The 54071-nt window shown below is 63.2% G+C and carries 63 protein-coding genes and 2 tRNA genes (2 of these 65 only partly in view); 40 read left to right on the top strand and 25 right to left on the bottom strand.

Going from position 1 to position 54071, the window contains the following annotated elements; all coding sequences use genetic code 11:
* The 5 genes from C4E04_RS11585 to C4E04_RS11605 form a co-directional block, all read right to left on the bottom strand.
* Window positions 1-6 carry the start of a DnaJ domain-containing protein gene (locus C4E04_RS11585; RefSeq protein WP_371681991.1) on the bottom strand. It extends 663 nt beyond the left edge of the window, so the window shows 6 of its 669 coding nt (coding positions 1-6); its start codon is at window positions 4-6; the stop codon falls past the left edge of the window.
* 387 nt (window positions 7-393) lie between these two features.
* Window positions 394-675: a hypothetical protein gene (locus tag C4E04_RS11590; protein WP_245416085.1), complete on the bottom strand. Its 282-nt coding sequence runs from the start codon at window positions 673-675 to the stop codon at window positions 394-396.
* Between the two features lie 155 nt (window positions 676-830).
* Window positions 831-1103: a hypothetical protein gene (locus C4E04_RS11595; RefSeq protein WP_162559364.1), complete on the bottom strand. Its 273-nt coding sequence runs from the start codon at window positions 1101-1103 to the stop codon at window positions 831-833.
* Between the two features lie 11 nt (window positions 1104-1114).
* On the bottom strand, window positions 1115-1552 hold the full coding sequence (locus C4E04_RS11600) for a DUF1489 family protein (protein WP_109597639.1): 438 nt from the start codon (window positions 1550-1552) through the stop codon (window positions 1115-1117).
* Between the two features lie 54 nt (window positions 1553-1606).
* Window positions 1607-3610: an acetyl/propionyl/methylcrotonyl-CoA carboxylase subunit alpha gene (locus tag C4E04_RS11605; protein ID WP_109597640.1), complete on the bottom strand. Its 2004-nt coding sequence runs from the start codon at window positions 3608-3610 to the stop codon at window positions 1607-1609.
* A gap of 289 nt (window positions 3611-3899) precedes the next feature.
* On the opposite strand from C4E04_RS11605, the gene C4E04_RS11610 reads away from it, so the two are divergent.
* Entirely contained in the window at window positions 3900-5246 is a 1347-nt protein-coding gene (locus tag C4E04_RS11610; protein ID WP_109597642.1) for an Nramp family divalent metal transporter, read from the top strand.
* A 253-nt stretch (window positions 5247-5499) separates the two neighbouring features.
* On the opposite strand, the gene C4E04_RS11615 is transcribed toward C4E04_RS11610, so the two are convergent.
* The 5 genes from C4E04_RS11615 to C4E04_RS11635 form a co-directional block, all read right to left on the bottom strand.
* Window positions 5500-8208, bottom strand: coding sequence for a valine--tRNA ligase (locus tag C4E04_RS11615; RefSeq protein ID WP_109597643.1), 2709 nt, complete (start codon window positions 8206-8208; stop codon window positions 5500-5502).
* Window positions 8209-8300: 92 nt separating this feature from the next.
* Entirely contained in the window at window positions 8301-8900 is a 600-nt protein-coding gene (locus C4E04_RS11620) for a PopZ family protein (RefSeq protein WP_245416086.1), read from the bottom strand.
* A 129-nt stretch (window positions 8901-9029) separates the two neighbouring features.
* Window positions 9030-10385: a TolC family outer membrane protein gene (locus C4E04_RS11625; protein WP_109601044.1), complete on the bottom strand. Its 1356-nt coding sequence runs from the start codon at window positions 10383-10385 to the stop codon at window positions 9030-9032.
* 237 nt (window positions 10386-10622) lie between these two features.
* Window positions 10623-11285 carry a protein-L-isoaspartate O-methyltransferase gene (locus tag C4E04_RS11630; protein WP_109597645.1) on the bottom strand — a complete coding sequence of 221 codons (663 nt, stop codon included), beginning with the start codon at window positions 11283-11285 and terminating at the stop codon, window positions 10623-10625.
* A 21-nt stretch (window positions 11286-11306) separates the two neighbouring features.
* Window positions 11307-11380, bottom strand: a tRNA-Cys gene (locus C4E04_RS11635).
* Between the two features lie 244 nt (window positions 11381-11624).
* Here C4E04_RS11635 and C4E04_RS11640 point away from each other — a divergent pair.
* The 4 genes from C4E04_RS11640 (at window position 11625) to sseA (ending at window position 14928) form a co-directional block, all read left to right on the top strand.
* Window positions 11625-11699 (top strand) — tRNA-Asn (locus C4E04_RS11640).
* Between the two features lie 86 nt (window positions 11700-11785).
* Complete coding sequence (locus C4E04_RS11645; protein ID WP_109601047.1) at window positions 11786-13252, top strand: deoxyribodipyrimidine photo-lyase; 1467 nt, start codon at window positions 11786-11788, stop codon at window positions 13250-13252.
* A 77-nt stretch (window positions 13253-13329) separates the two neighbouring features.
* Window positions 13330-14043 (top strand): alanyl-tRNA editing protein, encoded by a 714-nt coding sequence (locus tag C4E04_RS11650; protein ID WP_109597646.1) that lies wholly within the window; start codon window positions 13330-13332, stop codon window positions 14041-14043.
* 30 nt (window positions 14044-14073) lie between these two features.
* Window positions 14074-14928: a 3-mercaptopyruvate sulfurtransferase gene (gene sseA / locus C4E04_RS11655; protein WP_109597647.1), complete on the top strand. Its 855-nt coding sequence runs from the start codon at window positions 14074-14076 to the stop codon at window positions 14926-14928.
* A 149-nt stretch (window positions 14929-15077) separates the two neighbouring features.
* On the opposite strand, the gene C4E04_RS11660 is transcribed toward sseA, so the two are convergent.
* The 4 genes from C4E04_RS11660 to C4E04_RS11675 all read right to left on the bottom strand — a co-directional run bounded on the left by C4E04_RS11660 (window position 15078) and on the right by C4E04_RS11675 (window position 19554).
* Window positions 15078-15794: an amino acid ABC transporter ATP-binding protein gene (locus tag C4E04_RS11660; protein ID WP_371682063.1), complete on the bottom strand. Its 717-nt coding sequence runs from the start codon at window positions 15792-15794 to the stop codon at window positions 15078-15080.
* 73 nt (window positions 15795-15867) lie between these two features.
* Entirely contained in the window at window positions 15868-17187 is a 1320-nt protein-coding gene (locus C4E04_RS11665; RefSeq protein WP_109597650.1) for an amino acid ABC transporter permease, read from the bottom strand.
* A 9-nt stretch (window positions 17188-17196) separates the two neighbouring features.
* Window positions 17197-18399: an amino acid ABC transporter permease gene (locus C4E04_RS11670; protein ID WP_109597651.1), complete on the bottom strand. Its 1203-nt coding sequence runs from the start codon at window positions 18397-18399 to the stop codon at window positions 17197-17199.
* A gap of 132 nt (window positions 18400-18531) precedes the next feature.
* A complete protein-coding gene (locus C4E04_RS11675; RefSeq protein WP_109597652.1) occupies window positions 18532-19554 on the bottom strand; it encodes an amino acid ABC transporter substrate-binding protein in 1023 nt (340 codons plus the stop codon).
* A gap of 224 nt (window positions 19555-19778) precedes the next feature.
* On the opposite strand from C4E04_RS11675, the gene metC reads away from it, so the two are divergent.
* On the top strand, window positions 19779-20975 hold the full coding sequence (metC, locus tag C4E04_RS11680) for a cystathionine beta-lyase (RefSeq protein ID WP_109597653.1): 1197 nt from the start codon (window positions 19779-19781) through the stop codon (window positions 20973-20975).
* Between the two features lie 33 nt (window positions 20976-21008).
* Here metC and C4E04_RS11685 read toward each other — a convergent pair whose 3' ends face one another.
* From C4E04_RS11685 to C4E04_RS11700, 4 genes are all read right to left on the bottom strand, one after another.
* Window positions 21009-21389 carry a lipid-A-disaccharide synthase N-terminal domain-containing protein gene (locus tag C4E04_RS11685; RefSeq protein WP_109597654.1) on the bottom strand — a complete coding sequence of 127 codons (381 nt, stop codon included), beginning with the start codon at window positions 21387-21389 and terminating at the stop codon, window positions 21009-21011.
* Complete coding sequence (locus C4E04_RS11690) at window positions 21389-22120, bottom strand: glycosyltransferase family 2 protein (protein WP_109597656.1); 732 nt, start codon at window positions 22118-22120, stop codon at window positions 21389-21391. Before C4E04_RS11690 ends, C4E04_RS11685 begins: the two co-directional genes overlap by 1 nt.
* A 42-nt stretch (window positions 22121-22162) precedes the next feature.
* Window positions 22163-23872, bottom strand: coding sequence for a glycosyltransferase family 39 protein (locus tag C4E04_RS11695; RefSeq protein WP_109597657.1), 1710 nt, complete (start codon window positions 23870-23872; stop codon window positions 22163-22165).
* Window positions 23873-24044: 172 nt separating this feature from the next.
* Window positions 24045-25832, bottom strand: a complete 1788-nt coding sequence (locus C4E04_RS11700; RefSeq protein ID WP_109597658.1) for a thiamine pyrophosphate-requiring protein — start codon at window positions 25830-25832, stop codon at window positions 24045-24047.
* A gap of 147 nt (window positions 25833-25979) precedes the next feature.
* Between C4E04_RS11700 and C4E04_RS11705 the strand changes: the two genes are divergently transcribed.
* From C4E04_RS11705 to C4E04_RS11730, 6 genes are all read left to right on the top strand, one after another.
* Entirely contained in the window at window positions 25980-27218 is a 1239-nt protein-coding gene (locus tag C4E04_RS11705) for a sodium:proton antiporter (protein WP_162559366.1), read from the top strand.
* A 142-nt stretch (window positions 27219-27360) separates the two neighbouring features.
* Window positions 27361-28353, top strand: coding sequence for a threo-3-hydroxy-L-aspartate ammonia-lyase (locus C4E04_RS11710; protein ID WP_109597660.1), 993 nt, complete (start codon window positions 27361-27363; stop codon window positions 28351-28353).
* A gap of 43 nt (window positions 28354-28396) precedes the next feature.
* The gene (locus tag C4E04_RS11715) at window positions 28397-28885 is read left to right on the top strand and encodes a YbaK/EbsC family protein (RefSeq protein ID WP_109597662.1); all 489 of its coding nucleotides are present in this window, start codon (window positions 28397-28399) and stop codon (window positions 28883-28885) included.
* Window positions 28886-29099: 214 nt separating this feature from the next.
* Window positions 29100-29528 (top strand): hypothetical protein, encoded by a 429-nt coding sequence (locus C4E04_RS11720; protein WP_109597663.1) that lies wholly within the window; start codon window positions 29100-29102, stop codon window positions 29526-29528.
* A gap of 137 nt (window positions 29529-29665) precedes the next feature.
* On the top strand, window positions 29666-29896 hold the full coding sequence (locus C4E04_RS11725) for a hypothetical protein (RefSeq protein ID WP_109597664.1): 231 nt from the start codon (window positions 29666-29668) through the stop codon (window positions 29894-29896).
* A gap of 380 nt (window positions 29897-30276) precedes the next feature.
* Window positions 30277-31512 carry a site-specific integrase gene (locus C4E04_RS11730; protein ID WP_109597665.1) on the top strand — a complete coding sequence of 412 codons (1236 nt, stop codon included), beginning with the start codon at window positions 30277-30279 and terminating at the stop codon, window positions 31510-31512.
* Window positions 31513-31636: 124 nt separating this feature from the next.
* Here C4E04_RS11730 and C4E04_RS11735 read toward each other — a convergent pair whose 3' ends face one another.
* From C4E04_RS11735 to C4E04_RS11765, 7 genes are all read right to left on the bottom strand, one after another.
* Window positions 31637-32041 carry a single-stranded DNA-binding protein gene (locus tag C4E04_RS11735; protein WP_210204563.1) on the bottom strand — a complete coding sequence of 135 codons (405 nt, stop codon included), beginning with the start codon at window positions 32039-32041 and terminating at the stop codon, window positions 31637-31639.
* A gap of 72 nt (window positions 32042-32113) precedes the next feature.
* Window positions 32114-32332 carry a hypothetical protein gene (locus C4E04_RS11740; protein ID WP_109597668.1) on the bottom strand — a complete coding sequence of 73 codons (219 nt, stop codon included), beginning with the start codon at window positions 32330-32332 and terminating at the stop codon, window positions 32114-32116.
* Window positions 32325-32696, bottom strand: coding sequence for a hypothetical protein (locus C4E04_RS11745; RefSeq protein ID WP_162559367.1), 372 nt, complete (start codon window positions 32694-32696; stop codon window positions 32325-32327). Before C4E04_RS11745 ends, C4E04_RS11740 begins: the two co-directional genes overlap by 8 nt.
* Complete coding sequence (locus C4E04_RS11750) at window positions 32693-32920, bottom strand: AlpA family transcriptional regulator (protein ID WP_109597670.1); 228 nt, start codon at window positions 32918-32920, stop codon at window positions 32693-32695. Before C4E04_RS11750 ends, C4E04_RS11745 begins: the two co-directional genes overlap by 4 nt.
* A gap of 15 nt (window positions 32921-32935) precedes the next feature.
* Window positions 32936-33928 (bottom strand): AAA family ATPase, encoded by a 993-nt coding sequence (locus tag C4E04_RS11755; protein WP_109597671.1) that lies wholly within the window; start codon window positions 33926-33928, stop codon window positions 32936-32938.
* Between the two features lie 15 nt (window positions 33929-33943).
* Window positions 33944-35188: a PD-(D/E)XK nuclease-like domain-containing protein gene (locus tag C4E04_RS11760; RefSeq protein WP_162559368.1), complete on the bottom strand. Its 1245-nt coding sequence runs from the start codon at window positions 35186-35188 to the stop codon at window positions 33944-33946.
* A 65-nt stretch (window positions 35189-35253) separates the two neighbouring features.
* Window positions 35254-35655 (bottom strand): helix-turn-helix domain-containing protein, encoded by a 402-nt coding sequence (locus C4E04_RS11765; RefSeq protein ID WP_109597674.1) that lies wholly within the window; start codon window positions 35653-35655, stop codon window positions 35254-35256.
* A gap of 65 nt (window positions 35656-35720) precedes the next feature.
* On the opposite strand from C4E04_RS11765, the gene C4E04_RS11770 reads away from it, so the two are divergent.
* The 28 genes from C4E04_RS11770 to C4E04_RS11900 form a co-directional block, all read left to right on the top strand.
* Window positions 35721-37151 carry a DEAD/DEAH box helicase gene (locus C4E04_RS11770; protein ID WP_109597675.1) on the top strand — a complete coding sequence of 477 codons (1431 nt, stop codon included), beginning with the start codon at window positions 35721-35723 and terminating at the stop codon, window positions 37149-37151.
* A complete protein-coding gene (locus C4E04_RS20885) occupies window positions 37148-37528 on the top strand; it encodes a hypothetical protein (RefSeq protein ID WP_162559369.1) in 381 nt (126 codons plus the stop codon). Before C4E04_RS11770 ends, C4E04_RS20885 begins: the two co-directional genes overlap by 4 nt.
* Before the next feature lie 12 nt (window positions 37529-37540).
* Entirely contained in the window at window positions 37541-38074 is a 534-nt protein-coding gene (locus tag C4E04_RS11775; protein WP_109597676.1) for a hypothetical protein, read from the top strand.
* Window positions 38074-38298: a hypothetical protein gene (locus C4E04_RS11780; protein WP_162559370.1), complete on the top strand. Its 225-nt coding sequence runs from the start codon at window positions 38074-38076 to the stop codon at window positions 38296-38298. Before C4E04_RS11775 ends, C4E04_RS11780 begins: the two co-directional genes overlap by 1 nt.
* Window positions 38295-38465: a hypothetical protein gene (locus C4E04_RS20890; protein WP_162559371.1), complete on the top strand. Its 171-nt coding sequence runs from the start codon at window positions 38295-38297 to the stop codon at window positions 38463-38465. Before C4E04_RS11780 ends, C4E04_RS20890 begins: the two co-directional genes overlap by 4 nt.
* A gap of 324 nt (window positions 38466-38789) precedes the next feature.
* Window positions 38790-39788: a hypothetical protein gene (locus C4E04_RS11790; RefSeq protein WP_109597679.1), complete on the top strand. Its 999-nt coding sequence runs from the start codon at window positions 38790-38792 to the stop codon at window positions 39786-39788.
* A complete protein-coding gene (locus C4E04_RS11795) occupies window positions 39785-40078 on the top strand; it encodes a hypothetical protein (RefSeq protein ID WP_109597681.1) in 294 nt (97 codons plus the stop codon). Before C4E04_RS11790 ends, C4E04_RS11795 begins: the two co-directional genes overlap by 4 nt.
* Window positions 40075-40470 (top strand): VRR-NUC domain-containing protein, encoded by a 396-nt coding sequence (locus C4E04_RS11800; protein ID WP_109597682.1) that lies wholly within the window; start codon window positions 40075-40077, stop codon window positions 40468-40470. The genes C4E04_RS11795 and C4E04_RS11800 overlap by 4 nt, the downstream gene beginning before the upstream one ends.
* Window positions 40467-40955 carry a dUTP diphosphatase gene (gene dut, locus C4E04_RS11805; protein WP_210204564.1) on the top strand — a complete coding sequence of 163 codons (489 nt, stop codon included), beginning with the start codon at window positions 40467-40469 and terminating at the stop codon, window positions 40953-40955. Before C4E04_RS11800 ends, dut begins: the two co-directional genes overlap by 4 nt.
* 1 nt (window position 40956) lies before the next feature.
* Window positions 40957-41427, top strand: coding sequence for a hypothetical protein (locus tag C4E04_RS11810; RefSeq protein ID WP_109597683.1), 471 nt, complete (start codon window positions 40957-40959; stop codon window positions 41425-41427).
* On the top strand, window positions 41424-41762 hold the full coding sequence (locus tag C4E04_RS11815) for a hypothetical protein (protein WP_109597684.1): 339 nt from the start codon (window positions 41424-41426) through the stop codon (window positions 41760-41762). The genes C4E04_RS11810 and C4E04_RS11815 overlap by 4 nt, the downstream gene beginning before the upstream one ends.
* 104 nt (window positions 41763-41866) lie before the next feature.
* The gene (locus C4E04_RS11820; protein ID WP_174219268.1) at window positions 41867-43324 is read left to right on the top strand and encodes a DNA cytosine methyltransferase; all 1458 of its coding nucleotides are present in this window, start codon (window positions 41867-41869) and stop codon (window positions 43322-43324) included.
* Between the two features lie 2 nt (window positions 43325-43326).
* Complete coding sequence (locus C4E04_RS11825) at window positions 43327-43506, top strand: hypothetical protein (RefSeq protein ID WP_109597685.1); 180 nt, start codon at window positions 43327-43329, stop codon at window positions 43504-43506.
* The gene (locus C4E04_RS11830; RefSeq protein ID WP_109597686.1) at window positions 43503-43760 is read left to right on the top strand and encodes a hypothetical protein; all 258 of its coding nucleotides are present in this window, start codon (window positions 43503-43505) and stop codon (window positions 43758-43760) included. The genes C4E04_RS11825 and C4E04_RS11830 overlap by 4 nt, the downstream gene beginning before the upstream one ends.
* Entirely contained in the window at window positions 43741-46020 is a 2280-nt protein-coding gene (locus tag C4E04_RS11835) for a VapE domain-containing protein (RefSeq protein ID WP_109597688.1), read from the top strand. The genes C4E04_RS11830 and C4E04_RS11835 overlap by 20 nt, the downstream gene beginning before the upstream one ends.
* A 97-nt stretch (window positions 46021-46117) precedes the next feature.
* Window positions 46118-46330 carry a hypothetical protein gene (locus C4E04_RS11840; protein ID WP_109597689.1) on the top strand — a complete coding sequence of 71 codons (213 nt, stop codon included), beginning with the start codon at window positions 46118-46120 and terminating at the stop codon, window positions 46328-46330.
* Window positions 46331-46373: 43 nt separating this feature from the next.
* Window positions 46374-46556 (top strand): hypothetical protein, encoded by a 183-nt coding sequence (locus C4E04_RS11845; protein ID WP_162559372.1) that lies wholly within the window; start codon window positions 46374-46376, stop codon window positions 46554-46556.
* Between the two features lie 219 nt (window positions 46557-46775).
* Window positions 46776-47345 (top strand): Nmad5 family putative nucleotide modification protein, encoded by a 570-nt coding sequence (locus C4E04_RS11850; RefSeq protein WP_109597692.1) that lies wholly within the window; start codon window positions 46776-46778, stop codon window positions 47343-47345.
* Complete coding sequence (locus C4E04_RS11855; RefSeq protein ID WP_109597693.1) at window positions 47345-47614, top strand: hypothetical protein; 270 nt, start codon at window positions 47345-47347, stop codon at window positions 47612-47614. Before C4E04_RS11850 ends, C4E04_RS11855 begins: the two co-directional genes overlap by 1 nt.
* A gap of 64 nt (window positions 47615-47678) precedes the next feature.
* Window positions 47679-48815, top strand: coding sequence for a hypothetical protein (locus C4E04_RS11860; protein ID WP_109597695.1), 1137 nt, complete (start codon window positions 47679-47681; stop codon window positions 48813-48815).
* Complete coding sequence (locus tag C4E04_RS11865; protein ID WP_109597696.1) at window positions 48812-49015, top strand: hypothetical protein; 204 nt, start codon at window positions 48812-48814, stop codon at window positions 49013-49015. The genes C4E04_RS11860 and C4E04_RS11865 overlap by 4 nt, the downstream gene beginning before the upstream one ends.
* Window positions 49016-49570: 555 nt before the next feature.
* On the top strand, window positions 49571-49873 hold the full coding sequence (locus C4E04_RS11870) for a hypothetical protein (protein ID WP_109597697.1): 303 nt from the start codon (window positions 49571-49573) through the stop codon (window positions 49871-49873).
* Window positions 49874-49887: 14 nt separating this feature from the next.
* A complete protein-coding gene (locus C4E04_RS11875) occupies window positions 49888-50286 on the top strand; it encodes a hypothetical protein (RefSeq protein ID WP_210204565.1) in 399 nt (132 codons plus the stop codon).
* Entirely contained in the window at window positions 50286-50789 is a 504-nt protein-coding gene (locus C4E04_RS11880) for a hypothetical protein (protein WP_109597698.1), read from the top strand. Before C4E04_RS11875 ends, C4E04_RS11880 begins: the two co-directional genes overlap by 1 nt.
* Entirely contained in the window at window positions 50786-51340 is a 555-nt protein-coding gene (locus C4E04_RS11885) for a lysis system i-spanin subunit Rz (protein ID WP_162559373.1), read from the top strand. Before C4E04_RS11880 ends, C4E04_RS11885 begins: the two co-directional genes overlap by 4 nt.
* A gap of 138 nt (window positions 51341-51478) precedes the next feature.
* The gene (locus C4E04_RS11890) at window positions 51479-51985 is read left to right on the top strand and encodes a terminase small subunit (RefSeq protein ID WP_109597699.1); all 507 of its coding nucleotides are present in this window, start codon (window positions 51479-51481) and stop codon (window positions 51983-51985) included.
* Window positions 51978-54041, top strand: a complete 2064-nt coding sequence (locus C4E04_RS11895) for a phage terminase large subunit family protein (RefSeq protein ID WP_109597700.1) — start codon at window positions 51978-51980, stop codon at window positions 54039-54041. The genes C4E04_RS11890 and C4E04_RS11895 overlap by 8 nt, the downstream gene beginning before the upstream one ends.
* Before the next feature lie 3 nt (window positions 54042-54044).
* A protein-coding gene (locus C4E04_RS11900; protein ID WP_109597702.1) for a hypothetical protein crosses the window boundary here: on the top strand, window positions 54045-54071 show its 5' portion. Its footprint extends 528 nt past the window's final position; only the first 27 of its 555 coding nucleotides appear in the window; the start codon lies at window positions 54045-54047; its stop codon lies beyond the right edge, outside the window.

The following is a 54071-nucleotide window of genomic DNA, read 5'->3' on the forward strand; positions in this document are numbered from 1 at the left end:
CATCATGTTCTTCGTTCCCGCTCCTCATGTGGGCGGCGTCCGACCGGATGTAAATGACGAGTCAGGAGCCTCGCACAGCTTCCGGCGTTTCGGCCAGGGCCATGCGGCAATGAGAAGCTCGCTGAACCGGGTCGCCGTGTGGAGGCGTCCGCTACAGGCGAACGAAGACTTTCTTATCAGGCGGGATCAGTTCTTGCCGCTACAGCATCGGACCCAAAAGTGGACCCACTTTTGGGATCAATCCGATGCTTCTTCTCTGGGCTGGAGCATCGTTCGGGGCGGAAAACCGGGTCCACTTTTCCGCACGATGCTCTAGGGTGAAGTCTCACCACTTTTCCAGGCCGCAGGGTGAACACCAAACGAGTCTCTGTGCGCACCCTGCGGACAGCGGTCTTAATGGAGGAGGCGGACAGTGGTGAGCTGCTTCTCGCGCTCCCAGGCCTGAACGGCGATGCCGTTGATGCCCACGTCATGGAGGCGGTCGCTGAGATCGATGAAGTGTCGCTCCGTCGCTTCCACATCGAACTCGATCTGTTCGTCCTCCACATGCTCGATTTCGCACGCGGCAAAGCGCTCGTACGCAGCAGACATCTCCGCATAAGCGAAGGCTACGGGAAGGGTCCGGAAGATTGTGGAGAACTCCTCGTCCAGGTCGCCGGTTTCCAGATCGCGCATTTGGACGAGATATCCATCCGCATGCTCACACACTTCATAACGCCAGTGCCGGCCTTCAGATGCGGTCAAAAGCATCGCAACCTCCACTCAACCGAACTGCAAAGCCAATGCGAATCGCGGCTCTGCGGTTCCATGAGGGAGGCTGGGTCGAAAGACTAATACCGGAAGCCTGCTTCGGCACGGACGCGGCCGCCGATTCGCACCTGCGTTCCGCTCCCGAGATCGATGAAGCCGTTTCCGCTTCGCAGGTGTTCCGGCGATCGGCTCGTGTCACGCTTCGCGGCTTCGGCCTGCTGGCATTCCGGCGGCACCTGAAGCGCCACGCCGGGCGGCGCCTTCGGCATGCGGCATTCCTTTGCAGCCGCCGGTGCATTGCCGGCCAGGGCGAGGATCGTCAGCGACCCGAGGGTGAAAGAAAGTCGTCCCAAGCCCGTCATCGTCACAGAAGCCCCAGTTCGGCCAGTTCACGGCGCATATCCTCCGGCATCGTAGCCAGGTCGCCTGCCCGGCTGTCAATGTCGCGGGGCGCTTCCTTGACCGCGAGATATCGCCAGCCCTGGAAGGGCCGATACGGCCGCGGCTCGACCGGCACGATCTTCGTTTCCAGAACGAGCCGGCAACGGCCGATCCCATCACTATCCGTGAACGGACGGATGTCGAGGAGCCTCTGCCGGCAAGCTACCTGCCCCCGAATGACCCAGTAAAGCGAGCCGCTGTCGAGCAGCTCCTCCATACGCTTGGGTACCATGCGGGTGGTGTGGGTCTGCTCGTAGTCGCGGCCCAGGCGCCGGTGATGCGCCCGGTTCTCCTCGATCCATTCCTCGAGATCCGAGATCGAATCGCAACCAACGCAGAGCTTGATCAGGTGAAGCGGCATAAGCCTATCGAACCATAAGGGCGCCGTGTCGAGAATCGGACGTGCCGCCGCATCCTACTCTTCCATCTTGAGAACGATGAGCCGTGCGCCCTCAGCCACCTGCATCCCTGGCTCGGCGGCGATCTCTTCCACCTCGCCGTCGGCAGGCGCCACAAGTGCATGCTCCATCTTCATGGCTTCGACGATGGCGAGCCGCTGGCCCTTCCCCACACGCTCGCCCGGCTTCACGAACAACGCGACGAGCTTACCGTGCATAGGTGCCTTGACGGCATTGCTGCCATTGAGGTGCTCGAGATCCACGTTGAAGGGATCGTAGGGAGAGACGCGGGTCTGTCGGCCGGCGCGGACCACGATCACGCCCTCCTCGGTCGGCACGAGGCCGCGCATGTCGGACGACAGGTAGTCGGAGACCATGCCCGAGGCCTTGCCGCCCCACGAGACGACCAGCTCCTCGTCCGTATGAGCATCGCCGGGTACGGGCCATTGCACGGCCACGTCGATCCGCTCACCGTCCACATCCACGGGCAAACCCTGTTCGCGCGCTCCGCCGAGTTGAAAGCCGTCTTGCTCGTCCCAGGGCGAGGATGCCGAACCATTCCTCATGAGTGCATGATAGCCTCTTGCATCGAGCTCCATGTCGATGAGCTTCAGCACGCCGAGGCGGACCGCCTCCGCATCCACCCCGTGCGGGACAGCGCCGAGCGCATCGAGATTCCGGTCGATGAAACCCGTGTCGAACTGCCCTGCCCCGAACTGCGGCGCCTCGCAGAGCTTTTTCAGGAACGCCACATTGGTCTTCGGGCCGGCGACGAGGGTTTGCCCAAGCGCTTCAGCCAGTTTTTCCAGCGCCTCCCCGCGCGTCGGCGCGTGGGCGATGACTTTCGCGATCATCGGATCGTAGAACGGCGTGACCTCGTCCCCGGCCTGCACGCCCGTATCTACGCGAAGCCCCTCATGTTCAGGAAAATCGAGCGCCCAGAGCTTGCCGGTCGAGGGCAGGAATTCCTTTTCGGGGTCTTCAGCATAAAGGCGTGCCTCGACCGCATGACCGTCGATCCCGAGATCACCCTGCCCGAAGGGCAACACCTCGCCGGACGCGACGCGGAACTGCAGCTCCACGAGGTCGAGGCCGGTGATCGCCTCCGTGACCGGATGCTCCACCTGCAGGCGCGTATTCATTTCCATGAAATAGAAGCGGTCGGATCGAAGCCCTTCGCGCCCGTCGGCAATGAACTCCACCGTGCCGGCACCCACATAGCCGACCGCGCGCGCCGCCTCGACGGCGGCCTTGCCCATGACGGCGCGCATCTCGGGCGTCATGCCTGGAGCAGGAGCTTCCTCGATCACCTTCTGGTGGCGACGTTGCAGGGAGCAGTCACGCTCGAAGAGATGCACCACGTTGCCGTGCCGGTCGGCAAAAACCTGGATCTCGATATGGCGCGGCGAGAGCACATATTTCTCGACGAGGACGCGGGGATCACCAAAAGCGCTCGCAGCCTCCCGCTGCGCGCTTTCCAGGGCCGCCTCGAAATCGGCTGCGCGCTCAACCCGCTTCATGCCCTTGCCGCCGCCGCCCGCGACCGCCTTGATGAGTACCGGATAACCGATCTCGTCCGCCTTCAGGCGCAGGAAATCGGGCTCCTGCTGCGCCCCATGGTAACCCGGCACGACCGGAACGCCCGCCTGCTGCACCAGCGCCTTGGCGGCGTCCTTCAGGCCCATGGCGTTGATGGCGGATGCGGGCGGGCCGACAAACACAATGCCGGCCCCGGCGCAGGCCTCGGCGAACTCGGCCCGCTCGGATAGGAAGCCGTAGCCCGGATGGATGGACGCCGCGCCCGTTCGCTTGGCGACATTGATGATCCTGTCGATGCGCAGATAACTGTCCCGGGCCGGAGCCGGACCGATGAGATGCGCCTCGTCGGCCATCTGCACGAACAGCGCTCCGGCATCCGCCTCCGAATGGACCGCGATAGTCCGCATGCCGAGCCGCTGCGCTGTGCGGATGATGCGGCAGGCGATTTCGCCGCGATTGGCGATTAGGACGCTCTCGAGCATGGACACTCTCCACATCGCGGGCCGGGCCCGTTTATGCCATCACCTAGAGCAAACCCGGCGGCGCTTGTCACGCCCCGAAGAGGCACGGTGCGGCCCACCTCCCCGCCCCCGGAGAGCTGCAGATCTGGCCAGGGAGCCTCCGGTTTTCGTTTGGTCAGATCCCAACATGACCAGTTTCACGGACGTTCTCTTCAAGAATCATGGCTCTCCCAGAAAAAGCCCCTTGTCGGGAACAGGAATGCCCGCTAGCTTTTTATTGCAACTAATTCGCAACTGCAGAAAGAAACAGATGGACGCCCAGCGCCCCTCCTCCCTCGCTTCCGATAGCGGCTGGCGCCGTGAGCGGCTCGTGCCTCCCCTGCCGGAGGTAAGCCGTTCGATCGCAGTGCGTCCGGGCTCCAAGTGGCGCCGTGCAGCGGCTTTCCTCGGGCCGGGCTACCTCGTCGCCGTCGGCTACATGGATCCGGGCAACTGGGCCACCTCCTTGGCTGGCGGCTCGAAATACGGCTACGCCCTTCTCTCAGTCGCGCTCATCTCCAACATCATGGCAATCCTGCTCCAGGCCCTGTGCGCGCGGCTCGCCATTGCGTCAGGACGGGATCTCGCCCAGGCGTGCCACGATGCCTATCCGAAGCCGGTCTCCTGGGTTCTCTGGGCTCTGGCCGAGCTGGCGATTTGCGCCACCGACCTCGCTGAGGTCATCGGCACCGCCATCGGCCTCAACTTGCTCTTCGGGCTTCCGCTCGAGGCGGGCGTGGTCGTCACGGCGCTCGACGTATTCCTTATCCTTTATCTTCAGAATCTCGGCTTCCGCTGGGTCGAGGCCTTCGTCATCGCCCTGCTCGGCGTGATCGCCCTGTGCTTCGGCATCCAGATCGCCCTGGCGGATCCCGAATGGGGCGGTGTTCTGCGCGGGTTCGTCCCTACCACGGACATCGTCACCAACCCGGATATGCTCTATCTCGCCCTCGGCATCCTGGGTGCGACCGTGATGCCCCATAACCTCTACCTGCATTCGGGCATCGTCCAGACACGGGCCTATGGCGACAGCCTGCCGGAGAAGCGGGAGGCGCTTCGCTATGCGACGCTGGATTCCACTATCGCGCTTATGTTTGCCCTGACGATCAATGCCTCCCTACTGATCCTCGCGGCTGCGGCCTTTCATAAGACGGGGCGGACCGAGATTGCCGAGATCGGCGAGGCACATACCCTGCTCGAACCGCTCCTAGGCGCTGCCATCGCGCCCACCCTGTTCGGAATCGCCCTGCTCTGCTGCGGCCTGAACTCCACCGTTACGGCGACCATGGCCGGCCAGATCGTCATGGAGGGTTTCATCGACTTCCGGATGCCCCCCTGGCTGCGCCGCCTCATCACCCGCGGCATCGCCATCGTCCCAGCCGCTGCCGTCACCATCGCCTATGGAGAAAGCGGCACGGCCAGGCTCCTGATCCTGAGCCAGGTGGTTTTGAGCCTCCAGTTGCCCTTCGCGGTCATCCCCCTGGTGGCCTTCACGGCCTCACGGCGCAAGATGGGCGCCCTCGTGGCCCCCCGCTGGCTCACCGCCGTCTCGGTTCTGATCGCAGCCGTGATCGTCGTGCTGAACATGAAGTTGCTGGTGGATTTCGTGCTGGAGTAAGCGGCAGCCGGGAGAGAGCCACCGTCATTCCGGGGCGCCGATGGCGAGCCCGGAACCCACAAACACCAGCGTTTCAGAACAATACATCGCGATAGCCGCAGCTCCCTTTTCTGAACTGTCAGCGGTTATGGGTTCCGGGCTCCGCTGCGCCGACCCGGAATGACGGTGTATGATCTTCCGACCTTGGCACTCAGAAACGCAAATCCCCGGGACGAGCCCGGGGATGATACGAGACAACGGCTGAGAAACAACCTCAGGCCTCCTTGAGGCGGTTCAGGGCCTCTTCCATCTTGGCCTTGCGGGTCGCGGCGTCCTCGCGGCGCTCGCGCTGCTCCTCGATGACCTCCTCGGGGGCGCGCTTGAGGAAATCCGCATTGCCGAGCTTGGCGTCGATCTTGCCCATCTCGGCGTCGAGCTTCTGGATTTCCTTGGCGAGACGGGCACGCTCCGCCGCGAGATCGATCACGCCCTCGAGCGGAAGCGCCGCCACTTCACCGCGAATGAGGAGCTGGATCGAGCTCTTCGGTGCGGCGTCCGCGAATGCGATGTCCGACAGGCGTGCAAGGCGCTTGACGATGTCGCCCCAGCGCCCGGCGCGGGCTCGCACATCCGCCGAGGACGCGACGAGGACGAGGGGGATCTGCGCGCCCGCCGGCACGTTGGTTTCGGAGCGGGCGGAGCGGATCTCCGTGACGAGGTCCACCACCCAGCCGATCTCCGCCTCGGCAGCCGGATCGACGAGATCGTCGAGGCGCGACCAGGGCGCGAGCGCCAGGATGGTCTCCCGCTTCGGCCCCTCCTGCCCCTTCACGTCCCAGAGCTCCTCGGTCAGGAACGGCATGAAGGGATGCAGGAGCTTGCAGATCTCGTCCAGGATGAACGCGATGGTGGCGCGGGTCTCGCCCTTGGCGGGAGAATCAGGCCCCTGCAGAACGGGCTTCGCCAGTTCCAGAGTCCAGTCGCAGAACACGTTCCAGACGAACCGATAAGCCGCAAGCGCCGCCTCGTTGAACTTGTAGGCCTCGATACCCGCCGCCACCTCGGCGATCCCCTTGGCGCATTCGCTCAGCGCCCACTTGTTGAGCGTCTCGGTCACGGCCTTCGGGTCGAACCCGGCAACGCGGCGGCACTCGTTCATCTCGGCGAAGCGGGCCGCATTCCAGATCTTCGTCGCGAAGTTGCGGTAGCCCTCGACGCGCTGCAGGCTGAGCTTGATGTCGCGGCCCTGGGCCGCCATGGCCGAGAGGGTCATGCGCAGAGCATCGGCGCCGTACTGGTCGATGGCCTCGAGCGGATCGATGACGTTGCCTTTCGACTTCGACATCTTGGCGCCCTTCTCGTCACGGACGAGGGCGTGGATGTAGACCGTGTCGAAGGGCACCTCCTCCATGAAGTGGAGGCCCATCATCATCATGCGGGCGACCCAGAAGAAGATGATGTCGAAGCCCGTCACCAGAGTGTTGGTGGGATAGTAGCGCTTGAGTTCCGGCGTCTCGTCCGGCCAGCCGAGCGTGGAGAACGGCCACAGGGCGGAGGAGAACCAGGTGTCCAGCACGTCCTCGTCGCGCCGCAGAGGCACGTCCTTTCCGTGCCGGGCGCGGGCCTCGGCCTTCGCGTCCTCTTCGCTGTGCGCCACGAAGACGTTGCCGTCCTCGTCGTACCAGGCCGGAATCTGGTGGCCCCACCAGAGCTGGCGGGAAATGCACCAGGGCTCGATGTTCTCCAGCCACTGGAAATAGGTCTTTTCCCAGTTCTCGGGGACGAACTTCGTGTCGCCCTTGCGCACGGCCGCGAGCGCGCGGTCCGCGAGGGGCTTCACGTTCACGTACCACTGGTCCGTGAGATAGGGCTCGGTCACGACGCCCGAGCGGTCGCCGTGCGGGACCATGTGAGTGTGCGGCTCCACCTCGACCAGGACGCCGCGCTCCTCCAGCAGGGCCACGACGCGCTTGCGTGCCTCCGTGCGGTCGAAGCCCTCAAGAGCGAGGACCGCATCGAGATCCGCCGAGGCCGGTAGATCGGCGAGGAAGGACTCGTTGCCCTTGAGCGTCAGCTGTGCCTCGGTGCCGAAGATGTTAATCAGCGGCAGCTGATGGCGCTTGCCTACCTCGAAATCGTTGAAGTCATGCGCCGGCGTGATCTTGACCGCGCCGGTCCCCTTCTCGGGATCGGAATATTCATCGGCGACGATCGGGATGCGGCGCCCGACCAGGGGCAGCACGGCGAACTTGCCGATCAGATCCTTGTAACGCTCGTCCTCTGGATGGACCGCGACGGCCACGTCGCCGAGCATGGTCTCGGGACGGGTGGTGGCGACCGTGATGGAACGGTCCGGCATCCCGTCGATTGCGTAGCGGATATGCCAGAGGTTGCCCTTCACCTCGACCTGCTGGACCTCAAGATCCGAGATCGCCGTCTGGAACTTCGGGTCCCAGTTCACGAGGCGCTTGTCCTTGTAGATCAGACCCTGCCGGTAGAGATCCACGAAGACCTTCAGCACGGCGCGGGACAGGCCCTCGTCCATGGTGAAGCGCTCCCGCGACCAGTCGCAGGAGGCGCCGAGGCGCTTGAGCTGGTCCTTGATGCGGCCGCCGGATTCCTCTTTCCACTCCCAGACGCGCTTGATGAATTCCTCACGGCCCAGGTCGCGGCGATGGATCTGGCGCTCCATGAGCTGGCGCTCCACCACCATCTGGGTCGCGATGCCCGCGTGGTCCATGCCCGGCTGCCAGAGCACGTCACGCCCGCGCATGCGCTCGAACCGGCACAGGATGTCCTGGATCGTGTTGTTGAGGGCGTGCCCCATATGGAGCGAGCCCGTCACGTTCGGCGGCGGGATGACAATCGTGTAGGGGGCAGCATCCCGGCGATCCGCGCGGCCGGCCTTGAAGGCCTCGGCCTCGTCCCAGCGGGCGGAGATGCGCGCCTCGACGGCGGCGGGATCGAACGTCTTGTCCATCATGGTGAATACCGGCAGTTTGGCGCGAAAGGCGCGCGCGTCATGACGGCTACAAACCGGACGGATCGGGCGAAGTCAACCGACGGGTGGAAATCTCAGCGGCGTCCGCGTGAAACGCGCTCGATCTCAGCCTGGACGAGCCGCTCCACCAGGGACGGCAGATTCTCGTCGAGCCAGTCGCGCAGGAGCGGGCGCAGCAGCGCGGCGACGAAGTCCTCCATGGTTTGAGGACTTTTGTCGGACAGGGTGGCGCCGAGACGGCCGAAGGCATCGGCCACGCAGGCACCGGCCGCGCCGGAGAGAAGATTGTCCTGCGGATAGATTGGCGCTTCCGCAACCAGAGGAGCAGCCTCCTGAGTTTCATGCTCTCCAGAGGATATTTCCGCCCTCAGATCACCCCGCGGAGCAGCTCTGTCGGTCGCCATGGGCGCTACGGTCTCAGCGGTCGGAGCCTCGTCGTCCGATGATTCAGGGTCGATCGCGAAAGGCTCGGGAGCGTCACGCTCATCGGAAAAGGCGAGCGGGATCACCTGAGCGTCTGGGGCATCGCGCAAAGTGCGAAAGGAGGTTGACTCATTCCGCCGAGCGGTCTCGACGATGCGCAGCTCCTCCTGATCATCGGCGATGATGCGCCGGATGGACGCCAGGATCTCTTCCATCGAAGGCTCATGGACCTTCGCATTGACTGCACTCATACGCCGCATCCGCTCGAAAAGTTTAGAATCAAACGCTTTCAGGTGCGTTCAGTATTTCACGGGCACGGGGAGAAGCAAGCGAGGCCGCATCGATTGGTAGGGGATGCGGCCCGCCTTTTCGCGGCTTGATCAGCGGCCGTCAGGGGTCGTCAGGCCACCCCACAGGTCCTTGACCTGATCGTAATGGATCTTCGGGCTGTAGTGGTTCACCGCAAGGCCGAGGCTGCGCGAGGTGAGACGGCCCATGGCCTGGGCGACCGCATAGGAGGCGACCACGCGGTCACGCTGCGCCGTGATGAGGTTCACGCGGGCGGTCAGGAGCTCCTGCTGTGCGTTGAGCACGTCGAGGGTGGTGCGCTGGCCGACGCGGGCCTCCTCGCGAACGCCGTTGAGCGCCGTCTCGGAAGCGTCGATCTGTGCCTGGGCCGCCACGATCTGTGCGCGGGCAGCTTCGAGCTGCCCCCAGGTCGAAACCACTGCGGCCCGAACCTGATCTCGGATCGAATCGGCCTCGAGGCGGCGCTGGCCCACGGTTTCCTTGGACTGCCGGGTGGTCGCATAGGCGACGCCGCCGTCGTAGATCGGCACCGTCAGCTGAGCCACCACGGAGGCCGACAGGGCCCTGTCGTCGCTAATTTGATTGTCATAGCGCTGGGCCACCGTACCGCGCACGCCGACCTGAGGCGCGAGAGCGCCCTGATCGATCTTCACCTGCAGCTCGGCCACATCCACCCCGTGCTCGGAGGCCTTGATGGCCGGATGCTCGTTGAGGGCAACCTTCAGCGCCGTCTCGACCGACTTGGGCAGGAGACGGTCCAGGGGACGGCCGGGCGCCAGGGAGCGCGGCTCGACGCCGACCACCTGTCGATACTGGGCGATACTGGTGCGCAGGTTCGATTCCGCGAGGCTGACCTGGGACCGGGAGGCTGCGAGGCGGGATTCCGCCTGGGCCACGTCGGTCCGGGTCACCTCGCCCACGTTGAAGCGGTCGCGGGTCTGGCGCAGCTGCTCGTCCAGCACTTCAACGTTGTTGCGCTGGAGATCGAGGATCGCCGTGTCGCGCAGGACGTTCATATAGGCGGTCGCAGCGTCGAGCAGGGTGTTCTGCTCGTTGTTGCTGAGGGTCTCACGGGCGCCGAGAACCGACGATTCGGCCTGACGGACCGAGTTCACGGTCCGAAACCCGTTGAAGATCGACTGCTCGATCTCGATCCCGTAGCCGCGAGGCGTCAGAAAATTCTCCCCCCCGGGTGTACCCGTCCGCGCGGGGCGGTTCACATTCGAGTAGGAACGGCCGATATCCGCGGAGGCGTTGACCTGGGGGCGGTAGCCCGACTTGGCGCGAGCCACATTCTCGTCCGTCGCCCGGACGCTGGCGCGCTGGGCGTTCAGGGAAGGATTGTTGCCATAGGCGCGAGCGAGGGCACTATCCAACGTCTCGGCCGAAGCGCCCGAGGCGGCTGCCAGCACGAAGACAGAGGCCATGGCGCCGAAGAATGCTCGGCCCTTGTTCCAAAATCGCTTCTCGTTCACGCCCACCTGCCTGTCGGTCAAATATAGCGGTTCGACCCGCCAACCTTAGCATTGAATTTCTTAACCAAAACGACTCAAAGCGAAACAATACCGATGGCAGGGCTCACGGCAATCGCACCGAAGAGTTCGCAAGGTGATTATTGGGGATGTGGCGCAAAAATGAGACACTGTTCGCGCCATGGAGGAGACTTAGAAAACGAAGCCCGGCTTTGCCTCGAAGGCCGCCAGCATGGGAGCGGCCGCATCGAAGAGGGCGCGCTCGCTGATGGCGCTGTCCGAGCGCACATAAAGCGTCGCCCGTCCGGCACGCCCGCGCCCCTTCACGCAGACGAGACGTCCGCCGTTTGCGAGCTGCCGCAGCAGCTCCTCCGGGCGCACATCCACGGCGCCGTTGATCAGAATGGCATTATAGCCACCCTCGACCGGAATACCCCTGTCGAGAGGGCCCGCTTCGACCGTCACGGATCCGAATCCGGTCTCGTCGAGAATCTGCTTGGCCGTCTGGGCAAGCGTCGCGTCCGCCTCCAGAGCCGTCACCTTGGCGCCGAGCTCGCAGAAGACCGCGGAGGAATATCCCCGGCCGCAGGCAACATCGAGCACCTTCTCGCCGGGCTCGATTCGCAGCTCCTGGATCATCCGAGCCAGAACCATGGGGGTGACCATGAAGCGGCGCTCGGCGCCGTCGCTGACGAGAATGCTCTGATCGATATAGGCAAGCTCTTCGCGGCCCGGGATAACGAAGCGCTCCCGGGGAACGCTCCCCATGGCATCCAGCACTGGGACGTCATTCACATCGAAAGTGCGCAGCTGGCTGTCGACCATCGTCCGGCGCGCTTGCGAGAAATCGACCATGGATTGCCTCAGAAGATGGGATGGAGGCCTCGCCCGGAATCGAACCGGGGTGCAAGGATTTGCAGTCCTCTGCGTAACCACTCCGCCACGAGGCCATCCGGGGCGTGCCGCGATCGCGACGGGGGCTCCATAGCAGAGCGTGACCCCAAAGGGCAACTGCCCGTTTGACCCCAAATGGCATGGACCCATTTTATGTCACGAGTTCGACGCAAGGGGCTTGCAAGCGGCCGAACCCGTGGTATATGCCACCCCACCTCAGGCCGACGCGGCGTCTGGATCTCCAGAGCTTCCGGCCGGCGAAGGGCGAACCGATCCCTTTCGCAAGTAGGCATGGCATATTCCGGCGTGGCGCAGCGGTAGCGCAGCGGACTGTTAATCCGTTGGTCGTAGGTTCGAATCCTACCGCCGGAGCCAACCTTCCCTCGAAAGCAATTGACTCCCGGTTGGGCGCGCCCGATTTCCCTGGCCCGTTCCTCGAATGGCGCTTCCAGGAGAAAAGCTTGACCGGTCCTGCCCTCGTCTGGTTTCGCGACGATTACCGCTTGGCCGACAATCCGGCCCTGAGCGCCGCCGTCGAGAGCGGAGCCTCCCTCCTCTGCTTCGCCATCATCGACGAATCGTCGCAGGGCCTGCGCCCCATCGGCTCCGCCGCCCGCTGGTGGCTGCACGGCTCGCTCCATGCCCTCGATCGCTCCCTGCGGGGTCTCGGAAGCCGCCTGGTTCTCTTTCGGGGCCCGGCGGAGGGGGTGATGAGGCGCCTTGCCGAGACCGCGAATCCCTCAGGCGTTTTCTGGAATCGTCGCTATCAGGCGGCCGAGATTGCCATAGACAGCGCCGTTAAGGCGGATCTGAGCGGCGGGGGAATCGCCGTCCGCAGCTTCAATGGGCGCCTCCTCCACGAACCGTGGCAGATCCAGAATCAGGCCGGCCGGCCCTATCGGGTCTTCACCCCCTATCTCCGCGCCGTTGCGGCAAGGCCGATCACCGCCCCCCTGCCCCGCCCTAAGGGACTCAAGCCCGGCCAATGGCCTTCCGCGGCTCTCGAATCGAGCGTCTCCCTGGCGGATCTCCGGCTCGAGCCAACCCATCCGGACTGGGCTGCGCCCTTCTCGGCCATCTGGTGCCGGGGCGAGGACGGCGCCCGTGATCGGCTGACGGAATTCCTTGAGGAGGATCTGGGCGGCTATGCCGTCCGGCGCGATTTTCCGGCCGCGGAAGCAACGTCGCGCCTGTCTCCCCATCTCCGCTTCGGAGAGATCAGCCCGCGCCAGATCTGGCACGCCGCGAAGATGCGCGGCGATGGGAGCGAAAGCCATGTGGCGAAGTTCCTGAGCGAGGTCGTCTGGCGCGACTTCTGCCACCAGCAGCTCTATGACGATCCCGATCTCGCAACGGCTCCATCCGACCCGCGCTTTGAAGGATTTCGATGGGCCGACGGTTTGACCTCCCTCATTGCCTGGCAGAAAGGCCGGACCGGGTATCCGATTGTCGATGCAGGGATGCGTCAGCTTTGGCAGGCAGGCTGGATGCACAATCGCGTCCGGATGATCGTCGGATCCTTCCTCGTGAAGCATCTCCTGACCGACTGGCGGCATGGGGAGGCCTGGTTCTGGGACACGCTGCTGGATGCCGACGCTGCCAACAATGCCTTCAACTGGCAGTGGATCGCCGGCTCGGGGCCGGATTCCTCGCCATTCCACCGCATCTTCAATCCCGTAACCCAGGGCGAGAAATTCGATCCCGACGGGGCCTATATCCGTGCCTATGTGCCGGAACTCGCGGGCCTGCCGGCCCCGCATATCCACAAGCCCTGGGAGGCGCCGCGCGAGATCCTGCAACAGGCGGGAATCGTGCCCGGCAAGACCTATCCTCTTCCCATAGTGGACCATGCTGCAGCCCGTGAGCGCGCCCTCGACGCATACCGGGCCTTGCGCGCATTGCAGCCCGGAAGCGGCGATTCGGCTTGACCGAGCTCGCCTCTTGGGCCCAGCATCTCGCCCCTGCCGCTAGGGCGGCGACCCTGACACTTAATTCCGGACCTGCCATGACCGAGCTCCTCTTTCGCGACGATGCCTATGCCAAGACCTGCCAGGCCAAGGTCGTCGGCGTAACGCCGGAGGGCGGCATCGTTCTTGACCGAACCGTCTGCTACGCGCAGGGCGGAGGCCAACCCGGCGACGTGGGCCTGCTGCGCCATTCGGGCGGGGAAGCGGCCATCACCAACACGGTCTATTCCGCGGATCGCACGCAGATCGTCCATCTCATCGGGGCGGAAGCTGCCGCCGGCCTCTCGCCTGGCGATTCCGTGGAAGTCGCCCTCGACTGGGAGCGTCGGCTCAAGCGCATGCGGGTCCACACCGCCCTGCATCTCCTGAGCGTGGTCCTTCCCTACCCGGTCACGGGCGGAGCCATCGGCGACGGCGACGGGCGGCTCGATTTCGACATCCCGGACGGAGGCCTCGACAAGGGTGAGCTGACCGACAAGATGAATGCGCTCATCGCCCGTGATGCGGCCGTGACGGAAAGTTGGATCACCGACGAGGAACTCGACGCCAATCCGAGCCTCGTGAAGACCATGTCGGTGAAGCCGCCGCGTGGCTCCGGCCGGGTCCGCCTTGTCGCCATCGAAGGCATCGATCTCCAGCCCTGCGGCGGCACCCACGTCCGTCGGACTGGTGAGATCGGAACTGTCACGATCACGGACATCGAGAAGAAGGGCAAGCAGAACCGCCGCGTCCGCCTTTCGCTGGTTGACTGAAACCCCTCTTCATCAAGGCCGAGCTCCAGAATGTCCGCCTCCTTCGTCTCCGCCGCCTGGCTGAAAGAGCATTTGAACGACCCCAACGTCGTGATCATTGACGCATCCTGGTATCTGCCCGCGCAGAAACGGGACGCGGATGCGGAATATCTTGCCGAGCACATTCCCGGCGCCGTTCGTTTCGACCTCGACAAGGTGAAGGATGGCTCTTCGCCGTTGCCGCACATGCTTCCGTCCGAAGCGGATTTCGCGGCCGCGGCCGGCGCTCTGGGAATCGACAACCATATGACGGTGGTCGTCTACGACGGCCTCGGTCTGTTTTCCGCGCCGCGCGTTGCCTGGACATTCCGTATTTTCGGCACACAGGACGTGCGGATTCTCGAAGGCGGCCTGCCCGCCTGGAAGGCTGAAGGCGGCCCGCTCACGCAAGGTCCGCAGCCCTTGCGCAAGGCAAAGACCTTCTCGGCGAGGCTCGACCGGAAAGCGGTTGCCGATGCCGATCAGATCCTGGGCGCCTTGCAATCGGGCTCGGCCCAGATCGTGGATGCGCGCGCGGCGGATCGGTTTCGGGGCGAAGCGCCGGAGCCACGGGCGGGGCTCCGTGCGGGACACATTCCCGGCTCCCTCAACCTCCCATGGGGCGACATCGTCGAGAATGGTCGCCTCAAGGATGAGGCGTCGCTCAAGCAAGCGGTAACAGAGGCCGGGATCGACCTGACCAGGCCCATCATCGCCAGCTGCGGCTCAGGCGTCTCGGCCGCCATCATCGCGCTCGCCTTCGAGCGCCTCGGCCACCCACCTGAGGCGATCTACGACGGCTCCTGGTCGGAATGGGGCGCACGCGACGACCTGCCGATCGAGACCGGTCCCGCCCGTACGCGATAAGGGATAGGCCTCCTCCCGCTCCGTCCCGGCTATCCACACGCTGGCAACCACGGCGCTTCAAAATGAAAATCCCCGGGACAAGCCCGGGGATGACAAGGAAAGCCGCGCTCCTGCTCTCGCGGAGAAAGGCGGCAGAGCGTTTCGCCGAATCAGTGCAGGATCTGGGCGAGGAACTGCTTGGTGCGCTCGTGCTGTGGGTTCTTGAAGAACTCGTCCGGCGTGTTCATCTCGACGATCTGCCCGTAATCCATGAAGATCACCCGGTCCGCCACCTGGCGGGCGAAGCCCATCTCGTGGGTGACGCAGAGCATGGTCATGCCCTCCTCGGCGAGGCCCACCATGGTGTCGAGCACCTCCTTGACCATTTCCGGATCGAGGGCCGAGGTCGGCTCGTCGAAGAGCATGATCTTCGGGTTCATGCATAGCGACCGGGCGATGGCCACGCGCTGCTGCTGGCCGCCCGAGAGCTGGCCCGGATACTTGTTGGCCTGCTCCGGGATCTTCACCCGGGTCAGGTACTTCATGGCGACCTCCTCAGCCTCCTTCTTGGGCATTTTCTTGACCCAGATCGGCGCGAGCGTGCAGTTCTCGAGGATCGTCAGATGCGGGAACAGGTTGAAGTGCTGGAACACCATGCCCACGTCCCGCCGCACCTCGTCGATGCGCTTGAGGTCGCTGGTCAGCTCTGTGCCGTTGACGATGATGCGTCCCTTCTGATGCTCCTCGAGCCGGTTGATGCAGCGGATCATCGTCGACTTGCCGGAACCCGAGGGCCCGCAGACCACGATGCGCTCGCCGCGCCGCACATCCAGGTTGATGTCGCGCAGGACGTGAAACTCGCCGTACCACTTATGAACGCCGATCATCTGCACTGCGGATTCCGCGGCGGGATCGGCGGCGGGGCGGGTCTGTTGCATTGTCATTGTCGTTGCCATGATGTCACCGTTTCTGGCCTGCCGCGAGCCGCCGCTCCACGCCGATCGAGTAGCGCGACATGCCCCAGCAGAAGACGAAGTAGAAGAGCGCCGCGAAAGCGTAGCCCGTGTAGCTGATGGTCGGGGCGGCCCAGTTGGGATCGATACGGGATGCCTCGATGGTCTTGATCAGGTCGAAGATGCCGACCACGGAGACCAGGGACGTATCCTTGAACAGTCCGATGAAGGTGTTCACGATCCCGGGGATCACGATCCGCAGGGCCTGCGGTAGGATGATGAGGACCATCATCTGCGGGTAGTTGAGGCCGAGCGACATCGCCCCTTCGTACTGGCCCTTGGGCATCGCCTGCAGGCCGCCGCGCACCACCTCGGCCATATAGGCGGAGGCGAAGAACGCCGTTCCCACGAGCGGCCGCAGCAGCCGGTCGACGCTCGTGTCCGGCGGCAGGAAGAGCGGCAGCATGGTGTTCGCCATGATCAGCACGGTGATGAGCGGCACGCCGCGCACGAACTCGATGAAGATCACGGAAGCGAGCCGCAGGATCGGCAGCCGAGAGCGCCGCCCGAGGGCGAGCAGGATGCCGAAGGGCAGCGAGAATACGATCCCGACCGTTGCGACGATCAGCGTCACCAGGATGCCGCCCCAGAGCGCCGATGGAACCGGCAGGAGGCCGAAATCCCAATCGATCGCACCTAGGGTCAGGCCGATGACAGCGACGATACCGATTCCGACGATGAGCGCCGTGCGGACCGAGGCATTCAGCATCCGGGCCGCCGCTACGAGAACGCCAATCAGAATAGCGCTTGCAACCGCAAAGATCGTCCAGAAGCGCAGACCGAAATCAGCGTTTCCGCCAGTCAGCAGGATGTAGGACGCAACCGGGAAGACCCAGAAGAAATAGGCGGCGCCGAGGTCCCGCCGCGGCGCCCGCAGCCACAGCAACCAGCCGACGCCGATGGCGAGCAGGACAAAGAAGACATTGACCCGCCAGCGTTCCGCCGCCGGATAGGACCCGTAGGTGAAGAAATTGATCTTGTCCCAAACGAAGGCCCAGCAGGCGCCCACCGGGTGCCCCACCATGTCTTCACGGCAGACGCTGCGATCCGTCCCGGTCCAGACCGCATCCGTGATCATGAAGCGGACAATGGGCGGGACCATCACATAGAGGAGGTAGAGGACGACCAGAGTCAGGATCGTGTTGACCGGACCCGAGAAGAGGTTCTCGCGCATCCAGGCAATCGGCCCCCGCGCCAGCTTGGGCGGCGGCAGGGCCTCGATCTGATCGGAGCGGACGAAATGGGACATGTCGACGGAGGTGCTCATGCCAATCTCCTACCGTTCGACGATCGCCACACGGCGATTGTAGATATTCATGACGAAAGACGTCACGAGGCTGATGGTCAGGTACACGCCCATGGTGATCACCACCACTTCGATGGCCTGCCCCGTCTGGTTGAGGACAGTGCCCATGAAGACCTGGACGAGGTCCGGATAGCCGATGGCAACGGCAAGTGACGAGTTCTTCGTGAGGTTGAGGTACTGACTGGTCAGCGGCGGAATGATGACCCGCATTGCCTGGGGCACGACCACCAGGCGAAGGGTCTGCCCCGGCTTGAGGCCGAGCGATCCCGCGGCTTCGGTCTGGCCCTTCGAAACGGCCAGGATGCCGGCCCGCACCACCTCGGCGATGAACGCCGCCGTGTAGGTTGTCAGCCCGACCAGCAGGGCCACGAATTCAGGCAGGATCTGCATGCCGCCCTGGAGATTGAAGGTGCCCTTCCGGGGCATGTCGAAGGTGATCGGATTGGTGGCCGTGAGTGCCAGGACGAGCCAGGTAACGAGGGGAAGGCCGAGAACGAGCGCCAGGGTGACGCGCCCGACACGATACTGCCTGCCCGTCGCCTCCTGCTGCTTCTTCGCCCAGCGGCGGAAAAGCAGGGCCGCGACTGCGCCGACGACCAAAGCCACGAGAACGGCCGAGATGTCAGAGGCGAAAAGCGGGCGCGGCATGAAGAGGCCGCGGGAATTGAGGAAGAAGCCCGCGCCCATCTCAAGGGAGTTGCGCGGCTGCGGCAGCGGCCCGAGGACCGCGATATACCAGAACAGCAGCTGCAGCAGGAGCGGGATGTTGCGCAGCAGCTCCACATAGACCATCGCGACCTTGGCCACCATCCAGTTGGACGACAGGCGCGCAATGCCGATGATGAAGCCCAGAATGGTCGCGAACACGATGCCGATGGCCGACACCACGAGGGTGTTCAGGAGCCCGACCAGGAAAGCGTCGCCGTAGCTCGACCCCGCCGCGCTGAACGGGATCAGCGTCTGGCTGATGTCGAAGCCGGCCGTGGTCTCGAGGAAGCCGAATCCGGACGCGATCTTAGCCCGCTGCAGGTTCTCGATGGCGTTCGTCGCGGCGGCATAGAACAGGTACGTGACAATGACGACGAGAAGGATCTGATAGAAAGCGGCACGGATCTTCGGGTCGTAGAGAAATGATTTCTTTGGCGGCGACGTCTGACTGACAACAGTGTTCACCGGACCTATCCTCTAGAAGCTTGTTGTTCTTGGGCCGTTTACGTCCGCATCCGGTGGCGGCCTGTCCTTATCCGGAACGGCACGGCAGAAAGGGGCGCCCGGATCGCTCCGGGCGCCCTGCCCCGCATTCGCTTAGCGGATCGGGAGGCCGTACTGCAGGCCGCCCTTGGTCCAGAGAGCGTTCTGGCCGCGCTTGATCTTCAGCTTAGAGCCTTCGCCCACGTTGCGCTCGAAGCTCTCGCCGTAGTTGCCGATATGCTTGATGATCCGGTAGGCCCAGTCGTTGGTGAGACCGACCGCCTCGCCGAATTTGCCCTCGGAGCCGAGCAGACGCTTGATCTCCGGGTTATCGGAGCTCTTCATCTGATCAACATTGGCCTTGGTCACACCGAGCTCCTCAGCGTCGAGCATGGCGTTGAAGGTCCAGCGGACGATGTCGGCCCACTGGTTGTCGCCGTGACGCACTGCCGGCCCGAGGGGCTCCTTGGAGATGATCTCGGGCAGCACGATGTGGTCGTCCGGGTTCGAGGCGCGCAGGCGCTCCGCATAGAGGCCCGAGGCGTCCGTCGTGAAGGCGTCGCAGCGGCCCGCGTCATAGGCCTTGAACGTCTCGTCCGAGGTCGCGAAGGCCACCACCTCGTACTTCATGTTGTTGGCGCGGAAATAGTCCGCCAGGTTCAGCTCGGTCGTGGTGCCCTGCTGGGTGCAGATCGAGGCGCCGTTCAGCTCCTTGGCGGAGGAAACGCCGAGCTTCTTGCGCACCATGAAGCCCTGGCCGTCGTAGTAGTTGACGGCGGGGAAATCGAGACCGAGCTGCGTGTCGCGGGACATCGTCACGGTCGAGTTGCGGGACAGCACGTCCACTTCGCCGGACTGGAGAGCCGTGAAGCGGTCCTTGGCGGCAAGCGGGATGAACCGCACCTTGGTCGGATCGTCGAAGATCGCAGCCGCGATGGCGCGGCAGAACTCCACGTCGAGACCGGTCCAGTTGCCCTGGGCGTCGGGCAGACCGAAGCCGGCAAGGCCGGTGTTCGAGCCGCAGGTCAGATAGCCTTTCTGCTTCACGCTCGCGAGGGTCGCCTGGGCCGAAGCGCCCGTCGTCATCAGGCCGGCCGTCAAGAGGCCGAAGGCGATCGATACGATGGCCTTTTTCATGTCGATATAGTCTCCCAAATTGTACCTGGCTCGGCGATTTTTCCGCAGCCCAGCCGAGTTCCCTGTCGTACCGCTCCGCCCGTTTTCCGGCGATACGGTATCCACCCATCACATTCCATGATTGATCACCGGTCAAGTCTTGATAGGTGCCACTTTCGGCCGGGGTTGACGCAGACCTTAGGGCAGCCTCACATCGGAAGACCTTTCACCAAGCGCCTGGAACCATGACAAAATCTCCCTCACGCCCTGCCGATCTCGGCGAACGCACCCGCCTCGTCCATGCCGGCCGCGACCCATCTGAGCAGCACGGTTTCGTGAATACGCCGATCTACCGCGGCTCGACGGTTCTCTATCCGACCACGGACGATCTCCTGCGCCGGCGGGGCCGCTATTCCTATGGCACGAAAGGGACTCCGACGACCGAGGCGCTGGAGAAGGCCTGGACCGAAATGACCGGCGCGGCCGGCACAGTGCTGGCCCCGTCCGGGCTTGCGGCTGTCACGGTCGCGCTCCTGTCCTGCCTTAAGGCAGGCGACCATTTGCTGATGACGGATTCGGTCTACCTTCCCACCCGTCAGTTCTGCGAAGGGATGCTGAAGAAATTTGGTGTGGAAACCACCTATTATGATCCGCTCGTCGGGGCCGGCATCGAGACCCTGATCCGCCCGAACACCACCGTTGTCTTTACGGAAGCGCCCGGCTCGCAATCCTTCGAGATGCAGGACATCCCGGCCATCGCCGAGGTGGCGCACCGCCACGGCGCCGTGGTGATCATGGACAATACCTGGGCGACGCCCCTTCTGTTCCCGCCTCACGAGCGTGGGGTGGACATCGCCATCGAGGCCGGCACCAAGTACCTGAGCGGCGGTTCGGACCTGCTCCTCGGCCTCGTCTCGGCCAACGACCGCTGCTTCAAGGCGCTGCGCGAGACCTACGATTCCTTCGCCATGTGCCCGGGCCCGGAGGACGTGTTCCTGGGCCTGCGCGGATTGCGCACCATGGCGCTGCGGTTGCGCGAGCATGAGAAGCAGGCCCTCGACATGGCACGGTGGCTACAGGCCCGTCCGGAAGTGGCACAGGTGCTCCATCCGGCCTTGGAAACCTTCCCCGGCCACACCATCTGGAAGCGCGATTTCAAAGGCTCGTCGGGCCTGTTCTCGGTCATCCTCAAGCCCTGCTCCGACCAAGCCCTTGCGGCGATGCTCGATGGGCTGAGCCTGTTCGGCATGGGTTATTCCTGGGGCGGCTTCGAGAGCCTGGTGATCCCATTCAACTGCGCCACCTACCGGACCGCGACCAAGTGGGCGCCTGGAGGCCACGCCCTGCGCTTCCATATCGGCCTGGAAGACCTGGACGACCTCAAGCGCGATCTCGACGCCGGCTTTGCCCGGCTGCGCGATGCGGACGCAAAGGCTGCGTGAAGAAAGACAGCGCGGCGGTTGAGTCCGCCGCGCCTAGCCTGCCGCCGTCTCGGCTTCCGTCTCGGCCTCGGCAACGGCTTTCGCTCTCGCCTGGGCCTTGGTCTTCGCTTCCTTGGAGATCAGCATCAGGTTGCGGACATAGATGAAGATCGAGAAGAGCTGACCGAGGATGATCACGAGGTCGCGGCGGGCGAAGCCGTAGATGAGGGTCATCAGGCCGCCCGAGATGGACAGGAACCAGAACCCGACCGGGATGACGCTCCGCTCCGCCTTCTCGCTGGCGATCCATTGCACCAGGAAGCGGGCGCCGAAGACGAACTGCGCCAGCACGCCGAAAGCGGCCCACAGGTCGAAGCGCGCCACGACGATGTCGTAGAGATAGAGGCCGAGGTCGTGCGACAGGCGCATCAGCATCAGAGGATCTCCTGGGCAACCGGCACGCGGCGCCGGCGGCGGATCAGCCACCAGACTCCCGCAAGGTCGAGAATGCCAACCCAGAGCCGGTCAAACAGCCCATATTTGGATTGGCCCGCATGACGATGGCGGTCCACAACGTCCACATGGGCAATGGCATAACCCTCGCGCTTGACCAGGGCCGGCATGAAGCGGTGAAGGGCATCGAAATACGGCAGGCGCAGATAGATGTCGCGACGGAACGCCTTCAGGCCGCAGCCCGTATCCCGCGTTCCGTCCTTCAGAACGCGGCCGCGCACCCCGTTGGCAATGCGGGATTGCCATCGCTTCGCGGCGCCCTTGCGCCCCACGCGCTGGCCCGCAACCAATCCGGTAGCAGGATCGTCGAGAGGCGCGACCAGCTTGGGGATGAAGGCCGGGTCGTTCTGGCCATCCCCGTCGAGGGTGACGATGATGCCTCCCCGCGCGGCATGGACCCCTGTCCGGACAGCAGCGCTCTGGCCGCAGCTCGCCTCATGTTTCACGAGACGCAGCCAAGGCCGGGTCTGGCGGGCCTTCAGGACCACGTCCGCCGTATCGTCCGTCGAGCCGTCGTCCACATAGATCAGCTCGAAGGCTCCCAGCGGCGTGCAGGCGCGCTCGATCTCCTCCACCAGAGGAAGGACGTTGGGCGCCTCGTTCTTGACGGGCACGACGACGCTGATGCGCGGGGCCGAAGCGGGATCGGTCATAACTCTATGGCCATCGGCCACCTCTGGTAAATGGAACCGGCGTCACGGCTCGACCGCGTAGGCCCCGATATCGAGCCTGCGCCCGCTGTTGATATTGAAGCCTGCAACCCGGGTCGAGAGGGCAGGCTTCAGCCCGAGTCGCTCGTTCTCGGCCCGGAAGGCCTCCTCGAAGCGCTTCTCTACGAACACCATCCGGCAGCCGCCCTGGCCAAGGAAGGCCGAGGCCTCCTCGCCGGTCTCGAACATTTCCAGGTTCGTGCCGGTCAGGAAGACGAGGCTCGGCTCCCGATAGCCCAGGGTCGCGACCGCAGGGTTCTTGCAGGTCATGTTGCGCGCGGCCTCCGCGAGGCGCGGCGACAGCTTGAGGGAGCGCAGGTCGAGCTGGACGAAGCCGAATACCCCGACCGACAGACAGGCAGCAGCCGCAAAGCCCAGCCAGAGGCTCTTGAGCACCTCGTTCCGGACGAAAAGACGCCAAGCATAGAGCGCGATCAGGGACGAGGCGACCATCGCCGGCAGGCCCCGGTAAGGCAAGGTGTGGTCAAAGGACCAGTTCACGGCCGACAGGCCGATGGTGAGGCCGACCGGGATGAGCGGGATCAGGATCGTGGCCGGCTTGGCGACCGGACGGTGCGGGCCTACGAAATGGCGCAGGATCGCCAGCACCGTGATCACGCCGATCGCCGGATAGAGCGGCATCACGTAATGGGGCAGCTTCGTCGGCACCGCCTCGAAGATCAGCCAGGAGGGCACGACCCAGGCGAGGCAGAAGGCCACTGCGTCCTCGCGCCGGTGGATCCAGGCGAACGGGACCGCGATGGCCGCGAGGATGGCGCCCGGCCAGTAGGTGGCAAAGAAGGCGAGCAGGTAGAACCCGGGTGGCGCCCAGTGGTAGCGCTGCGCGGTGCCGACCTTGCCCAGCATGTCGTGCCCCACCGCCTCCGCGTAGAAGGCCCCGCCGCTCTTGAGCGCAATGGCCACGAACCAGGGCAGGACGACCAGAAGCGTGAAGACAGCCCCGAGGCCAGGCCTGAGCGGCAGGAGCCAGCGAAACGAGCGCTCCCGGTAAGACAGGATGGCGGCCGTGAGCCCGGCGAACATCAGCACGAGCGGCCCCTTGATGAGGATGCCGGCCGCGAAGCCAAGCCAGAAGATCGCGAGCGTGCGCTTGGGCAGGATCCCGGCGCCCCGGCCCAGATAGGCCCGCGCCAGCCCTCCCAACACGGCCACCGCGCAGGCCGTCAGCGCCGCGTCCGTCTTGGCGAGGCGCGCCTCGACCATGAGGATGATCGAACTCGCCATGAGAGCCGCGACCAGGAAAGCGCCACGCCGCCCAAGGAAAGCCAGGGCGGCCCAGTAGGTGAGAAGAACGGTCGCCAGCGCTCCGAACAGGGACGGAATGCGGTAGAGCGCAATGGTCGTCCGGGCCTCCGGCACGCCGAGGGCCTCGCCTATCGAGACGGTGGCGCTCTGGAGCCAGTAGATTCCTACCGGCTTTTTATGTCGGGCCTCGTCCTGAAAGCGGATATCCACGAATTCCCGGGTTTCGAGCATCTGCTTGGAAGCCTGGGCATAGCGCGGCTCGTCCCGGTCCATGGGATGGAGCGACGCAAAGCCCGGCAGGAAGCAGACAAGCGACAGGAGCACGAGAACCAGACAGAGCCTGAAATGGCTCCGCTCGACTGCGTTCGCCGCCTGCGCCATAGAAAAATGGCGCAGCGAGAGGCGCTGCTGGGGGACCATACCGTCCATTCAAAGCTCCGGCGGCGAAATGTCTTATGGTTCGAACGACTTCGCAAGGGGTCGGGCCCCTCGAAAGGCGCTCATGTCTCTCAAAGCCGGGGGGAAGTCAAATGGACGGAAGGTAGCGGCCACTCGGCCGCCACCGGTCCGGGGCAGGTCCGAATCAGGAGCAGGTCTGGCCCTAATCCCTATGCGGCAGGACCGTATTGAGCACCTGTTTGGCGGTTCCCAGGATCACGCCGCCCTCGTCGGGATCGCCCTTCAGGAGCGTCGAGGCGAATTTGCGGGCCTGTTCCAGGGTGATGTGGGACGGAAGCGGAGGCACGTCCGGGTCGGTCTTCACCTCCAGCAGGACCGGGCGGTCGCTGGCGAGGGCCTCGTCCCAGGCAGCACCGAGCTTCTCGGGGTCGTCCACATAGATCCCTTTTAGGCCGATCAGCTCCGCGAACTTGTGGTAGGGCACGTTCGGCAGGTCCTGGGAGGCCTCGAACTTGGGATCGCCCTGCATCACCCGCTGCTCCCAGGTAACTTGGTTCAGGTCCTCGTTGTTGAACACGCAGCAGATCCAGGTCCGGTTCGTCCAAAGCTGCCAGTATTTCGCGACCGTGATCAGCTCCGCCATGTTGTTCATCTGCATGGCGCCGTCGCCCACCAGGGCTATGACCGGCCGGTCCGGATGCGCAAATTTGGCCGCGATGGCGTAAGGAACCGCCGCTCCCATGGAAGCCAAGCCGCCCGACAAGGAGCCCATCATGCCGCGCCGGAATTTGAGATCCCGGGCGTACCAATTGGCGCAGGAGCCGGAATCGCTGGTCACGATCACGCGCTCCGGCAGGCGGGGCGAAAGCTCCCAGGTGACCCGCTGCGGGTTGACCGGGTTTGCGGACGCCATGGCCCGGGCCTCCAGGTCCTTCCACCACTCGGCGATGTTCGCCTCGATCCCTTCGCGCCAGGACCGGTCGGCCTTGTGCTTGAGGCGTGGGAGAAGAGCCTTCAGAGTCTCGGCGCTGTCGCCCACCAGGTTCACCTCCATGGGGTAGCGCAGGCTCAGCATTCCGGGCTTCAGGTCGATCTGCACCCCCCTCGCCTGCCCCTCCTTGGGCAGGAACTCCGCATAGGGAAAGCCGGAGCCGATCATGAGTAGTGTGTCGCACTCGTTCATCATGTCCCAGCTCGGCTTGGTGCCGAGGATGCCGATAGAGCCCGTGACGAAGGGCAGGTCGTCCGGAACGGCCGCCTTGCCGAGGAGCGCCTTTGCGACGCCCGCCCCAAGGGCCTCTGCGACGGCCACGACTTCGTCGGTGGCGTGGAGGGCCCCTGCCCCCACGAGAATCGCCACCTTCTCGCCGGCATTGAGCACCTCGGCGGCGCGATCAAGGTCCCGGTCATAGGGAACGACCCTCGGGTCCGTATAGCCGACGCCGGAATGCACGGTGCCGTGCTTGCGCGGCGGCTCCATGTAATCCTCCTCCTGGAGGTCGCTCGGCAGCACGATGGCCGTGACGGTCCGCTCGGCCTTGGCGATGCGCACCGCCCGGTCGACCAGGTGGCGAACCTGCGGAGCAGTGCTCGCCTGGTGGACGAAGGCGCCCGCCACGTCCTGGAACGTCGCCTCGAGCTTCAACTCCTGCTGGTAATGCCCACCGATAGCGCTGCGCGCCTGTTGGCCCGCAATGGCCAGGACCGGCTGATGATCGAGGCGGGCGTCGTAAAGCCCCGTGACGAGGTGCGTTGCGCCCGGCCCCGACGTGGCGATGCAGACCCCGAGCTCGCCCGAGAACTTGGCGTAGGCCGAGGCCATGAAGGCCGCCATCTCCTCGTGTCGGGCCTGAATGAACGTGATGGCTCCATCGGCTCGGTTCATGGCGCCGAAGACCCCGTTGATGCCGTCTCCGGGATAACCGAAGACGAGACGCACGCCCCACTCGCCCAAGCGCTGAACAATGAAATCGCCGACCGTTCGAGCCATGGTGCACCTGCCTATTGCCGTTTTGCCGTGGGACCGCCGGGCGGCAGCCTTCCGGTGAACCGCGTCACGGACGGGATGTTCCGGCCTGCGGCGGAACGGCGGCTGCTCCCTCCGGTTGTCCCTCCGCGACCGAAGGGCAAAGCGACGATGGAGCAGGCGCATATTCTCGGCTTCCTGGCCCTTGGCGCCATCGTCCTGGCCACCGTGTGGCTGCCCGTGGTGCTGCAGCGCTTTCCGTTGTCCCTCCCCATGGTGGCTTTTGCGTTCGGCTATGTCTTTTTCAGCCTCTCCCCCATGGGCCGCTTCACGGCGGAGGAAAGGAACGTCGCCGAAATCCTGCTGGAATTCGTTCTCGTGGTGGCCGTCATGGGGGCGGGTCTCAAGATCGACCGGCCCTTCGGTTTCCGGGCCTGGGCCAGCACCTGGCGGCTCCTGGGGCCCGGAATGCTCTTGACCATCGCAGGTATTGCGATCGCGGCGGTCGTCGTCCTCGACCTGCCGCCCCCGCTGGCCCTGCTGCTCGGCAGTATCCTGTCACCGACCGACCCGGTCCTCGCATCGAGCGTGCAGCTGGGCCCGCCGGGCGCAGGCGAGGAGGGAGAGGTGCGCTTCGCCCTCACGTCCGAGGCAGGTCTCAACGACGGCCTCGCATTCCCGTTCGTCACGCTGAGCCTCCTCTGGGCCGGAGCGCCGGAGCCGGGATGGCTCACCCACTGGTTTCTCGTCGAGCTTATCTGGAAGCTCCTGGCCGCCGTCGCCGTCGGGCTCGTCGTCGGCGGCGGGATCATGGCTCTCAACCACCGCCTGCCGGCGCCGTTTCGCATTTCCCGGTCGAAGAACGCTTATGCGGCCCTCGGTGTAGGGCTCCTGGTCTACGGACTGGCCGAATGGGCGCATGCCAACGGTTTCGTGGCGGTGTTCGTCGCCGCCGCGACCATCCGCAACATGACCCGCAATCTCGACTACACCCGCACGATCCACGGGTCGGAAGAGCAGATCGAACAATTGGTGATGGTCCTCGTCCTCATCCTCTTCGGCGGGTCCGTCGCCGAAGGCCTGATCGGCCCCTTGAGCGTTTCCGAGATCGTGTTCGCCACCGTGGCCCTCGTGGTGGTCCGGCCCGTGGCGGTCCTCATCGGCTTCGCGGGCTCGCGAGAGCCCTTTCCGGTACGGGCTGCGACAGGGTTCTTCGGCATTCGAGGACTGGGAACGCTCTATTATGCGACCTATGCGGCCGAACGGCTCAGCCATGACGCTGCCGGGCAACTTTGGCATGCGGTCGGCCTCGTGGTGCTGATGTCCGTCTTCCTCTACGGCCTGAGTGCCACGCCGATCATGCACAGGCTCGATACGCTGCGACTGCGGCCTCCCTCGTCCGCCGAATAGTCGGGCCTTGCGCGGGATAACAACGCTCATGCGCCCAGCGAAGGGCCGCGACACGGCTTCCGACGTGTCATGCGTTTCGGTTTTGCTGTAGGGAATCAAGGAACGGCCCGCCCCAGGCCCTCCCGCTCCGGAGAGACGATCCATGCAGAGCTCTGCCCAACAGGTTACCGCCCCCCTTCCCGCCTCGCCGACCTACGAAGACGTGGTGGTGGCAGCCCGACGCATCGAAGGCATCGCCCATCGCACCCCGGTGCTCACCTCACGGACTGCAGACGCCCTTACGGGCGCAACCTTGTTCTTCAAGGCCGAGAACCTTCAGCGGGCAGGCGCCTTCAAGTTCCGCGGAGCCTACAACGCCATCGCGCGGCTCTCCGAGGACGCGAAGAAGCGGGGCGTCGTGGCCTTCTCGTCTGGCAATCACGCCCAGGCCATCGCCTATGCGGGCCAGCTCCAGGATGTCCCAAGGGTCATCATCATGCCGCAGGATGCGCCGGCCATGAAGGTGGCGGCCACCAAGGCCTATGGCGGCGAGGTCGTGCTCTTCGACCGCTATACGGAAGACCGGGAGGCCATTGGGCGGAAGCTGTCCGCCGAGCGCGGCCTCACGCTGATCCCTCCTTACGACCACGACGACGTGATCGCCGGCCAGGGAACGGCCACGAAAGAGCTCATCGAGGAGACTGGCCCCCTCGACATGCTCTTCGTCTGCCTTGGCGGTGGAGGCCTGCTTGCGGGGTCGGCTCTCGCCGCGAAGGCATTGTCGCCGCAATGCCGGATCTTCGGCGTCGAGCCGGAAGCCGGGAATGATGGCCAGCAATCCTTCCGAAGCGGCGAGATCGTGCGGATTCCCGTCCCGTCCACCATCGCCGACGGCGCCCAGACCACTTATCTTGGCAGCAAGACCTTCCCGATCATCCGCACTCTCGCGGAAGACATCGTGACGGTGTCGGACGCCATGCTGGTGGATGCCATGCGGTTCTTCGCGGAGCGCATGAAGATCGTCGTGGAGCCGACCGGCTGCCTTGCGGCCGCAGCGGTTCTGAACGGAGTCGTGCCGTGCCGCGGACTGCGCGTCGGCATCATTCTGAGCGGGGGCAATGTGGACCCGAAAGCCTTCGCGCGTTTCCTCGCCTGATCCATCCAAGCTTCCGATTCGCACAGCCCAGGAGACACGGGACATGAGCCTTGAATCCGTCCGCGCCTTCTTCGCGAAGAACGCCCCGGAGATTCGCATCATCGAGAAATCCACCAGCACCGCGACCGTTGCGCAGGCGGCCGAAGCGCATGGGGTGGAACCTGGACGGATCGCCAAGACCCTGTCCCTACGCGTGGGCGAGCGAAGCTTTCTTGTGGTCACCCGAGGCGATGCGCGGCTGGACAACCGGAAGATCAAGGCGGCCTTCGGCGGCAAGGCTTCCATGCTCGGTGCCGAGGAGGTTCAGGCTCTGACGGGTCATCCGGTCGGCGGCGTATGCCCTTTCGGGCTGGCTACACCCCTGCCGGTCTATTGCGATATTTCCCTAAAAGCCTTCGACGAGGTCGTGCCGGCAGCAGGCGCGGTTCACACGGCGGTGCGGATCGCGCCGCAACGCATGGTGGAACTTGTCAATGCAGCCTGGGTGGATGTCTGCCAGGATCCACCCGCGGTGGGTGAAACTGGGAACTAACCGCCTGCAGGACAGACAATCGACACACATCTTCCGTAGGGGCGTCGATCCGACGAAAAGTGCAACGCTTTCGTGGAATTAACGAAATATAAGCGTCTCCCAGTGTCCAATTGTCTCGGTTGATGCAGGTTGCAGGAACTGGGTTCTTTCAACGGCTGCGTTATAACTTCAGATGCATGACGTTTCCTGCCGGTCGAGAATCCGAGGACCGCATATGACGGAAGATGAAGTCGAAACGGTCGCGGCGGAGCTTGCGAAGGCCGGCGGCCATTCCTGGTATCCGGGCCGAGAGCGGGGGCCCTTCAAGGTTGTAGCAGACAGGTATCGAGACCGCGCCCGCCTCGCCATCGCGGCTCTGGACCGCCTGCGTACGAGCCGTCACGCTTCACCGAATGGTGGCGCGCAGGAGCCGATCGAGGGCCTCGTTTTCCACGACGCAGAGACGGCCTCTCGCAGCGACGCATTAACGGTCGGCACGACAGTGCTCTACCGCCCGCCTGGGGACCAACGATTCTATCGGTGCCGGGTCGAGAAGATCGATGGACGCCGAGCTTATCTCGTGCCCGACATTAAAATTTGCACGGGCTGGGTCGACATCGACAATATTTCTCCTGCGGCGAACGAAGAGACGCAGGCGCTCTGACCTAAGCGGACAGCGGAAAGCCGAAGAGCTTGGCGGCAATTCTTTCCTGGCGCTTTAGCGTTGCAGTTCCAGCATTTCGTTGACAGATGACAGCCACTTGTTTTTAAGCGACAAGTCCATCCGCGCTGGTTCTGGCTGTGCGATATTATTTTCATCTGACAAACGGCCACGATGCCATTCGCGACGAAGAAGGCACGGAGGTCTCCGACACCCAGGCCGCCCTTACGTCCGCCATGGAAGCCATCGAGGAACTGCGCGCATCCGACCCGTCCTATTCGGAGGACTGGCAGGGATGGCGCCTCGAAATCGTCGATTCGGCCGGCCGACTGATTCAGGCCCTTCCGCTTGTCGATTCCGCCTCTCATTGAATGAGTCGCACGGCGAGGTGCGGTGCGATCTCTCGACAGCCGGGCAAGCTTGAAAACTCTGTGAGTCAGATGGGAGCGGTTAGGAAACGCCGACTTGCCGTCGGGAACCTGCACGTTCCCATCCTCCGGGCAAAATCATCAAAGCCTTGCAGTTTCAGTGGCTTGATGGTGAGCGCGCTGGGACTCGAACCCAGGACCCTCTGATTAAAAGTCAGTTTTTACGTGGTATCGTGTCATCACGCTGGTTCATTCTGGATAACCGTAAATCGTTGTTAAAAAACAACAAATCAGGATGGAGCGGCGCAAGTGTCTGGCCTACAAACAGGCTTTCACTTCTGACAAACCGTTACCAATACCGATACCAAATTAGGGAAACCGACATGCTGACAGACCGGCAAATCCAGGCGGCCATCCGGGGCGCGCGGGGCGAAACAATCCTGAACGATGGCGCGCGCGGGAAAGGCGCCGGAAGCCTGCGCCTGCGCATCAGGCTGGGCGCCAGGGGCGTGACTGCTACATGGTTCGCCTGGTGGCAGAAGGACGGCAAGGCAGCCACCATCACGCTGGGGCGATACCCGGAACTGACGCTGGCCGAAGCGCGCGAGAAATGCGACCAGGCCGTGGGGCAGGCAAAGAACCCGGCGGCCGCCCAGGTTCCAGCCACGGACCGGACCGTGGCCAAACTGTTTGCCGGGTACATCGCCAGCATGCGCCAGGATGGCCGGCGAAGCGCGGACGAGGTGGAAGGGCAGCTGGACCGCGCCATGGCTGTCCTGGGGGCGGATACACCAGCTGGCGACGTGACGCCGGCGGACATCGCCCTGGTCCTGACTCCGATCTATGAGCGCGGCGCCCGCGTCATGGCCGACCGCATGAGGGCCTACCTTTCCGCCGCGTTCAACTGGGGCATCGAGGCCGGGAACGACTACCGGGCGAAGGTGCGCCAGGACTGGGGCATCAAGTCGAACCCGGCCGCGCAGGTGAAGCGAGACACGGCCGCGAACGTGGCGCGGGACCGGAACCTGTCTGCCGACGAAATGGCCGCGCTATGGCATGCCGTGGACGGCGAAGGGTTCATGGACGGCACCGGGGCCGCCATCAGGCTGCTGCTGTGCTGCGGCCAGCGGGTCCATGAAACGATGCGCCTGGAAGGCCGCGACGTGGACCTGGACGCGGCCGTGTGGACCATGCCGGCCACCAAAACGAAGGGGGGCAAGCCGCACGCCATCCCGCTGCCGCGCCAGGCCGTGGAAGTCCTGCGCCCTCTGGTGGACAAGTACGGCCGCGGGGCGCTGTTCCCGGCGCGGTTCGGGGAATCCGAACGGCAACTGGCGTCATCCGTGGGAAAGGCCATCAGGCGCTGGCTGGTGGGCAGCGGGGCCGAACGATTCCAGGCGCGCGACCTGCGCCGCACCTGGAAGTCGCGCGCCCACGATGCCGGCGTGGACCGGTTCACGCGCGACCTGATCCAGCAGCACGCCAAGGGCGACACTGGCAGCAAACATTACGACCGCGCCGAGTATATGCCGCAGATGCGTGATGCCATGGACAAGTGGGAAGTGTGGCTTGATTGCAACGTTGTTAAAACGCAACATAAGCATTCTGTTGCGGCGTGATATAATGCGCGACACGCCTTAAAAATTCGATGCCCGACGACGCCGCAAACCGGCACCAGGGCGCGAGGCGGAAACCGCCGAAATGAGAAACCCCGGCCATGTGCCGGGGTTTTCTTTAGCCTGCCTAGAACGGAATATCGTCGTCCATGTCGGCCATATTGCTGGCAGGTGCCGCAGCCGGGGCGGCTGGGCGCGGCTGCTGCTGCTGCGCGCTGGTCCCGACATCGCCGCCAGCACGCGGCCCAAGTTCAACGTCGATCACGCGCGCCGCCAGTTTGTGGCCTTGGCCATTCTTGCCCTGGAACGTTTCGATGTGGATTTCGTCCAGGGTGAAGCAGTGCAGGCTGCCTTTCACCAGGTACTGCGCGAGGGATTCAGCACGCTTTCCCCACAGCGATGCGTCAATCCATTGCGTAGGCCGGTTTCCGTCCTGCCCTTTCTGTCCGTAACTGACTGCCAGCGACAGATTACACACGGCATCGCCGTCTGGCGTATAGCGCACTTCGGCATCCCGGCCCAGGCGGGCCATTCCGATTGTTTTCATGATGATGTGTTGCCTATAAAAATGCAGCCAGCACGGCGCCGGCCGCAGTGTTGAAAATCACTTTCTGGTGACGCGCGCGTATTCGTCGGCGCATTCTCGCCCGCAGAAAAGCCGCTGGCTTTCATCCGGCCCGAACGGTTCGCTGCACAGCGGGTTCAGACAGTGACCCATCGGCGTGGGCCTGGGAGTGGAGGCGGCAATCGCCGCCTGCGCCGCCAGCGCGTGTTCGCGTTCCAGCATTTCCACGTCCGTGGCCTTGTCGTAAATATCAGCCATCGTTTTGCGCTCCATGGTGCGGGGTATTGTCATTCGCCGCATTATTGGCCGCTGCGCAGCGTTCCATGGCGATGACCGCGCCGGCCAGGTAATTGATGGCGCCCAGCAGTTCACGGACGGCAGCATCACGCTGCAGGCGCTGGGATTCTTCGGATTTCTTGAACGCCTGACCAAGCAGCGCGCCGACGCCGAAGCGCCGCGCCGTGTCCTGCATCACTTGGCTGTCGAACGGTTCGCCTTGCGCGTGCCGTTCGTGACCCTTTCCATGCGCTGCCTGGTGAAACGCGCGCCCCAGCACGCCGGCCAGGCTTTCGTATCCTGGTGCGTCCAGCAGGACGCCATTGTGGTGATGTTCCATGTTCATGATTTCGCGGTTTCTGGTTCTGTGTCGTTGTCGTTTGCGGCGCGCAGGTGCGCGGATTCCCATTGTTCAAGCTGGCGAATCGGATAGCGCACTCTGCTTCCGAACTTGATAAACGGCGGGCCTTTGCCCTGCGCGCGCCAGTTTGCCAGCGTGCCGACCGTCACCGCAGCGCCCCATCGCGCCACGACTTCGGCCGGCGTGAGGTTCACGGCTGGCTGTCCCATGGTTTTTTCCTTTCCTTATTCAGCGGCCTGGGCGGTATTGCCCAGCACCTGTTCGTTCAAGTCCGCCAGGTTCTCGCCACCCGGCTGGGCTTGCGTGCGGGCCTTGTCGAACGCTTCGGCGGACGCCTTGATTTCGTCGGGGCAGCTGCCGCCCAGGGCCTTGCGGATGTCGGCCGGCAGCACTTTCCACGCCGCCGTCAGCGCGGCCATTCCCTGTTCTGCGGTGGTTCGCAGCGTGTTGCGCGCGTGTTCCACCTTCGGGTCCAGGGCCACGCCACCGCGCACCCATTCGCGCATAGCCAGCCCTTGCTTGGCCGACAGATAACCCTGGTGGATTTCACCCGGGGCGCCGAACACCGGCACCAGGTCGGCGGGGCATTTCATCACGTCGCGCGACTTGCCGCCGTCCCACATCATGAGGCTGGCTGTCATTTCGAACATGAAATTTTGTTCCTGGACTGGCATCACGCCCTGGGGGATGAATTCGGTTTTCCCGTCGCGTTTTTCTACCTTGACCTTTTCGCGGGCGCGGATGCAGACGATGATGTGCATGTCGCATTGCAACATCACGTTCATGAACCGCTTGTGTTCGGCCTTCGCGTCGTTCCAGCGCGGCACTTTCAGGTTCGTTCCTGGGGGGCTGGCGATATCCTGGCACCCGCCGGTCCCTTCCCATTCGTGCGTCACGCTGTCGATCACCAGGACTTCGACGCCCGCGTGCTGGAACTGCATAATGGCATCAATGTACCGCTGCGGGGAAAACGGCGCATCAAGATCCCCGATAAGGAACTGGTCCACGCTGCCGTCCCGGCGTTTCAGGATATCGGAATAGAGCGACCCGCGCCGGTTTTCCGTGTCGATAAATCCCACCTTGCTGGCGTCGCCCCCGGCCAGGCCCCAGGCCAGCTGCAGCGCGCTGTACGTTTTCCCGCTGCCAGAAATGCCGGCAATGCCGACCACCAAACGCGCGCCCGCTCGTTCCGCCTTTCGAATGTTCAATACGGCCATGATTTTCCTTTGAAGTTATGCTGCAGTGAGTAATTCGGGATTGTTGTTGAACGCCCATCGCGGCACCGTCAGCGACTGGATAGTGTCGCCATACCCAGGCCAGACACCAGTGGCGCAGCACTGCGCATATTGATCCAGATCGCGGCGGTATTCAGCCCGCCCAAGCGCAACGCTTTCGCTGTCGAGCATGTACACGGCCACGCCCTTGGCCTGTCCATCGACCACGCAGGCGTCTTTTTCGACGGCCAGAAAAACGAATGCGCGCGCTTCGGCTGGAACGGACGGCGGAAATTCAGCGTCCGCGCTGGCTGCCTGCAACTGTTTGCGCATCGTATTGATGCCGTCGAGGTAATACGGGTGCTGAACATGATAGCGCCAGTTCGCAATCGACTTTGCGAACCCTGTCGGGCTGGCGTCCAGCGTGGTTTTCACGTCCACCACAATGCCGTCCTGGCGCCAGAAGTCCGGCCGGCAGCGGCACAGCTGGCCGGTGGTTTCGTCAATCCAGTACACCGACCGCTCGGCCACGCCAGGAACGGCAGTCAACAGCGCGCTGGCTGCCGGGTGCGCCATCACGGCATCGCGCATCCGGTGCAACTGGTCCCAGGCGTCCGCGTCCAGCACGGTGCGGTGGCCGTTGTTTTCCAGCCACGACTGTTTGACTTCGGACCACAGCGTGATTTCGCGGCCGTTCGCGCGCAGGATAGCGGCCAGTTCTGCCATGGTGCCCTTGTCGGACAGCAGGCCGGGGCGGTGTTCGTTGATGCGTTCGATACGCTGTTTCAGCAGCGCCGCCGTTTCGCCCTTGAGCGCGTCAACCGTCACGCCGTCGTTACTGTCGTGGAATTCCGGCGCGTCCATGATGCGCGCCACCAGTTCGTCCTTTGCGCCGCTGGTGGACAGTTTCGGCAGGCGGCCGGCGTTCAGTTCGGCCACCATCGCCAGCAGCGTGTCCCTGTCCGCGATGGCGTCCGGCACGTCCGCCTGGCGCAGCGCCAGACAGTAATCCTTCGTGAATTCCGCCGGTTCCAGCAGCAGCGCATGGAACGCGGTTCCAAGGGCCTGGGCCGGCGTGGGCTGGCGTTCGTTTTCGTTCGCCGCTTCGACCACCGCGCGATAGTGCAGTGGGCTGCGCGCGATCAAATCAAGGCCGGACTTTGATATGCCCGGCCCGCCATGGTATTCGGCATTAGCAATGCCATCGTAAAAACCTGGTTTCATGGTTTCCCCAAGTGAAGATGAACGATAATTGTACATCATTAGTGAGCAACCGTGAGGATCAATGAGGCGCGATGATGTGTAAATACATCACCGTTTCTTTAGTGTCACCGAATGGCGCGGCGCGGGGCAATGCCCTTACTGTCCATTTTGGACAGTTTGCCAGCCGCCTTGTGGATAAGCCGCGCCGCTTCGGAAATCATGGCGCCGCGCCCATAGAACGCATGTGTGCGCGACATCACAAAACCGCCGCCGGCCGTGCGTTCGATTGCGCCGCATGCTTCCAGTTCTCGCAATTTCCTGATGACCGTGGGGCGCGGCATGCCAGCGTAATCGGCCAGTTTCGACGCCGACATGGGCCGCCCTTCGGCGTGTCCGACGTGTATAGCGCAGCACAATATCACGGTGTCGGCGTGTGTGCCGAACCGTTCCTGGTTCAGAATGGACCGCGATATTTCGCACACCAGCGCCAGTACCAGGCGCGCAACAACGGGTTCGCGTTTTGGCATTGCATCACCACCATGCGCCCCCGTTCAGTTAGAATATACGTTTGTAATCAGCCCACGCCACAACCATGACAGTAACAATTCAGCTGCGCGACTACCAAGACGACATGATGGCGCGCGCCAGGGCAGCCATGCGCAGGTGCCGCAGGGTGCTGCTGCAGGCCCCGACCGGCGCCGGGAAAACCGCCCTGGCAACGTTCATGGCGGGAGGCACGGCACAGCGCGGGCGCATCGTGTATTTCATCTGCCACCGGGCTGAACTGGTCGCGCAAACCAGCGCAACGTTTAAGCGTTTTGGGCTGCCGCATTCGTTCATCGCCGCCGGCCTGCCCTATGATGCGCGCCAGCTGGTGCAGGTGTGCAGCATCGACACTTTGAAGGTGCGCGCCCACATGCTGCCGGAACCATCCCTGGCGATCTGGGACGAATGCCACCACATCGCGGCCGCCGGCTGGCTGGCGGTGATGAACGGCTGGACGCGCGCGTATCATGTCGGCCTTTCCGCCACGCCCACCAGGACGGACGGCGCAGGGCTGGACGGAATGTTTGATGACCTGGTGCTGGGTCCGGCAGTGGCCTGGCTGATCGAGCATGGCCACCTGGCGCCATACCAGGCGTTCATCCCGCACGGCGGCATGGACGTGGGCGGCGTGCACACGCGCATGGGCGATTTTGTGGCCAAGGAAATCGAAGCGCGCGTGGACCGCCCCAAGCTGGTGGGCGACATCATCACGCACTGGCGTAAGCACGCGAACGGCCTGTGCACGGTAGGGTTCGCGCCATCCCTGGATTTTTCCATGTATATGGTGGGCGAGTTCAACGCGGCCGGCATCACGGCGGCGCACCTGGACGGCAACACGCACAAGGCCGAGCGTCGGCAGATCATCCAGGCATACGCGGACGGACGCATTCAGGTGCTGTGGAACAGATTTCTGTTCGGTGAGGGGTTCGACCTGGCGGCCATCGCGCAGCGTGATGTGACCATTGATGCGGTAATCGACTGCGCCCCTACGCAGGCGCTGGGGCTGGCCATGCAACGCTGGGGGCGGGCGCTGCGGCCGGCACCAGGCAAAACCGCCATCCTGCTGGACCACGCCGGAAACATGCTGCGCCACGGCTTCCCTGACGACGAGCGCGAATGGAGCCTGCAGGGGCGCGAGAAATCGGGGCGCGGCGGCGACAATGAGGGGCCGCCGCCGCCGATCATCTGCGATGGCTGTTTTAACGCCATCCGCCGCCCCGCCCCACCGACATGCCCGCACTGCGGCAAGCTGCTGCGCAAAGAGGCGCAACAGATCGAGGTGGCCGAAGGCGAACTGGTGGCAGCGAACGACAACGACAAGGCCGCCATCAGGGCGCAGCGAAAGCGCGAACAGCAAGAAGCACGAACACTGGGAGAACTGGTCGCCCTAGGGCAGCGGCGAGGATACCCAAGCCCGCAGGCGTGGGCTCTGAAAGTATGGTCCGCCAGAGGTCTGAAACGGAGAAACGCAGCATGACAGACAACGATATCGAGCGCATCGCGCAGCGGGTTGCAGAAATAGTTTCTGCAATGATTGATGAACAACTTGCCGAGACAGCGGGCATTCTAATTGAGGCGGCCAAATCTTCCGGGGCAAGAAATATCCGGCCAGATGACAGCGCAGTTTCAGACAAATGGGAAATCCCTGTATCGAATTTCATTACAGGCAAACCAGAAACAACGGTTCCTGAAGTACTGTGTGGAATCGGTGTTCCATCTGAAAAGCATGGCAAGGCAGAACAAATGAGGATCGGAAAAATACTGAAAAGCTTGGGCTATCAGAGGAAAAAATTAAGGAGGGACGGAAAGCCGAAAAATGTATGGGTGATTGAAGAAAGAAATTATGAGCAGTGACGCGATGAGGAAATGGGCGAACAGTCCGTGGCGGCGCGAGATAGCAAAACGCAAATCAGGACTGGCGGCGTGATAGGAAAATACAATAACGCGACCGATTTACTTATGTATAATTACTTCACCATCAACGCAACGCGCTACGGCGCACAAGGAAAGGAAATGGAATTCAAAACTGGACAGGTATGGAGAACGCGCGACGGCAAGATCGTGACAATCGAATCAATCGAACCTTCGTCAGAAGCTATTTTCATTGTTCAAGGAAGTGACAAAGGATGGAGAACAGCCGAAGGGTTCTATTTTGGCGCCTGGATGGAAGATGGCAGGGATCTGGTGGCGCCCATTACTGATGTTCAGGACGAGGAACAGCAATCCTCCGTCGAATCTGGCGCGGAGCGTGATGGCGCGCCCATCAAGATTGCCAGCAGCGAACAGCGAAACGAACATATCGCCAAGATCATACTTGCCGGGATTGGCGATGGCATGAAAGCCATGGATATAAGCGAGTTCATCGGCCTGTACGACGAGGCCGTAGGATGGACCAACTGATGACCCGCGCCGACTGGTACGCGCAGCACAGCGGAGGCGGATGGCGCACAGCGCGCACCGCACACCGATGCGACCGCGTGGGCCGCGACGGCCTGCGGTGCATGGGGCGGATGGCACCAGGGCAAAAGTATTTCGACAGCAACCAGCACAACCAGCGCAGCAGCAGCCAATGGGGCACCATCAAGCTGTGCGAGGCGTGCGCAAATCAGGAAATCCAATCATGAAAAACCAGGACCACAACACCACCGCGCGCCAGGAATTCATCCGCAACATCCCGCGCGAAACCGAACTGCAGCAGCGCATCGAACAGCGCAAGGCGGAAATGGGCGAGAAATATATTTGCCACCCGGCGAACCACGTCAAGCGCCTGGACGTGCCGCTGCCCCGGTAACATGGCGCGCTACCATTGCCGGTGCCGCAAGTGCGAGGCCAGGCGCGTGCTGCCGCGACATCCAGACGACTACCTGCGCCCGCCGCGCTGCGCATGTGGCGCGAAGTCCTGGCGGATAGACCGATGGATGAACACGCGAGACACCAGCATGCACGGCGCAGGGTGTAATTGCAGTGGATACTGGTTCACGCACAGACGCGGTTCTAAGTTCTGCTGGTATCGTAAAGACGGAACCGCCCGCGTTCCTGGTGATCCAGATTTTTCCGACAGGGAACTGTCGGCCGATGAAATAGCGGCAGCAGCCGCACAGATAAAGGATGCAGCATGACGACGTTTAAACAGAAAATCCTTTCCGGCGAAATCAAGCGCGCCGACGCCATGAAGGTTCGGTACGAAGATTTGCACGTCGAGCCTGGTTTCAACTTGCGCGCCGACATCGAAAGCCTGCGCGGACAGGCACGCGAGGAAGCCGAAGCCGCCGAAGAAAACCTGTTCCGGCACATCATGGCTGGCGGCCAGTACCCGGCCCTGGAAGTCCGCCCGCGCGCCGAAGGTGGCGTGTGGATCGTGGACGGCCACCGCCGGCACCGGAACATTGGCCGCGCCATCGCAGCCGGCGCCCCGCTGCAGGACAAGGACGGCGTGGTGTGGGTGCGCGTGGAAGCGTTCAGCGGAAACGATGCGGACCGTGTGGCGCGCGTCATCACCAGCCAGGAAAACCGCAAGCTGGCGCCGCTGGAAATCGCGGAAGGCTACAAGCGCCTGTCCGCGTTCGGCTGGGACAATGACCGCATCGCCAAGACGGTGGGCAAGACGCCGCAGCACGTCGCGCAGCTGCTGATCCTGGCCAATGCGAACAGCGACGTTCACCGCCTGGTGGCCGAAGGCACCGTGTCCGCAGCCATGGCCGTCGAAATGGTACGCAAGCACGGAGACGAAGCGGGCCAGGTGCTGGCGGGCGAGGCCGACAAGGCCAAGGCCCAGGGCAAACGGAAGGTTACGGCCGGCACCATCAAGGGCAAGCCGCTGCCGCGCGTCGTAGTGGACCGGACGGTGGATGCCCTGGAAGGGCTGGCGGAATCCCTTGGCGCCGACGCCCGCGCCGATCTGGCGTATGTCGAGGCGCACGCCGATGATGCCGCAGCGCGCGAAAAAACCATCAGCGTACCGGCCTGGGCGCTGCTGGACCTGCTGGCGCAGCACCAGGAAATCATCGACGCCAAGGCCGCCGAAGCCCAGCGCGTGCGCGATGCCCAGGCGAAGGCTGCGCAGCAGGAAATCCCGCAGGCGAACGACAACCAGCCCATGGAGAATGCAGCATGAGATATTTTGTAACACTTCTGGCCGCGCTGACGATGTGCACGACCGTACAGGCCGATGAAGCCGTGGACCTGAAATGCAGCCAGGCCACGAACGTGGCGGTGGCCACGTTCAACGCCCGCAAAGACGGCCTGACCGAATCCCAGGCCATGGGCATGCTGCGCGAACAGAAGATTTACAGCGGCATCCTGGTTTGGGCCGTGAAACAGGGGCTGCGCGCGCCGGCTGATGCTGCGGAATGGGTGGTGCGCGGTTCCGTGTTTGGGGAATGCGTGAAGCGGGGGGCGGTGTGAAAGAACACGCCATCCAGAACACCATCCGCAACGCCCTGGCCGGCGAATGCCTGCTGTTTCGCGCGAACGTGGGGCGGGCCTGGACGGGCGACAGCGTGCACAAGCTGCCGAACGGCGACCTGGTGATACGCAATCCGCGACCGTTCTATACGGGCCTGCCGCCTGGTTTCGCGGACACGTTTGGCTTGGCAACGCGCATCATCACGCCGGCCGACGTGGGCACGAAGCTTGGCGTGTACATCGCAGGAGAAATCAAGACGGAACGCGGGCGCGTGTCCGACAAACAAGCGGCGTATCTGCGCGCCGTCAATGACAACGGAGGCGCTGCAGACGTTTGGCGCACTGTTGACGATGCCAGGGCCACGGTGGCCAGGGCCAAAGGAAAGGTATGAGCATTGCACGACAAAAGAACGAATGGGGCTATGAAATCCCCACCGAACTGAAAGTTAAACGGGTTCACCCTGACGCGGTGCTGCCGGCGTACGCCACGGACGGCAGCGCGTGTTTCGACTTGCGCGTGGTGGGCCTGACGCGGCCAGTAAAGGTTTTCGACAGCCAGCCCTTGGCGCTGCGCACCGGCCTGGCGTTCGAAGTCCCGAATGGTCACGCGATGCTGGTTTTCAGCCGCAGTGGGCATGGGTTCAACTACGACACCAGGCTGGCGAATTGCGTCGGCGTGATCGACAGCGATTACCGGGGCGAAGTCATGGTGCGCCTGACCTGCGACAGCAACCGCGTGGACCTGCTGGAAATCAAGCCCGGCGACCGCATCGCCCAGGCAATGCTGGTGCCAATTCCGCGCGTGCAGCTGGTGGAAGTGGACGGCCTGGCGCCGACCGCGCGCGGGGAAGGCGGGTTCGGTTCGACGGGGGCGTGAAATGAAACCGTTTTACGTCCTGCACCCCGGCATCGTGGTGAGCCGGTACGATGGCCAGGAACACTACATCACCGCGCAGCAGCTGGCGGGCCTGTACCGCGTCAATCAGAACGACTGCGCGGTGTATCGTTCCGAAAACGATCAATACCGCACGCCGCGCCCATTGGTGCACCTGTACCCGCGCGATGATGGCAATTACACCCTGCCGCAGTATGCCGCCGGCAAGATGCTGCGCGAATCGCTGGGACGGCATATGTCCGGTTTCATCGGCAAGCCCATAACGCCCATAGCGCTGGCGGAAGTGCAGGCGGCAGCAACCCAGGCCCTGCGCGAAACGGCGGCGGCATACCCTGATCTTTTCGAAGAAACGGTGGAAGCCGTACCCTGTGGGAGCAACCGCATCGTGCTGGCATGGGGTCCCCGCGCGCAGCAGGCGCTGGAAGATGACGCGACAAACGCGGGGACACAATGAACGCCCGCGATTTCGCCCGCCAGCGCGCCATCATCGAACGCCGGTTCAGCGCCAAGCCATCCAAGCGTTCCGCCGCCATGCGCCGCCTGGTGCGCGATTCCGGCGCCGCCGTCATGGTTTCAGGAACCAAGGCCATGGGCTGGCGCCTGCCAGACGGTTCTGTGGTGTGCGTGAAACACAGGTTCCGCGACCGCGACCGCGCCGAAACGGAACTGCAGATCATCGCCGCGAAGAACTGGAACCATCATCGGGTGCCCACCAGGGTTTACGCCTGCCGATTCTGCAATGGCTGGCACCTGACCAGCCAGCCATCAAGGTTCGACGCGGCTGAATAGTGCTGTGCGGTGATGCCGCGTGAACACAAAGTATTCGGCGGTAAATTTTCAAAAGTATATTTGCGCGGTATAATCACCGCACAGTATTTTTTCTGGACGACGTTATGAATATTCGATACGGCAGCGTGTGCAGCGGCATAGAGGCCGCGACCGTTGCGTGGCACCCGCTTGGCTGGAAGGCCGCATGGTTCGCGGAAATCGAACCGTTCCCCAGTACGGTGCTGGCACACCATTACCCTGACGTGCCCAACCTGGGCGACATGACGAAGATTGCCGAGCGCATACGCGCCGGTGAAGTGCAAGCCCCCGACGTGCTGGTGGGCGGGACACCGTGCCAAGCGTTCAGCGTGGCCGGTATGCGTGGCGGGCTGTCTGATGCCCGTGGCGCCTTGACTATTTCTTTTGTGGAATTGGCTGATGAAATCGACAGAACAAGAATTGCAGCAGGGAACGAACCCTGCACCGTCGTGTGGGAAAACGTACCAGGCGTTTTATCGTCCAAAGATAACGCTTTTGGATGCTTTCTTGGGGCACTCGCCGGCGAAGCTGACGCGCTGCAGCCACCAGGGGGAAAATGGGCGAACGCTGGTTATGTGCGCGGACCCCAAAGAACAATCGCGTGGCGCATTCTGGACGCCCAATATTTCGGAGTGGCCCAACGACGCCGCCGTGTGTTCGTTGTCGCAAGTGCTGGTGCGCGGTTCGATCCCGCAGCAGTACTTTTTGAGTTCGAAGGCGGCCGCCGGGATTCTGCGCCGCGCCGAGAAGCGGGGGAAGAAACTGCCGGCACTCTTGCATCACGCACTGGTGCAGGCGGCTTTCAAGGGACAGACGAAGCCTGCAGCGGATACGTGCAACCCGTTGCCGTTGCCCTGCGTGGACGCGACGGGGGCGCAACCGCAGAATTAGGCGACGATGTGTCGTTTACGCCGCGCGCGTGCAGCGGTGGCGGTGACAAGCCGCACGTTATCGTGCCTGTCGCGTTCGGCGGGAACAACACCAGCGGCCCCATCGACGTTTCGCCAGCCCTAAACGCATGCGGCAGTGCCAGCGGCCGCCTGGATTTCGAATCCGAAGCGTTCCTGGTGCAGCCTGTCGCTCATGTCGAAACCATGCCGGCCATTACGTGCGGCGGTGGTCATGCCGCCAGCCACAACCAGACAAGCGGCCAGATGCGGGGTCAGTACATCCTTCCCGTTCTGGCGTTCGACATCCTGGGCACACCGGCATCCGAAGTAGCGAAGCCCACGGACGTGCACACCCCGCTGCGCGCACGTACCCCTGGCCAGTTCGAAAACAGCACCGTAACGGTGATTGCCCACTATTACGCCGTGCGCCGACTGATCCCGATGGAATGCGAACGGCTGCAGGCATTCCCTGACGGGTACACTCTGGTGCCGGTGCGAGGCAAACCAGCGGCCGACGGCCCGCGCTACAAGTCGCTGGGCAATTCCATGTGCGTGAACGTCATGCACTGGATAGGCAAGCGACTGGACCGCGCGCTGCGCACGGCAGTGCCCGCGAACGACAACAAACTGAACGCCACCGACGTGGCCGCATGACTATGAACAAACGCACGAAACGCCTGCATCAGCTGATGGCGCGGCACGAACTGAACGCCGACCAGGTGGCCGCTCTGCTGGGGCGCGCATCCACCACCGTGGCGATGTGGCGCGTGGGCAAACCGCGCACGATCCCGGCGCACATGCTGCAGCTGCTGGAAATGAAGCTGGGCGCGAAATGAAGGCGCCAGCGTGCCAGCGCGACCGCACAGTAACGCTGCAAGTCAGCGGCGAAGCGGTGTGCGCCTGGTGCGAACAATACCGCCACGAATGCGAGGCGCGGCACGTCATGGCGCGCAGGACACTGGCCGAACGCAGGGAATACCTGGCGGGCGTGGAAAAACACAGGGGTGCGGCAGAACGCCAGCGCCTGGAAAAAACAATCATGGCGCTGTGGAAGCAGCGTAAGCAGAAAAATGAACCCAGCGGAACGTGATTTACCAGAACACGAAATCATCGAATTGTTCCGCAAGTCCATGGCCGAAAACGGCCTGGAAACGCCGGACAAGATCGAGCCGACCGCCGGGGAAATCCGCCGGTTCCACGTCAAAGGCGACGGCCCGAACACGCGCAACGGATGGTATGTCCTGTTTACGGACGGCAAGGTGCCGGCGGGCGAGTTCGGCACATGGAAGGGCGGGCAGACCGTCACATGGACAGCCCGCGATGCCCGCGCGCTGACGCCCGAAGAACGGCGCGACGTGCAGGACCGCATCGATGCGGCGCGCAAGCAGCGCGAGGCAGACCAGCGCGCGCGCGAGGGCGAGGCGGCACGCACGGCGAACCTGTACTGGAACGAGGCAGACGAGGCAGACGACAGCCACCCATATCTGCGGCGCAAGCAAGTCCCGGCCCACGGCCTGCGCATCGGTTCGTGGCCGGTGACACGGCGCGACGGAACCGTGTTCCGGCACATCGACAACACGCTGCTGGTGCCGGTGATGGATGCCAAGGGCAAGATCATCAGCCTGCAGGGAATCTTCCCGTCGCGGGATGAAGGGTTCGGGCGGGATAAGGATTTCTGGCGCGGCGGACGCAAGCGCGGCGGGTTCTACATCATCGGCCGGCCGGCGCCTGGCGGAACTGTAGCGATATGCGAGGGATACGCGACTGGCGCAACGATCCACCAGGCGACAGGCTGGTGCGTCGTCGTCGCGTTCGACGCCGGCAACCTGACGCCGGTGGCGGTGGCGATGCGCGAGGCCATGCCGGACTGCATGATCGTCATCACGGCCGACAACGACCAGTGGACCACCGAACCGGTGGAAAACCCAGGCGTGGTTTACGCACGCCAAGCGGCGGCCGAAATCGGCGCGCTGTGCGTCGTTCCGCAATTCGCTGATGTCAGCACCAGGCCAAGCGACTGGAACGACCTGGAGGCCCTGGAAGGCATCCAGGAATGCCAGCGGCAACTGATGGCGCATCAGGCGCGAAACGTGGTGCCAGCAGCGGCAAACGACAATGCGCCGGCGACCGTGGACACGTTCACGCCGCTGCCTGATGCTGGCGGCAGCGGGAAACCCCTGTCCACCATCGAAAACCTGGCCGAAGTGTGTCGGCGCCTGGGCGTGGTGGTGCGGTACAACGTCATCAGCAAGGAAGAAGAACTGCTGATCCCAGGCCATGCGTTTTCCGTGGACAACGCGGCGAACGCCAGCCTGGCGTGGCTGATGTCCTGGTGTTCGCGGTTTCGCATGCCGACAGGAAACCTGGGCGATTTCGTCACGTTCCTGGCCGACCAGAACCTGTACAACCCGGTGGCAAACTGGATCACCAGCAGGCCGTGGGACGGCACAAAACGCCTGCCTGCGCTGTACGAAACCGTGACACCGAAAGAGGATAAGCGCCTGCAGGACGGGACCAGGCTGCGCGATGTGCTGATTAAACGCTGGATGGTTTCGGCCGTGGCAGCCGCGTTTCAACCGAACGGCGTTTCCGCCCACGGCATCCTGGTGCTGCAGGGCGACCAGTACCTTGGGAAAACCAAGTGGTTCAAGAACCTGGTGCCGCAAGAACTGGGCGTGCTGAAAGACGGCATGATCCTGCGGCCGGATGACAAGGACAGCGTGAAACAGGCGTGTTCATTCTGGCTGGTGGAGCTTGGCGAACTGGACGCGACGTTCAGGAAATCCGACATCGCACAGCTGAAATCATTTATCACGAACCAGTCCGATGTCCTGCGCCGCGCCTACGCCAGGAAGGAATCGCATTTCGCGCGCCGCACCGTGTTTTTCGGCAGCGTGAACCCGCGCGAATATCTGCACGACCCGACGGGAAACAGGCGGTACTGGACCATCGAGGCGGCCGCGCTGAACATGGACCACGGCCTGGACATGCAGCAGGTGTGGGCAGAGGTGTACGAGTTGTTCAAGGCCGGGGAATCGTACTATCTGCAGCCCGACGAAATGGCCGCCCTGAACGCGCACAATGAAGCATTCACCGTGGTGGACCCCATCGAAGAACGCCTGCAGACGCGCCTGGACTGGGACGCCAAGCATGACGCCTGGGACTGGAAAACGTCCACGGAAGTGCTGATTTCCATCGGCATCGAAAAGCCTACGCCCGCCGAAGCAACGAAGGCCGCGCTGGTCATCCGCAAGTTGAACGGCGGAACAGGAAAGCGCGTGAAGGGGCGGAATCTGTTGTTCGTGCCGCCCAAGCCGCTGGGCAAGGAAGATTACGACCGGCCGTTTTAGTTTCTGACTATCAGGCCGATAGATAAATACAATCAGCCAGAAGCGCCCAGGTGCGGATTTACATACGTATAATTACTTCATCGACAAACGAACCGGAATGAACGACATGGCCCAAGCAATCGCACGCAAGACAAACAGCAAGGGCGTTACCTATGCGCTGGTTCAGGACGGCGAAACCTTCGGTGTTTACAAGCGCTGCGAGAACTACGCGCCGCATCGCAAAGGCGGTCTGGCCGTGTCGTGGCGCTACGTCGAAAAAGGAATGAACCGCGATGCGGCGCAAAAACTGTTTGACCGCCGCGCCGCTTAACAACCCCGCCCCGGTTCGCCGGGGCAGCACTGGAGAGATGAACATGACCGACATTCAAGAAATGGACACGCTGCAAACGATGGTGGCCGACTATCGGTGCGTTTTCCCGAAGGAATCCGCCAGCAAGTCGGATGCCGAAATCGCTGACATCGTGTTGTGCCAAGAAGGCATATCCCACGAATACATCGACGGCGCGCTGCTGATCGGCGGCGTCCGTATTTACTGACAGCCCAAGCCCTGCCGCGTGACAGGCGGCAGCACCATCAACGAGGAAAGGACGTGAAAAAAATCAACTGGTGGAACGTGTGGGCCTACACGATGACGGGCCTTGCGCTGGCGGTGCTGGCTGTCATCGCGTTCATGTTCGCCATGGCGGAGCCGATTGTTTGATGAATTGCATCACCGCCGCCGGGGCGGTTCCCCGGCGATATTTCAAGGAAAGGAAATGCGACTGACCAACGAAATTCGCAAAATCATCATCAAGGCCGCCATGCACAAGGCGTTCGACGCCCGCGACAAGGCCCACGAAAAGGCGAGTACGGCGCTGGCCGATGCCGCGTACCAGCACGAATACGGGGCCATCGGCAAGATCGCGGCGAAGCTGCCTGAAAACTGGTGCTGCCGGGACAACTATATCAAGATCGAGGCGGCGGGATTCAGTTGGCATGGTGACAGCCTAGCGCGTGACAGCCTGCGCATGTCGAAAACGCGCCCGATGCCGAACTATCAATACAGCAACCCGGTCAAGATCGGCGGCGCACATCCGCTGAACGATAAGGCGCAGGCCGTTGCCGATGAATACCAAGCCATTCAGCGCGACAAAGACGAACTGCGCGCCAAGCTGAACGCCCTGGTGTATTCCGTGACGACGACTGAAAAGCTGTTGGAAGCGTGGCCAGAGTGCGAGGCTTTCATCCCCGCCAGAGTGCCGACGACGCGGGCGCTGGTGCCTGTCGAACTGGTGCCGGAACTGAATGCTGCCATTGGCATCAAGGCGAAGCGCAAGGAGGCGTGATGGACGACAGACTACTGGCCGGCAAGCTGTGCCGCGCATACTGCAGATTCGATAACCTGCGGCTGAATGCGTCGAGGCCGGAAGCAATGAGCATCGTTCAGCAAGACATGACGCGGATCATTGCCGGCACCATCGCGGACAAGCACATCAAGGAAGAACGGGGCGAATTCCAGACAACGTTCGTGCTGGACGTGTACGTGCTGACGCCCGACGAATTTCACCAACTGGTGCAGCAGGAAGCCATGGAACTGACGCGCTTTATGCGCTGACGCATCACCGCTGCCGGGGCGGTTCCCCGGCATCAACGCGCGATAGGCGCATGAAGGAAATGATGTGAAAAACGACGATATCAAACTACCACCACTGCCCAAGCCCATGGTCGATATCGCGGCGTGGCTTGAGGTGAGCAGTGACGCAGAGGTAGCAAGAGACATCCTCAATTACGCCCGCGCCGCAGTCGAAGCCGACCGGCAAGACCATCTTCGTGATGCCGCGAAAATGGTGCCGAGCGATGAGCTTCGCAGCAGGGCAGACGCGGCTTACAGCGCGTACATACAGCAGATGCGCTCTCGTGAATGTCTGGGGTGGGAGCATAAGGTCAAGACGAGGAAATTTGGTGAAGCAGAACTCAAGGCTCATACAAAAGCCGGGGAATTTCTTGGTCGCCATCGCGCCTTCGATGAGTGCGCCAATATGCTGTCCCGCTACAGCAGCGGTCAGCCTGCTGCAAGATCAGCCGATTACGAAGCTACTTTGGCCGATCATAACCGCCTTGTGCGCGAACTGGATGTGCTGCTGAATGGCGAAGATGGCGCGGCCCAACAGGCAAGCCTTTGCGACATCGTGGCCCAGGTGCAGCGAGAAGGATTACGGTCGAAGTGGTACGAGCGACACCACGGCCAGCCCGCCGCAAGCCCGGAGCCGGATGACATGCCCCCGCTGGACGATCGCGCCACATACCCCGCCTCGAGGATCCGCCGCTTGATCCGCGAGGATCGCGCGCGCCGCGCCGCCCCTGTAGCGCAGGAGCCGGTGGCGTATCTCGATCTTGGTGCGGGCGGCTACATCGACGTGGGAACCGACCTGACAGACGAGCAACTGGCTGCACTGCCCAAGGGTCGGCACATGCTGGCGATCATTGGGACGTATGGCGTGGACGGCTACGTAGCCGCCCCCGTTGCCGCCCAGCCCAGCGCTCAGGATCGGGAGGATGCGGAGCGGTATCGGTGGCTGCGGCGTCATGACAGCCGCCGTCATGCTACCGGAATCCTCGTCAAAGGCATCTTGTTCGACGGGGGTGAATCAGCCGAAAAAATCGACGCTATTGTTGACGCCGCCCGCACAGCGAAGGGGGCCGACCAGGCGCAACCAGTCGAGGGCCAATGCGACTACCTGGACGGCGACGAGGAATGCCGCGAAGTGCATGAGTGGATCATGCAGCAGGACCACAGGGGGTATCGGAAACCATGAGCCCCATCGCCCACATGGTCCAGCAGATGCAGCAGGCCGCCACCAGGCCGGCAAGGCGGGCCACATCGGCCAGGATCACGCCGGAACTGCGCCGCGATGTCCTGGCCGCATTGCAGCAAGGTAAGACGGTGCGCGAGATACGCGAAACGTTTGGCATCAGTCACAAATCGCTGGTGAAGATCAGGGACGCGGAACCGTGAACTGAACACCAGGTTAAGGCAGCGCCCGGCCCGCCCATGAGGCGGGTTTTTCATGCCTACACCCAGGATGCACATGACCATGCACCCGCCGTAAGTCATTGATCCATAAGGTGATAGGTGCCCTTTAGGTGTAGGGTGTATGTAGGTGTATGTATGTATGTAGTTAAAAGAGAAGAGTAACAGGGGGGCGCATATACCAGTTACAAACACGTATCCCCTAACTGCAAAATGAAAAAGGGGGCACCCCTACACCCAGCGGCAAGTTATTGATAAATAAGATGAAATAGCAAAATATGCCGGGTGCACCCTTTTTGGGGTACACCCCTGCGGCGCACTTGCGGACATCCATCGCAGAAACGCTTGGGTTTGTGGATTCACACAGTATCCAGCATGTTGTACAATTCCCCCTATTGACACGCCAGGGGCGATTACATGCGATTACCTAGAAGCGTGCAGGAAATAGCGGACGTTATAGGCCGTGAGCGGGCGTTATACTTGATCGGGAAGCTGCCGCGATGCTTTGCGGGCAGCGAGGGGCATAAGTCTTGGCGGCCCATGCTGTACGTTCCCGCCCTGCGCCGGCTGACACCCGATCATGCCCTGGTGGACATCCTGGGATGGAATGATGCCGAACGCCTGTGCCGGCATTTCGGTGGCGAAATCCTGCAGCCCGCGAATTGCGCGGAAATTTACCGTCCGTTCCGGGACAAGGCGATTTCGAAGATTGTTGCAGGCGGAATACCGCCCAAGCTGGTGGCCGAATGGTTTGGCGTAACGGACCGGCATGTGCGGACGGTGCGGCGGGAAATCCCACAAGAGGAATCCCGGCCCGCGAACGACAATAATCGGCAAATCTAAACGGACCTCAAGGCATGAACACAATGGAACCCACATCCACCAGCAGCGCCGCAGGAATTGCGGCGTGGAAACTCATTGGCGGCCTGGCTGGGATCGGCGCCATCGGGGCCGGCCTGGCGACAATCGTGGTGATGTGCGTTTTGCGCCCGCGCACGCAGGCCGAATGGACTGTGGGGATCATTTCCACCGTGATGGGATCAATCAGCGGCGGCGCGTTTGTGGTCCAGTATTACGAACTGCAGGAATGGGCCGCAAGCCCGTTTGGCCTGGTGGCCATGCTTGGCCTGGTGTTCGCCTGCGGCCTGCCGGCATGGGCCATCGTCCGCTGGTCTTTCAACTACATAAACAAGCACGAAAGCGCTGACATTGCGGAAATCGTCAGCGATGCCCGCAAGCTGGCAAGGGGCGAGTAATGGCGGCTGACCTGCATGCGATCCTGAAAAACACCATCGCCCCCGCGCTGGACCTGCTGCCGGAAAAGATGACATCCGGGAAATCCATGGTGATGCTGCTGGCCATCGGGCTGCAGGAATCGAGGTTTGAACATACCCATCAAATCGGCGGCCCGGCGCATTCCTGGTGGCAGTTTGAGCGCGCAGGCGGCGTTCGTGGCGTCATCAAAAGCAAGGCGACCAAAGAGCACGCGCTTGGCCTTTGCTACCAGCGCGGAATTGCCTTGAATGAATCGTCCGTGTTCGGCGCAATGGAGCATGACCAGGTGCTGGCTGCCGGCATGGCGCGCTTGCTGCTGTGGACCGATCCAAGGCCGCTGCCGAAGATCGGTGACGCGCAATCAGCATGGGATTGCTACCTGCGAAATTGGCGGCCAGGCAAGCCGCACCCGCAGACGTGGGGCAAACTGTACGACACCGCGATGTTCGCGGTGATGCGCTACCAGCAGGACGACGCGGCATGATTGCGGCCTGGCCCATCCTGCGCCGCATCCTGCCTTACCTGGTGGCTGTGGTGGCCGTGGTGGCCGTGCTGTTTGGCGCGTATCGGCATGGCGTCAACACCACGACCGATAGGTACGAACGCAGGCTGGCTGATATCAGCACGGCAAACGCCACCGCACTGGCCCAGGCCCAAGCCGACGCGCGGGGCAAGGAACTGGCCGCACAGCAGGCCCAGGCAGACATCGAAACAGCATACCTACAGGGGCAGCGTGATGCGCAAGCTATTACTGATCGCACCATTGATGATTTACGCGCTGATCGTGTCCGGCTGCGCGGCGACCTTGCCAGCGCCCAGTGCGCCCTTGCTGGTGTGTCCGACATTGCCACCGGCACCGGCCAGCGTAATGCAGCCTGTGCAGGCGGACTTCGGAAAGCGGATGCGGAATTTCTTGTTCGATTCGCAGACCATGCCGACGCAGTAGCGCGTCAGCTACAGGCAGCGCAGGCCATCATCGAGTCGGACCGCAAGGTGTGCGGAATGCACCAAGATGGTGCAAAGGATGCACCATGATGGTGCAATGTGTTGCATCAATACAACATTTTGGGTCCTTCCCTGGGCGGCACCCGGGCGGGGGCAACGGCACCGCGAAGTTTGATATCTGCATGTGTTGCGAAAATGCAACTTATGATTACTGAACAGGCGTGAAAGATGGCAAAAGGGCAGACCGTTACCCGTTCTGGCCTGGCGGAAGTGTTCGGTGTGGCGCTGCCGACAGTGGACGGATGGGTGCGCAATGGCGTGCCTGTCGTGACACGCGGCGGCCGTGGCCGGCAGTGGGCGTTCGACACGGCAGACGTGGCCGCCTGGCTGCGCGACAAGGCTGTGGCAGAAGCGACCGGCGACACGCAGGCAGACGAAGCCGAATTGAAACGACGCAAGCTGCAGGCCGAAACCACGAAGGCCGAACTGGAACTGGCCAAGGCGCGCGGAGACGTGGCGCCGGTGCGCGAGTTTGAGCGCGCCCAGGCGGCCGCGTTCGCGCAGATCCGCGCCAATATCATGAACGTGCCGCAGCGCGTGGTGGTTCAGCTGCTGGGAGAAACCGACGAAACGCAATTCAAAACGAAGCTGCGGGCGGAACTGGCGCTGGCCCTACAGGAATCGGCCACGGCCGACCTGGTGATGGCCGACGACGAAGAAGCCGACGATGAATAGCGCGGACACGTTCAGCAACCTGGAAGCCGTGGCTGCTGCCACGCGACGCGCCATGGCAAACCTGGTGCCGCCGCCTGACATGCTGCCATCGGTGTGGGCTGAACAGAACGTCCGCATCCCTGTAGGCAACGCGATACCCGGCCCAATATCGTTTGAAAACGCGCCATACCAGCGCGGCATGCTGGACGCCATCAAGGAACCAGGCGTGCGCCGCGTGTCCTATATGACTGGTGCCCAGCTGGGAAAAACCACCGTCCAGCAGTGCGCCACCGGCTATTTCATCGCGCACGAACCGCGCAGCCAGATATTCGTGCAGCCGACCCAGGGCGACGTGCAGGCGTTCCTGGAAACCAAGCTGCGTCCGATGCTGGACGCGAACCCGGCCATTTCTGACAAGATGGCAAAGCAGCGGGGGCGCGAAGGCGTCAATAACAGCCGCATCATTTCGTACATTGGCGGCTGGCTGATGTTCAGCTGGGCCGGAAGCCCAAAGACCCTGCGCGGCCGTTCCGCCCCGATTGTCCAGGCGGACGAAATCGACGGTATGGAGGCCACGCCGGAAGGCGATCCAGGCGAACTGCTGGCGCAGCGCGCCGCAACGTTTGGCGACCAGGCGCTGCGCACGGAGTCGTCCACGCCCACCGTGCTGGGGGCCAGCAGAATCCATACCGCGTTTCTTGAGGGCGACCAGCGGCGGTACATGGTACCGTGCCCACACTGCCATGAAGCACAGCCGCTTCGCTGGGAAAACGTCACATGGTCCGGCCGAAAGTCCTCCGGCATCAAAGACTTTGAACTGGACCTGGATGGCGAACACAAGCCGGAGACAGCCGGCTATGTGTGCGAGTCCTGCGGTGTCGTCTGGAATGACGGCGAACGCCTGGCCGCCATTAGAAGCGCGGAGCGCCAGGGCCATGGCTGGAAGGCATCGAAGCCTTTTCGTGGCCACATATCGTTCCACGCCCCTGAAATGCTTTCGACGTTCAGGCGCATGCGCGAGATTGTCCAGTCCTATCTGGACAAGATCGCCCTGGGCGACATGCAATCGTTCGTGAACGTGAGCCTGGGCGAACCCTACGAAGAAACCGGCGAAAAGGCAGACCCGGACAGCCTGCAGGCGCGGGCTATCGAATACCCGGAACAGGTGCCCATGGGTGGCTTGTTCCTGACGGCCGGAATCGACATGCAGATGGACCGCCTGGAACTGGAAGTGGTGGCCTGGGGCGAGGCTGAACGCAGCTGGTCCGTGGATTATCGCGTGCTGTGGGGCGACCCGCTGCAGGGCGATGTGTGGGATGAACTGGACGACGTGCTGGCCGAAACGTTCACGCACGAATCCGGCGCGCAACTGCCGATATCGGCCGCGTGCCTGGATACCGGCGGCACCAGCGGATACACGCAGCGCGCCTATGAATACGCGCGAGGGAAAACAGGCCGGCGTCTGTTCGCCATCAAGGGCGTGCCAGGCTGGGGGCGCGGGATCGTGGAAAAGCCGCAGCGCAAACAGTCCGGCAAGAATGCCCGCAAGGTGGATTTGTTCCTGGTGGGAACTGACGAAGCCAAGCTGGTGGTCATGCGCCGCCTGGCCAACGTGGTGCCTGATTCACCAGGGTACTGCGAATTCCCGGCCGGCCGTGACGCGGAATATTACCAGCAGCTGACAGCCGAAAAAATGGTTCTGCGGTACGTGAAGGGCCAGCCTGTGCGCGAGTGGACCAAACCGGACCGCGCGAGGAACGAGGCCCTGGACTGCCGGGTGTATGCACTGGCCGCCCTGAAAATCATCCAGCCATCGTTTAAACGCATTGCGCAGCGCCTGGGAGTGAAGATTCCGGCGCGAAGGGCTGCAGTGGCGCCCGCAAACGACAATGCACCACCCAGGAAGATTGATCCGGCCGTGGCTGCTGCGCTGGCCGCCATCAAGTCCGTCCGTGCGCGCAAGGCAACGGAAATCCCACAAGAGGAACAACAGGCACCAGGCGGCGAAACTAGCACCATAACGAAGCCCAGTCGCACCCTTAAACGACGAAAGGGAAGCTGGGCGACAACGTGGTGATAAATGGCCTGCCCGACAACGAACCGATAT

Source organism: Microvirga sp. 17 mud 1-3 (assembly GCF_003151255.1).
Classification (GTDB): domain Bacteria; phylum Pseudomonadota; class Alphaproteobacteria; order Rhizobiales; family Beijerinckiaceae; genus Microvirga.

What these genes read in the sequence shown, in the direction of transcription:
- C4E04_RS11865 (WP_109597696.1), top strand. Translation starts at nt 48,812, where the DNA reads ATGAGCCCCATCGCCCACATGGTCCAGCAGATGCAGCAGGCCGCCACC.
- C4E04_RS11895 (WP_109597700.1), top strand. Translation starts at nt 51,978, where the DNA reads ATGAATAGCGCGGACACGTTCAGCAACCTGGAAGCCGTGGCTGCTGCC.
- C4E04_RS11825 (WP_109597685.1), top strand. Translation starts at nt 43,327, where the DNA reads ATGAACAAACGCACGAAACGCCTGCATCAGCTGATGGCGCGGCACGAA.
- C4E04_RS11750 (WP_109597670.1), bottom strand. Translation starts at nt 32,920, where the DNA reads ATGGGACAGCCAGCCGTGAACCTCACGCCGGCCGAAGTCGTGGCGCGA.
- C4E04_RS11710 (WP_109597660.1), top strand. Translation starts at nt 27,361, where the DNA reads ATGCAGAGCTCTGCCCAACAGGTTACCGCCCCCCTTCCCGCCTCGCCG.
- dut (WP_210204564.1), top strand. Translation starts at nt 40,467, where the DNA reads ATGAGCATTGCACGACAAAAGAACGAATGGGGCTATGAAATCCCCACC.
- C4E04_RS11765 (WP_109597674.1), bottom strand. Translation starts at nt 35,655, where the DNA reads ATGCCAAAACGCGAACCCGTTGTTGCGCGCCTGGTACTGGCGCTGGTG.
- C4E04_RS20890 (WP_162559371.1), top strand. Translation starts at nt 38,295, where the DNA reads ATGAAAAACCAGGACCACAACACCACCGCGCGCCAGGAATTCATCCGC.
- C4E04_RS11665 (WP_109597650.1), bottom strand. Translation starts at nt 17,187, where the DNA reads ATGAGCACCTCCGTCGACATGTCCCATTTCGTCCGCTCCGATCAGATC.
- C4E04_RS11720 (WP_109597663.1), top strand. Translation starts at nt 29,100, where the DNA reads ATGACGGAAGATGAAGTCGAAACGGTCGCGGCGGAGCTTGCGAAGGCC.
- C4E04_RS11745 (WP_162559367.1), bottom strand. Translation starts at nt 32,696, where the DNA reads ATGAACATGGAACATCACCACAATGGCGTCCTGCTGGACGCACCAGGA.
- C4E04_RS11620 (WP_245416086.1), bottom strand. Translation starts at nt 8,900, where the DNA reads ATGAGTGCAGTCAATGCGAAGGTCCATGAGCCTTCGATGGAAGAGATC.
- C4E04_RS11890 (WP_109597699.1), top strand. Translation starts at nt 51,479, where the DNA reads ATGGCAAAAGGGCAGACCGTTACCCGTTCTGGCCTGGCGGAAGTGTTC.
- C4E04_RS11690 (WP_109597656.1), bottom strand. Translation starts at nt 22,120, where the DNA reads ATGACCGATCCCGCTTCGGCCCCGCGCATCAGCGTCGTCGTGCCCGTC.
- C4E04_RS11760 (WP_162559368.1), bottom strand. Translation starts at nt 35,188, where the DNA reads ATGATGTACAATTATCGTTCATCTTCACTTGGGGAAACCATGAAACCA.
- C4E04_RS11780 (WP_162559370.1), top strand. Translation starts at nt 38,074, where the DNA reads ATGACCCGCGCCGACTGGTACGCGCAGCACAGCGGAGGCGGATGGCGC.
- C4E04_RS11840 (WP_109597689.1), top strand. Translation starts at nt 46,118, where the DNA reads ATGAACGACATGGCCCAAGCAATCGCACGCAAGACAAACAGCAAGGGC.
- C4E04_RS11610 (WP_109597642.1), top strand. Translation starts at nt 3,900, where the DNA reads ATGGACGCCCAGCGCCCCTCCTCCCTCGCTTCCGATAGCGGCTGGCGC.
- C4E04_RS11590 (WP_245416085.1), bottom strand. Translation starts at nt 675, where the DNA reads ATGCGCGATCTGGAAACCGGCGACCTGGACGAGGAGTTCTCCACAATC.
- C4E04_RS11730 (WP_109597665.1), top strand. Translation starts at nt 30,277, where the DNA reads ATGCTGACAGACCGGCAAATCCAGGCGGCCATCCGGGGCGCGCGGGGC.
- C4E04_RS11815 (WP_109597684.1), top strand. Translation starts at nt 41,424, where the DNA reads ATGAACGCCCGCGATTTCGCCCGCCAGCGCGCCATCATCGAACGCCGG.
- sseA (WP_109597647.1), top strand. Translation starts at nt 14,074, where the DNA reads ATGTCCGCCTCCTTCGTCTCCGCCGCCTGGCTGAAAGAGCATTTGAAC.
- C4E04_RS11885 (WP_162559373.1), top strand. Translation starts at nt 50,786, where the DNA reads ATGATTGCGGCCTGGCCCATCCTGCGCCGCATCCTGCCTTACCTGGTG.
- C4E04_RS20885 (WP_162559369.1), top strand. Translation starts at nt 37,148, where the DNA reads ATGACAGACAACGATATCGAGCGCATCGCGCAGCGGGTTGCAGAAATA.
- C4E04_RS11695 (WP_109597657.1), bottom strand. Translation starts at nt 23,872, where the DNA reads ATGGACGGTATGGTCCCCCAGCAGCGCCTCTCGCTGCGCCATTTTTCT.
- C4E04_RS11790 (WP_109597679.1), top strand. Translation starts at nt 38,790, where the DNA reads ATGACGACGTTTAAACAGAAAATCCTTTCCGGCGAAATCAAGCGCGCC.
- C4E04_RS11660 (WP_371682063.1), bottom strand. Translation starts at nt 15,794, where the DNA reads ATGATCGGCGTTCATAAGTGGTACGGCGAGTTTCACGTCCTGCGCGAC.
- C4E04_RS11700 (WP_109597658.1), bottom strand. Translation starts at nt 25,832, where the DNA reads ATGGCTCGAACGGTCGGCGATTTCATTGTTCAGCGCTTGGGCGAGTGG.
- C4E04_RS11835 (WP_109597688.1), top strand. Translation starts at nt 43,741, where the DNA reads ATGAACCCAGCGGAACGTGATTTACCAGAACACGAAATCATCGAATTG.
- C4E04_RS11755 (WP_109597671.1), bottom strand. Translation starts at nt 33,928, where the DNA reads ATGGCCGTATTGAACATTCGAAAGGCGGAACGAGCGGGCGCGCGTTTG.
- C4E04_RS11705 (WP_162559366.1), top strand. Translation starts at nt 25,980, where the DNA reads ATGGAGCAGGCGCATATTCTCGGCTTCCTGGCCCTTGGCGCCATCGTC.
- C4E04_RS11775 (WP_109597676.1), top strand. Translation starts at nt 37,541, where the DNA reads ATGGGCGAACAGTCCGTGGCGGCGCGAGATAGCAAAACGCAAATCAGG.
- C4E04_RS11870 (WP_109597697.1), top strand. Translation starts at nt 49,571, where the DNA reads ATGCTGTACGTTCCCGCCCTGCGCCGGCTGACACCCGATCATGCCCTG.
- C4E04_RS11630 (WP_109597645.1), bottom strand. Translation starts at nt 11,285, where the DNA reads ATGGTCGATTTCTCGCAAGCGCGCCGGACGATGGTCGACAGCCAGCTG.
- C4E04_RS11770 (WP_109597675.1), top strand. Translation starts at nt 35,721, where the DNA reads ATGACAGTAACAATTCAGCTGCGCGACTACCAAGACGACATGATGGCG.
- C4E04_RS11855 (WP_109597693.1), top strand. Translation starts at nt 47,345, where the DNA reads ATGGACGACAGACTACTGGCCGGCAAGCTGTGCCGCGCATACTGCAGA.
- metC (WP_109597653.1), top strand. Translation starts at nt 19,779, where the DNA reads ATGACAAAATCTCCCTCACGCCCTGCCGATCTCGGCGAACGCACCCGC.
- C4E04_RS11605 (WP_109597640.1), bottom strand. Translation starts at nt 3,610, where the DNA reads ATGCTCGAGAGCGTCCTAATCGCCAATCGCGGCGAAATCGCCTGCCGC.
- C4E04_RS11820 (WP_174219268.1), top strand. Translation starts at nt 41,867, where the DNA reads ATGAATATTCGATACGGCAGCGTGTGCAGCGGCATAGAGGCCGCGACC.
- C4E04_RS11685 (WP_109597654.1), bottom strand. Translation starts at nt 21,389, where the DNA reads ATGCTGATGCGCCTGTCGCACGACCTCGGCCTCTATCTCTACGACATC.
- C4E04_RS11830 (WP_109597686.1), top strand. Translation starts at nt 43,503, where the DNA reads ATGAAGGCGCCAGCGTGCCAGCGCGACCGCACAGTAACGCTGCAAGTC.
- C4E04_RS11740 (WP_109597668.1), bottom strand. Translation starts at nt 32,332, where the DNA reads ATGGCTGATATTTACGACAAGGCCACGGACGTGGAAATGCTGGAACGC.
- C4E04_RS11675 (WP_109597652.1), bottom strand. Translation starts at nt 19,554, where the DNA reads ATGAAAAAGGCCATCGTATCGATCGCCTTCGGCCTCTTGACGGCCGGC.
- C4E04_RS11625 (WP_109601044.1), bottom strand. Translation starts at nt 10,385, where the DNA reads ATGGCCTCTGTCTTCGTGCTGGCAGCCGCCTCGGGCGCTTCGGCCGAG.
- C4E04_RS11795 (WP_109597681.1), top strand. Translation starts at nt 39,785, where the DNA reads ATGAGATATTTTGTAACACTTCTGGCCGCGCTGACGATGTGCACGACC.
- C4E04_RS11715 (WP_109597662.1), top strand. Translation starts at nt 28,397, where the DNA reads ATGAGCCTTGAATCCGTCCGCGCCTTCTTCGCGAAGAACGCCCCGGAG.
- C4E04_RS11850 (WP_109597692.1), top strand. Translation starts at nt 46,776, where the DNA reads ATGCGACTGACCAACGAAATTCGCAAAATCATCATCAAGGCCGCCATG.
- C4E04_RS11650 (WP_109597646.1), top strand. Translation starts at nt 13,330, where the DNA reads ATGACCGAGCTCCTCTTTCGCGACGATGCCTATGCCAAGACCTGCCAG.
- C4E04_RS11845 (WP_162559372.1), top strand. Translation starts at nt 46,374, where the DNA reads ATGACCGACATTCAAGAAATGGACACGCTGCAAACGATGGTGGCCGAC.
- C4E04_RS11735 (WP_210204563.1), bottom strand. Translation starts at nt 32,041, where the DNA reads ATGGCCCGCCTGGGCCGGGATGCCGAAGTGCGCTATACGCCAGACGGC.
- C4E04_RS11880 (WP_109597698.1), top strand. Translation starts at nt 50,286, where the DNA reads ATGGCGGCTGACCTGCATGCGATCCTGAAAAACACCATCGCCCCCGCG.
- C4E04_RS11810 (WP_109597683.1), top strand. Translation starts at nt 40,957, where the DNA reads ATGAAACCGTTTTACGTCCTGCACCCCGGCATCGTGGTGAGCCGGTAC.
- C4E04_RS11600 (WP_109597639.1), bottom strand. Translation starts at nt 1,552, where the DNA reads ATGCCGCTTCACCTGATCAAGCTCTGCGTTGGTTGCGATTCGATCTCG.
- C4E04_RS11615 (WP_109597643.1), bottom strand. Translation starts at nt 8,208, where the DNA reads ATGATGGACAAGACGTTCGATCCCGCCGCCGTCGAGGCGCGCATCTCC.
- C4E04_RS11875 (WP_210204565.1), top strand. Translation starts at nt 49,888, where the DNA reads ATGAACACAATGGAACCCACATCCACCAGCAGCGCCGCAGGAATTGCG.